Annotated in this window: 47 protein-coding genes and 1 pseudogene; 19 read left to right on the top strand and 29 right to left on the bottom strand. The window is 67.8% G+C overall.

Annotated features, from left to right (window positions below; genetic code table 11):
- Window positions 1–719 (top strand): type 1 glutamine amidotransferase domain-containing protein (locus tag QM638_RS02370; RefSeq protein ID WP_415140329.1); only part of this gene is annotated, 719 nt, incomplete at its 5' end.
- On the opposite strand, the gene QM638_RS02365 is transcribed toward QM638_RS02370, so the two are convergent.
- Genes QM638_RS02365 through QM638_RS02355 form a run of 3 tightly spaced genes read right to left on the bottom strand, consistent with a single transcriptional unit; the run spans window position 699 to window position 4,609 of the window.
- Complete coding sequence (locus tag QM638_RS02365) at window positions 699–2,387, bottom strand: PHA/PHB synthase family protein (RefSeq protein ID WP_415140328.1); 1,689 nt, start codon at window positions 2,385–2,387, stop codon at window positions 699–701. The genes QM638_RS02370 and QM638_RS02365 overlap by 21 nt on opposite strands.
- On the bottom strand, window positions 2,387–3,874 hold the full coding sequence (locus QM638_RS02360; protein WP_415140327.1) for a long-chain-fatty-acid--CoA ligase: 1,488 nt from the start codon (window positions 3,872–3,874) through the stop codon (window positions 2,387–2,389). Before QM638_RS02360 ends, QM638_RS02365 begins: the two co-directional genes overlap by 1 nt.
- Window positions 3,875–3,889: 15 nt before the next feature.
- Complete coding sequence (locus QM638_RS02355; protein ID WP_415140326.1) at window positions 3,890–4,609, bottom strand: hypothetical protein; 720 nt, start codon at window positions 4,607–4,609, stop codon at window positions 3,890–3,892.
- 199 nt (window positions 4,610–4,808) lie between these two features.
- Between QM638_RS02355 and QM638_RS02350 the strand changes: the two genes are divergently transcribed.
- Complete coding sequence (locus tag QM638_RS02350; protein ID WP_415140325.1) at window positions 4,809–6,041, top strand: PucR family transcriptional regulator; 1,233 nt, start codon at window positions 4,809–4,811, stop codon at window positions 6,039–6,041.
- Window positions 6,038–6,838, top strand: coding sequence for a poly(3-hydroxyalkanoate) depolymerase (gene phaZ, locus QM638_RS02345; RefSeq protein ID WP_415140324.1), 801 nt, complete (start codon window positions 6,038–6,040; stop codon window positions 6,836–6,838). Before QM638_RS02350 ends, phaZ begins: the two co-directional genes overlap by 4 nt.
- A gap of 338 nt (window positions 6,839–7,176) precedes the next feature.
- On the opposite strand, the pseudogene QM638_RS02340 reads toward phaZ, so the two are convergent.
- The 3 genes and pseudogenes from QM638_RS02340 to QM638_RS02330 all read right to left on the bottom strand — a co-directional run.
- Window positions 7,177–7,779: pseudogene (locus QM638_RS02340) on the bottom strand (amidohydrolase family protein); the annotation flags it as partial.
- A 29-nt stretch (window positions 7,780–7,808) separates the two neighbouring features.
- Window positions 7,809–8,546: an amidohydrolase family protein gene (locus tag QM638_RS02335; protein ID WP_415140323.1), complete on the bottom strand. Its 738-nt coding sequence runs from the start codon at window positions 8,544–8,546 to the stop codon at window positions 7,809–7,811.
- 387 nt (window positions 8,547–8,933) lie between these two features.
- Window positions 8,934–9,647: a helix-turn-helix transcriptional regulator gene (locus tag QM638_RS02330; protein ID WP_415140322.1), complete on the bottom strand. Its 714-nt coding sequence runs from the start codon at window positions 9,645–9,647 to the stop codon at window positions 8,934–8,936.
- 93 nt (window positions 9,648–9,740) lie between these two features.
- On the opposite strand from QM638_RS02330, the gene QM638_RS02325 reads away from it, so the two are divergent.
- The gene (locus QM638_RS02325; RefSeq protein WP_415140321.1) at window positions 9,741–10,700 is read left to right on the top strand and encodes a DMT family transporter; all 960 of its coding nucleotides are present in this window, start codon (window positions 9,741–9,743) and stop codon (window positions 10,698–10,700) included.
- 542 nt (window positions 10,701–11,242) lie between these two features.
- Here QM638_RS02325 and QM638_RS02320 read toward each other — a convergent pair.
- The 4 genes from QM638_RS02320 to QM638_RS02305 all read right to left on the bottom strand — a co-directional run bounded on the left by QM638_RS02320 (window position 11,243) and on the right by QM638_RS02305 (window position 15,894).
- Window positions 11,243–11,998, bottom strand: coding sequence for a TatD family hydrolase (locus tag QM638_RS02320; RefSeq protein WP_415140320.1), 756 nt, complete (start codon window positions 11,996–11,998; stop codon window positions 11,243–11,245).
- Window positions 11,995–13,275, bottom strand: coding sequence for a hypothetical protein (locus tag QM638_RS02315; RefSeq protein WP_415140319.1), 1,281 nt, complete (start codon window positions 13,273–13,275; stop codon window positions 11,995–11,997). The genes QM638_RS02320 and QM638_RS02315 overlap by 4 nt, the downstream gene beginning before the upstream one ends.
- A 5-nt stretch (window positions 13,276–13,280) precedes the next feature.
- The gene (locus QM638_RS02310; RefSeq protein ID WP_415140318.1) at window positions 13,281–13,787 is read right to left on the bottom strand and encodes a hypothetical protein; all 507 of its coding nucleotides are present in this window, start codon (window positions 13,785–13,787) and stop codon (window positions 13,281–13,283) included.
- A 349-nt stretch (window positions 13,788–14,136) separates the two neighbouring features.
- Window positions 14,137–15,894, bottom strand: coding sequence for a P-loop NTPase fold protein (locus tag QM638_RS02305; RefSeq protein WP_415140317.1), 1,758 nt, complete (start codon window positions 15,892–15,894; stop codon window positions 14,137–14,139).
- Between the two features lie 506 nt (window positions 15,895–16,400).
- On the opposite strand from QM638_RS02305, the gene QM638_RS02300 reads away from it, so the two are divergent.
- Window positions 16,401–16,772, top strand: a complete 372-nt coding sequence (locus QM638_RS02300) for a sulfate permease (RefSeq protein WP_415140316.1) — start codon at window positions 16,401–16,403, stop codon at window positions 16,770–16,772.
- Between the two features lie 64 nt (window positions 16,773–16,836).
- On the opposite strand, the gene QM638_RS02295 is transcribed toward QM638_RS02300, so the two are convergent.
- The 6 genes from QM638_RS02295 to QM638_RS02270 form a co-directional block, all read right to left on the bottom strand.
- Window positions 16,837–17,280: a hypothetical protein gene (locus tag QM638_RS02295; protein WP_415140315.1), complete on the bottom strand. Its 444-nt coding sequence runs from the start codon at window positions 17,278–17,280 to the stop codon at window positions 16,837–16,839.
- 70 nt (window positions 17,281–17,350) lie between these two features.
- Entirely contained in the window at window positions 17,351–17,848 is a 498-nt protein-coding gene (locus QM638_RS02290) for a hypothetical protein (protein WP_415140314.1), read from the bottom strand.
- A 74-nt stretch (window positions 17,849–17,922) separates the two neighbouring features.
- Entirely contained in the window at window positions 17,923–21,507 is a 3,585-nt protein-coding gene (gene mobF / locus QM638_RS02285; protein WP_415140330.1) for a MobF family relaxase, read from the bottom strand.
- Window positions 21,508–22,057: 550 nt separating this feature from the next.
- Window positions 22,058–22,408: a VOC family protein gene (locus QM638_RS02280; RefSeq protein ID WP_415140313.1), complete on the bottom strand. Its 351-nt coding sequence runs from the start codon at window positions 22,406–22,408 to the stop codon at window positions 22,058–22,060.
- 60 nt (window positions 22,409–22,468) lie between these two features.
- Window positions 22,469–22,876: a carboxymuconolactone decarboxylase family protein gene (locus QM638_RS02275; protein WP_415140312.1), complete on the bottom strand. Its 408-nt coding sequence runs from the start codon at window positions 22,874–22,876 to the stop codon at window positions 22,469–22,471.
- Window positions 22,873–23,280 (bottom strand): MerR family transcriptional regulator, encoded by a 408-nt coding sequence (locus QM638_RS02270; RefSeq protein ID WP_415140311.1) that lies wholly within the window; start codon window positions 23,278–23,280, stop codon window positions 22,873–22,875. Before QM638_RS02270 ends, QM638_RS02275 begins: the two co-directional genes overlap by 4 nt.
- Before the next feature lie 854 nt (window positions 23,281–24,134).
- On the opposite strand from QM638_RS02270, the gene QM638_RS02265 reads away from it, so the two are divergent.
- Entirely contained in the window at window positions 24,135–24,920 is a 786-nt protein-coding gene (locus QM638_RS02265) for an alpha/beta fold hydrolase (protein ID WP_415140310.1), read from the top strand.
- Window positions 24,921–25,329: 409 nt separating this feature from the next.
- Here QM638_RS02265 and QM638_RS02260 read toward each other — a convergent pair whose 3' ends face one another.
- Window positions 25,330–25,695 carry a MerR family transcriptional regulator gene (locus QM638_RS02260; protein WP_415140309.1) on the bottom strand — a complete coding sequence of 122 codons (366 nt, stop codon included), beginning with the start codon at window positions 25,693–25,695 and terminating at the stop codon, window positions 25,330–25,332.
- A 117-nt stretch (window positions 25,696–25,812) separates the two neighbouring features.
- Here QM638_RS02260 and QM638_RS02255 point away from each other — a divergent pair, with 117 nt between their 5' ends.
- Window positions 25,813–26,643 (top strand): aldo/keto reductase, encoded by an 831-nt coding sequence (locus QM638_RS02255; RefSeq protein ID WP_415140308.1) that lies wholly within the window; start codon window positions 25,813–25,815, stop codon window positions 26,641–26,643.
- 91 nt (window positions 26,644–26,734) lie between these two features.
- Here the strand turns inward: QM638_RS02255 and QM638_RS02250 are convergent, their stop codons facing one another.
- A complete protein-coding gene (locus tag QM638_RS02250) occupies window positions 26,735–27,205 on the bottom strand; it encodes a MerR family transcriptional regulator (RefSeq protein ID WP_415140307.1) in 471 nt (156 codons plus the stop codon).
- Window positions 27,206–27,274: 69 nt separating this feature from the next.
- Between QM638_RS02250 and QM638_RS02245 the strand changes: the two genes are divergently transcribed.
- From QM638_RS02245 to QM638_RS02225, 5 genes are all read left to right on the top strand, one after another.
- Window positions 27,275–28,243, top strand: a complete 969-nt coding sequence (locus tag QM638_RS02245; RefSeq protein WP_415140306.1) for an oxidoreductase — start codon at window positions 27,275–27,277, stop codon at window positions 28,241–28,243.
- A 175-nt stretch (window positions 28,244–28,418) separates the two neighbouring features.
- On the top strand, window positions 28,419–29,300 hold the full coding sequence (locus tag QM638_RS02240; protein WP_415140305.1) for an alpha/beta fold hydrolase: 882 nt from the start codon (window positions 28,419–28,421) through the stop codon (window positions 29,298–29,300).
- Between the two features lie 422 nt (window positions 29,301–29,722).
- Window positions 29,723–29,959 carry a hypothetical protein gene (locus tag QM638_RS02235; protein ID WP_415140304.1) on the top strand — a complete coding sequence of 79 codons (237 nt, stop codon included), beginning with the start codon at window positions 29,723–29,725 and terminating at the stop codon, window positions 29,957–29,959.
- On the top strand, window positions 29,952–30,419 hold the full coding sequence (locus QM638_RS02230) for a Clp protease N-terminal domain-containing protein (RefSeq protein ID WP_415140303.1): 468 nt from the start codon (window positions 29,952–29,954) through the stop codon (window positions 30,417–30,419). Before QM638_RS02235 ends, QM638_RS02230 begins: the two co-directional genes overlap by 8 nt.
- A complete protein-coding gene (locus tag QM638_RS02225) occupies window positions 30,419–31,897 on the top strand; it encodes an MDR family MFS transporter (protein WP_415140302.1) in 1,479 nt (492 codons plus the stop codon). The genes QM638_RS02230 and QM638_RS02225 overlap by 1 nt, the downstream gene beginning before the upstream one ends.
- Here QM638_RS02225 and QM638_RS02220 read toward each other — a convergent pair.
- Genes QM638_RS02220 through QM638_RS02205 form a run of 4 tightly spaced genes read right to left on the bottom strand, consistent with a single transcriptional unit; the run spans window position 31,869 to window position 36,533 of the window.
- Complete coding sequence (locus QM638_RS02220; RefSeq protein WP_415140301.1) at window positions 31,869–33,260, bottom strand: nucleotide disphospho-sugar-binding domain-containing protein; 1,392 nt, start codon at window positions 33,258–33,260, stop codon at window positions 31,869–31,871. The two genes, QM638_RS02225 and QM638_RS02220, sit on opposite strands and share 29 nt — an antisense overlap.
- Window positions 33,261–33,291: 31 nt before the next feature.
- Window positions 33,292–33,864: a PadR family transcriptional regulator gene (locus QM638_RS02215; RefSeq protein ID WP_415140300.1), complete on the bottom strand. Its 573-nt coding sequence runs from the start codon at window positions 33,862–33,864 to the stop codon at window positions 33,292–33,294.
- Window positions 33,865–33,918: 54 nt separating this feature from the next.
- On the bottom strand, window positions 33,919–34,965 hold the full coding sequence (locus QM638_RS02210) for a LacI family DNA-binding transcriptional regulator (RefSeq protein WP_415140299.1): 1,047 nt from the start codon (window positions 34,963–34,965) through the stop codon (window positions 33,919–33,921).
- A gap of 5 nt (window positions 34,966–34,970) precedes the next feature.
- Window positions 34,971–36,533, bottom strand: a complete 1,563-nt coding sequence (locus QM638_RS02205) for an alpha-amylase family glycosyl hydrolase (RefSeq protein ID WP_415140298.1) — start codon at window positions 36,531–36,533, stop codon at window positions 34,971–34,973.
- 30 nt (window positions 36,534–36,563) lie between these two features.
- Here QM638_RS02205 and QM638_RS02200 point away from each other — a divergent pair, with 30 nt between their 5' ends.
- Window positions 36,564–37,739, top strand: coding sequence for an MFS transporter (locus tag QM638_RS02200; protein WP_415140297.1), 1,176 nt, complete (start codon window positions 36,564–36,566; stop codon window positions 37,737–37,739).
- Window positions 37,740–38,060: 321 nt separating this feature from the next.
- Here the strand turns inward: QM638_RS02200 and QM638_RS02195 are convergent, their stop codons facing one another.
- Window positions 38,061–38,450, bottom strand: a complete 390-nt coding sequence (locus QM638_RS02195) for a hypothetical protein (protein WP_415140296.1) — start codon at window positions 38,448–38,450, stop codon at window positions 38,061–38,063.
- A gap of 233 nt (window positions 38,451–38,683) precedes the next feature.
- Complete coding sequence (locus tag QM638_RS02190; RefSeq protein WP_415140295.1) at window positions 38,684–39,118, bottom strand: MarR family winged helix-turn-helix transcriptional regulator; 435 nt, start codon at window positions 39,116–39,118, stop codon at window positions 38,684–38,686.
- A gap of 146 nt (window positions 39,119–39,264) precedes the next feature.
- Here QM638_RS02190 and QM638_RS02185 point away from each other — a divergent pair, with 146 nt between their 5' ends.
- The 3 genes from QM638_RS02185 (at window position 39,265) to QM638_RS02175 (ending at window position 42,997) form a co-directional block, all read left to right on the top strand.
- Complete coding sequence (locus QM638_RS02185; RefSeq protein WP_415140294.1) at window positions 39,265–41,355, top strand: MMPL family transporter; 2,091 nt, start codon at window positions 39,265–39,267, stop codon at window positions 41,353–41,355.
- Window positions 41,356–41,534: 179 nt separating this feature from the next.
- Window positions 41,535–42,218: a TetR/AcrR family transcriptional regulator gene (locus tag QM638_RS02180; protein ID WP_415140293.1), complete on the top strand. Its 684-nt coding sequence runs from the start codon at window positions 41,535–41,537 to the stop codon at window positions 42,216–42,218.
- Entirely contained in the window at window positions 42,218–42,997 is a 780-nt protein-coding gene (locus QM638_RS02175) for an alpha/beta hydrolase (RefSeq protein WP_415140292.1), read from the top strand. The genes QM638_RS02180 and QM638_RS02175 overlap by 1 nt, the downstream gene beginning before the upstream one ends.
- Before the next feature lie 79 nt (window positions 42,998–43,076).
- On the opposite strand, the gene QM638_RS02170 is transcribed toward QM638_RS02175, so the two are convergent.
- Window positions 43,077–43,526: a hypothetical protein gene (locus QM638_RS02170; protein ID WP_415140291.1), complete on the bottom strand. Its 450-nt coding sequence runs from the start codon at window positions 43,524–43,526 to the stop codon at window positions 43,077–43,079.
- Between the two features lie 41 nt (window positions 43,527–43,567).
- A complete protein-coding gene (locus QM638_RS02165) occupies window positions 43,568–43,978 on the bottom strand; it encodes a hypothetical protein (RefSeq protein ID WP_415140290.1) in 411 nt (136 codons plus the stop codon).
- 98 nt (window positions 43,979–44,076) lie between these two features.
- Between QM638_RS02165 and QM638_RS02160 the strand changes: the two genes are divergently transcribed.
- Window positions 44,077–44,691, top strand: coding sequence for a MerR family transcriptional regulator (locus QM638_RS02160; RefSeq protein ID WP_415140289.1), 615 nt, complete (start codon window positions 44,077–44,079; stop codon window positions 44,689–44,691).
- A gap of 186 nt (window positions 44,692–44,877) precedes the next feature.
- On the opposite strand, the gene QM638_RS02155 is transcribed toward QM638_RS02160, so the two are convergent.
- Genes QM638_RS02155 through QM638_RS02145 form a run of 3 tightly spaced genes read right to left on the bottom strand, consistent with a single transcriptional unit; the run spans window position 44,878 to window position 48,350 of the window.
- A complete protein-coding gene (locus QM638_RS02155; RefSeq protein WP_415140288.1) occupies window positions 44,878–45,798 on the bottom strand; it encodes an NAD-dependent epimerase/dehydratase family protein in 921 nt (306 codons plus the stop codon).
- Between the two features lie 34 nt (window positions 45,799–45,832).
- Window positions 45,833–47,416 (bottom strand): succinic semialdehyde dehydrogenase, encoded by a 1,584-nt coding sequence (locus QM638_RS02150; RefSeq protein ID WP_415140287.1) that lies wholly within the window; start codon window positions 47,414–47,416, stop codon window positions 45,833–45,835.
- Window positions 47,417–47,423: 7 nt separating this feature from the next.
- A complete protein-coding gene (locus QM638_RS02145; RefSeq protein ID WP_415140286.1) occupies window positions 47,424–48,350 on the bottom strand; it encodes an acetoacetate decarboxylase family protein in 927 nt (308 codons plus the stop codon).
- Between the two features lie 203 nt (window positions 48,351–48,553).
- Here QM638_RS02145 and QM638_RS02140 point away from each other — a divergent pair, with 203 nt between their 5' ends.
- The gene (locus QM638_RS02140) at window positions 48,554–49,135 is read left to right on the top strand and encodes a TetR/AcrR family transcriptional regulator (protein ID WP_415140285.1); all 582 of its coding nucleotides are present in this window, start codon (window positions 48,554–48,556) and stop codon (window positions 49,133–49,135) included.
- A 145-nt stretch (window positions 49,136–49,280) separates the two neighbouring features.
- Window positions 49,281–50,249, top strand: coding sequence for an alpha/beta hydrolase (locus QM638_RS02135; RefSeq protein WP_415140284.1), 969 nt, complete (start codon window positions 49,281–49,283; stop codon window positions 50,247–50,249).
- Window positions 50,250–50,444 lie beyond the last annotated feature (195 nt).

The raw sequence follows: 50,444 nt of genomic DNA, 5'->3' as shown, positions 1-50,444 counted from the left end.
CAGCCATGACGAAGCGCATCTTGAACGTCGTCACGAACGTCGGCCACTACGACGATCCCGATCATCGGACCGGTCTGTGGCTCTCCGAGCTCACCCACGCCTGGCACGTCTTCGAGGAGGCCGGCTTCGAACAGACCCTCATCAGCCCCGCCGGCGGCACCGTCCCACTCGAGCCCCGGGCGTTGAGATTCCCCAACGACGACAAGACCGCCCGGGCCTGGCGCGCCGACCCGGCCAAGATGGCCCTGCTGGACAACACGGCAAGCCCCGACCAGATCGACGCAGCCGACTACGACGCCATCTACTTCACCGGCGGCCACGCCGTCATGTACGACTTCCCCAACAGCGAAGGACTCCAACGCATCACCCGCGAGATCTACGAACGCGGCGCCATCGTCTCCTCGGTCTGCCACGGCTACTGCGGCCTGCTCAACACCACACTCTCCGACGGCACCTACCTCATCGCCGGCAAACAGATGACCGGCTTCGCCTGGACCGAAGAAGTCCTCGCCCGCGTCGACAAACTCGTCCCCTACAACGCCGAAGAAGAGGCCAAGAAACGCGGCGCCCGCTACGAGAAGGCCAAGCTCCCCTTCGTCTCCTACACCGTCACCGACGGCAACCTCGTCACCGGCCAAAACCCCCGATCTGCCAAAGAGACCGCCCAGAAGGTGGTCGCTCTGGCGAGCCGAATGTCGTCACCTGTCCAGGACGTATAGACCGGGTGCCCGATCCAGCGGACGGTGCAGCGCACTGCCCAGTTGCTCTGGGGCGGGCTTGGTCTCCCTCGAACGATCGGCGAGCCATCGGGCGTAGTCGGGCCACCATGAGCCCTGTTCCAGCTCGGCCGCGGACCGCCAGCCCTCGGGGTCGAGGGTGTTGTCGTCGCCGACCTGATAGCTGGACTTCGGGTTTCGGGGCGGATTGACCAACGCGGCGATGTGACCGTTGGTCGAGAGCACGAAGCGGACCTTGCCGCCAAGCAGCTGGCTGCTGCGATAGCAGTTCACCCAGGGACAGATGTGGTCCGCGGAGCCGGCGACGACGTAGGAGTCCACGGTGACGTTCTTGAGATCGATCTCGGTGCCGAGGACCGTCAGGGCGTTGGGTCTGGCGAGCTTGTTGTCGATCGCCACCTCGACGAAGTCACGATGGAGCCTGGCGGCCATTCGAGTGGTGTCGGCGTTCCAGTAGAGGATGTCGAACGGGGGCGGCTTGCGGCCCTGGAGGTAGTTGTTGACCCAGTAGTTCCAGATGAGATCGCCTGGCCGGAGCCAGGCGAACACCTCGGCGAGCTGTCTGCCGTCGAGGTATCCCTTGCGACGCGAGCGAGCGACCGCCAGACCGGCGGTGTCCCTGTCGATCATGGCTCCCGCCACACCGGCCTGGGCCTGGTCGATCATGGTGACGAGAAGACTGAGGCTGGCCAGCCTGTCGATGCCATGCACCGCGGCCCGGTGTGCGGCCGTGATGACGGCCAGCAACCCGCCGGAGCAGGCGGCCACGACATGAGCGGATCCGGCGCCGCTGATCTCGTCGACGGTGTCGAATGCCTGGTAGATGCCCTGGGCGTAGGCGTCGATGCCCCACTTGCTGTGGCGGGCGTCGGGGTTGCGCCAGGAGATGACGAACACCTGCTGGCCCTGTTGGACGAGATACTCGATGAGGCTTCGCCCGGGGGCGAGGTCGAGCACGTAGTACTTGTTGATCGTCGGTGGGATGATCAACAGCGGGACCTCGCGGACCGCCTCGGTCTGGGGCGTGAACTGGATCAGCTCGAACATCGCGGTTCTCAACACGACCGCACCGGGAGTCAGGGCGAGGTCTTCGCCGACCTGGTAGGCGGCTCGATCGACCATCGAGGGGATGCGTGGGGTGGATGCCATGTCGCCCAGAAGATGTCTCAGCCCCGAGATGACGCTGACGCCCCCGGTGTCGATGGCCGCTTTCCAGGCCACCGGACTGATCAGCGGGTTGTTGCTGGGCGAGAGCGCCTCGACGAGGTTGCCGGTCGCGAACTTGAGTCGTTCGGCGTGCTGCCAGGCGAGCGGAAGGTCCTGCACCAGACCCTCCGCGGCGGCACCCGACGCCAGGTAGGACTGGACGACCCGACGCAGCAGCGGGTTGCCCATCCAGGCCGTGTCGCCGAAGCGTCTGTCTCTCGTGGACGGCGCGATCTCCGAGGTGCCGACGAGGATCCTGCCCAGCTCTGCGGCGAGCGACTCCAGCCGCGACGCGACCCGTCCGGGTCGTTGGGCCAGGGCGGAGACGAGTGGGAGCGCGGAGCGCACCGGCAGCAGGCGTCGAACCGCCCCGAACGACGCCTGTGTGAGGAGGACGTCGAGGGGTGCGGATGCCTCGGTGACGTCGCGGTCGATGCCTGACATCAGGCCTGCTCCGGCGGCTCGATGTGGCGCTTGAGGATCTTTCCCGTCGGCCCCTTGGGCAGCGCGTCGACAAGCCACACCCGGCGCGGATACTTGTAGGCGGCGACCCGCTCCTTGACGTAGTCACGGATCTCCTCGGCCGACACGGCCTTTCCCGGCCTGAGAGCGACCGCCGCACCGATCTCCTCCCCATGGGTCGGGTGAGGCACTCCGATCACCGCTGCCTCGAGAACAGCGGGATGCTCGTAGAGGACCTCTTCGATCTCGCGCGGGTAGACGTTGTAGCCGCCGCGGATGATCAGCTCCTTCTTGCGATCGACGATGAAGAAATAGCCGTCCTCGTCCTCCCGTGCCATGTCGCCGGAGTGGAACCAACCCTCCTTGATGGCCTCTGCGGTCGCCTCCGGACGGTTCCAGTACCCGCGCATGACGTTGTGCCCCCGGATCACGATCTCGCCTACCTCGCCCGGTGCCACCTCCTCACCCTGCTCGTCGACGATCCGCATCTCGACACCATCGATCGGCACCCCGATCGAACCCGGCTTCGCGCGGTCGACCCGATTGAACGACGCCACCGGCGACGTCTCCGAGAGCCCGTATCCCTCGAGGATCTGCGCACCGAAGGTCTCCGCGAATCCGCGCAACACCTCGCCCGGCAGAGCCGCTCCCCCGGAGACGCACAGGCGCAGCGTCGAGGTGTCGGCGACCGACGCGCCGATCTGCACCATCGCGACGTACATCGTCGGCACGCCGAGGAAGACGGTCACCCGGTCCCGCTCGATCAGCCGCAGGGCGGTCGCCGGGTCGAAGCGGGCGATCAGCGTCATCGCGGCGCCGGCGACCACCGCGACGTTCATCGCGCAGGTCTGTCCGAAGGCGTGGAACAGGGGCAGACAGCCCATCAGGACGTCGTCGGTGGTGACCCCGAACAGCGACGACGCGGAGACGGCCGCGTTGGCGCGCATGTTCCCATGGGTCAGCTGCGCGCCCTTGGGGCTCCCGGTCGTCCCCGAGGTGTACAGGATCACCGCCGTGTCGTGGTCGTCGCGTGGCGCCACCGGTTCCATCGGGTCCCATCCGCTCGCCGTGTCCAGGAGCCCGTCGTCGATGGCGCAGCGCACGAGCCCCGCGGCCGCCGGCGCCGAGTCGACCTCGGCGGCGGTCTCGTGCCAGCAGAAGACGGCGCGGGCGCCGGAGTCACCCAGATAGTGCTCGATCTCGCGAGCCTTCAGCAGCGGGTTCATCGGTACGACGACCGCGCCCAGCCTCAGGATGCCGTAATAGACCACCGGGAACGCCAGGACGTTGGGTGCCATCAGGCCGACACGGTCGTCGGGTCCGATGTTGTGTGCCGAGAGCCACCCGGCGACACGTGCGCTGAGGTCGTCGAGCTGGCGATAGGTCAGCATCGCGTCCTCGAGCCGGAGGGCGACCCGATCGGCGTACTGTCCGACGGCGTCCTTGAGGTTCATGGCGAGGTTTGTCATGGCTGCTCCCGACCGTCATTCCGCGCGGGTCGCCTCTGCAGAGGTGACGGCCTTGCCGAGCAGGAACAACAGCCCCGCCCCCGCCACCAGGGCGCAGTACGCCGAGATCCTCAGCAGGTTCACCGCCGTACCCAGATCGGGCTCCTTCGCCTTCAGGCTGACGACGTCGGAGACCTGCTGGTAGACCTCGTGGAAGCCGAACCCGAACAGGAAGATCACCGCGATCACGCCCAGGAACACGATCGAGAGGACGATGTTCCTGTCCATGATCGGGCGGATCGCCAGGATGATCACGGGAATCGCCAGGCACAGCACGAACCAGGCGACCGACTCGGCGTGCCAGGCTGACTCGTTCGCGCTCTGGAGCGCTGTCACCGTCGACGAGGGCAGGGACTGCCCGCCGGCGGTGGTCGGCGCGGCCGCGGCGGCACCTTCGGGCGTGGTGTGGATGATCAGCAGGAAGAACCCGATCAGCCAGGTTCCGAAGAGCCCGTTGACCCACGCGGAATGTGGCGTGGCGCCGCGGGCGAGTGCCAGGACGCCGGCCAACAGCTCGGCGACACCGCCCACCAGGAGCGCATAGTCCAACGCATCGCTGGTCGGGCCGGTGATGGTGGAGGACGAGACGTCGATGAATCGGACGGCGTACACCAAGAACGCGAATCCGAAGAGCCCGAACGAGATGGGCAGGGGGTCGGTCATCTTCGGGGCGTTGATCCCGCCGAGCGCGCTCATCGCGCACCGCTCTCGACGAGGCATGGACACGGGTGGACCACCTGGCTGACCATGGGGCGCTCCTTAGGTTGCGGTCTCGTCTCCTCATCCTCGGAACCGGCCCCACTCCTCGCCAATGTCGCCCACGACAAACACGGAGCCCGCGATGTGTCGTACGCCACAACCGCCCGCCCGTGCTCGTCCGCCTAACATGACAGCGGTGCGACGCCGTGATCCGGACCCTCGTGTGGTCGAGTTGGCTACCGCCCTGCTCGGCGAGCTCGATGCGCTCACCGACGAGACGTGCGCGTTGATCCGAAACCAGATCGACGTCTACCGCAGCGGGTCGATCGTGTCCCAGGCGCAGCTCTCGACCGCGGTACGTCGCAACGTCCGCCGCGTGCTCGAAGACCTGCTCGGCCCCCATCCGACCGATCCGGCCGCCGCCGAGCAGACCGGTCGCGAGCGCGCCGCCCAGGGCGTTCCGCTTCCCGACGTGCTGCGGGCATACCGCCTCGGATTCGCACTCGTGTGGCAGCGGCTGCTCGCCGCCGCCAACGAGTCCGGGGCACGCACCACCGCGGCGCTTCTCGATGCCTCGGCGGAGATCTGGTCCATCAACGACGAGCACTCCACGGCACTCACCGAGGCCTATCGCAAGGAGATGACGGCGCGGATCGTCACCCAGGACAGGCGCCGGTCCGCGCTGGTGGCGGCGCTGCTGACCGGCCCCACCGAGGACAACCGCAGTGCCTGGGAGATCTCGAAGATGCTCGCCTTCCCGTTCGACGGTGCCTTCCTGGTGGTGGTCGCCGAGGCCCCGGCGATCGGCGACCGGGCCTTGCCCAGGCTGGAGGAACGGCTGGAGCAGACCGGCGTGGCATCCGCATGGCAATCCCAGCCGGATCGTGAGGTCGGCATCATCTCGCGTGGCCGTCGACGCACGGAAGCCGACATCCTTCGCCTCATCTCCAGCTCCGCGTCCACGCGGGTCGGGGTCAGCCCCGAGTTCTCCCGGCTCGACCGCGCACCGAGGGCGGCCCGCTTCGCCCGCATCGCCCTCGACACCCTGCCGCCCGGCCGGCCCGGCACCAAGCAGCTCGCCGACACACCACTCAGCGAGCTGATCATCACCAACCGGGACAACACGCGTCACTTCGTGCAACGGGCGCTTCGTGGCATCCTGTCGCTTCCCGAGGACGACCGCAGGCTGCAGCTGGCCACTGCTCGCGCGTGGCTCGACGCCCACGGCTCCGCCGTGGAGGCCGGCCGCGTGCTGTACTGCCATGAGAACACCGTCAGATATCGCATTCGTCGCCTCGAGGAGCGCCTCGGAGCGAGTCTCGATGACGCCAACAGGCTGGCCGAGCTCGCCGCCGCTCTCGAAGCTCTCGAGGCCTTCCCCGAGCTCGCCGAGGCCGCGCCCACCGACCCTGCCGACGAGGCGCCGTGACCGACGCCGTCCGGGACCTGGACGTCCGCGGCACACGGATGCGGGTCTCGGTCCGTCGTGGCACCGGTACGCCGCTCCTGCTGTGCAATGGCATCGGTGCGAGTCTGGACCTGCTGCAGCCCTTCGTCGATCGGCTCGACCCCGCCATACCGGTGGTGCGCTTCGACGTTCCCGGCGTCGGCGGATCGCCGTTGCCGAGGAGGCCGTACAGCTTCTTCTCGCTCGCCCGCCTCCTCGGCCGCCTTCTCGATGAGCTCGGCTACGACGAGTTCGACGTTCTCGGCATCTCATGGGGCGGCGGCCTTGCCCAACAGCTGGCCCTCCAGCATGCGCGCCGCTGCCGTCGCCTCGTGCTGGCCAGCACGGCGCCGGGTTGGATGATGGTGCCCGCCCAACCCGGCGTGCTGCGGCACCTGGTGACCGTCCGGCGCTACCGCGACATGAGCCATGCGGCCGCCATCGCACCGGACATCTACGGCGGAGCGCTGCGGGATGATCCCGACCGCGTCCGAGAGATCCTGGACGGTCACTCACCACTGACCTCGACGCGTGGCTATCTGCTGCAGCTCCTCGCGGCCGCGGGATGGACCAGTCTGCCGCTCCTGCCGTTGCTCCGTCAGCGGACGCTGATCCTCGCCGGTAGCGACGATCCGATCATCCCGCTGATCAATGCTCGGATCATGGCCGCGCTCATCCCGCACTCCGAGCTGGTGATCTACGACGACGGGCACCTCGGCCTGATCGTCGCTGCCGACAGGCTCGCCCCGGCCGTCACTGGGTTCCTCCGCGCATCCTGATCCCGGGCCTCGGCGCCCTCGGGCCCACCGAGGTGGGGCGGCGCAGGGTGACGGTGGCTCACGTCATCTCGTTCCGCGTCGCGCGGCGACGGACCTGCTCGACGACGGGACCGGGGCCCCGGGTGGGGCCATCGCCGACCGCCCGCAACTCCCGGCCCACTCATAGACGTCTTGGAAGAGCTGACGGTGCAGCGCCTTCAGATGAGCCAGGTCGTACGTCGGCGAGGGGTGACCTGGCGGTGCCGCAGCGGCTGATCGTCGATGAGATCGAAGGTGCTGGTACCCCACGTGGCGTATCCACGAGTGCCCGCCGCACGCGGTTCGTCGGGTGGGGTCGCTCAGCATGAGGAGAGGGCGAGACGGGCGGCCTGTCGAAGGGACCGCTCGTCGACGTCGATGATCTTGCCGGCGCGCACTCGGACGCGACCCTCGACGACGACGGCCCTGACGTCGTCCGGCCTCGCGTGCGTGGTGAGCGCCGACACCGGATGGGGCTGGTCGAGGTGGTGCAGGCCGGCGATGTCGGTGACGACCAGGTCGGCCGGGTACCCGACCTCGACCCGACCGGCGCCGACACCGTGCGGGACGAGGAACGGCGCAGCGGCGAAGCCGGCTGTGAGCGCCTCGTGCTCTGCGAGCGCGGTGTCGTCGGCTGCACCGTCACGTTGCAGCATCATCGCTGCGCGAATCAATTCGCCGGGCGGAGTGACGGCACGAGACCAGTCGCTGCCCAATGCCACCGAGACCCCGGCCCGCAGTGCCCGACGGACGGTGTCGCTGCCGGTGGACCCGAACCCGAACATGGCGTTGCCGACGGGGTTGTGATTCAGCGTCACACCACGCTGCGCCAACGCTCGTACATCCTCATCCGTCAATGCACCGGCGTGCATCACCATCAGCCGCTCATTGAGCAGACCGGCAGCGGCCAGTCTCTCCGTCTCGCTCCGCCCGAAGCACGCTGCGTGGTCTGCTACGGCCTGAGCGCGTACGTGACTGGAACATGCACTCCCAGCCCGCGGTCGGCCGCGAGTGCTGCCACGCCGCTCAGAAGCTCGTCGCTGCTGGTTTGCGTACCGGCTGCCGAGATGATCGGCTGCAGCGTCGAGACGTCATGCTCAGCGAGCCAATCCAACTCGACCGCGGCTCGGGTGAGAATCGATTCGATGTCCATGCGCCGGCCGAACCTTCCGGTCTCGTCGTGCCACACGTCTGCCAAGCTCGGCCCTACGGCTGCCCGGATCCCGATCCACTCGGCGGCCTCGGCCACCGCCTGTGCGCCCGGACCGCCTGCATCGACGACACCGGTGTAGCCACACCGCAGCATCGCCGCCAGCCGCACCGCGGCCACCGCGCGAACCGCATCGTGATGCGCCGGGCGGTTGACCATGCCGCCGACCAACGGCGTCATGCCTTCGCCCTTGCCGCCACCCGCGAACGGCCCCGCCGTGACCCCGCGGGTGTAGCCGCGCTGTCCGTAACCACCCGGCGCCGCCAGGTGGACGTGGGCATCGACGAACCCGGGCGATATCACGGCCTCGGTCGCGTCGATCACCGAGCGCGTCGTCCACCGGCTGGCCACCTCGGGCTCCGGACCAACATCGGCGACAGCCGCACCGACGACCGCCACGGCGGCATGTTCGAGCACCACGGGCGGGGACGCGGAGACCAACACGGTGCCACCAGCGATCATCAGGTCGCACGAAGCCATGGCCCCAGTGTTGCGTTCCCAGCTCTCGATGCAAGATCGACCGCTGGAGGGCGGACCGGCCGAAGACCGAGGCAGCTGTCTCGGCCACCGGTACCGCAGACGCAGGAGCGGGCCCGATGGGTCCTCCTTCCCTACTGCCTGGTCGTTTCATGCCCAGGTTCCAGTGAGGCACCGGACTCAGCGACATGTCCGCCCGTCGGACACTCAGCGAGCTGAGCTGGTCCCAAGGCATCTCAACGGGGCGTTCAATAGGGAGCTCGCCGGGGCGTACGGCATCCATGTCGAGACGGTGCGGGCGATCATCCGCCGGTACGCCGGAACTCTCACGTAGTCGGTCCTCGGTGGTCTCACGAGGGTCGCCGACAGAGTCGCTCGCGCTCTCATGCGTCACCCTGCAGAGTCACGCGATCGAGCCAGGTAGTCCCGCACGGTCCGTCCGGGTTCGTCGGTGAACGACGGTCCGACGGCAACGGTGCGGATGCGGTCAGCACGTAGGTCGCGGAAGTCTGAGCGGAGCTCGCACCAGACCGTGAGGATCCAGATCGGGGCGAAGAACGCGATCGAGAGAGGTCGTACTCGTCGCTGAGTGTCATTCCCCGTCCCGTCGGTGTAGTCGATGTCCAAGCACAGTCGCTGCCGGGCCGCTCGGCGCAGCGCAGGCAGACACTGCGGGGCGTCGACGTGGTAGCTGCTGAACGGTGCGACGACCACCGAGCGTTGCAGACGTCGCTGTCCGTCGGGCCGTAGGGCATCGGGAAGCCTGGCGTGCAGGTCGGCGGCTGCCTTGGACAGCTGCGGGTCGCCCCAGGTGTGAGCCATGCGCAGGCCGAGCGCCAGAGCATCCGCCTCATCCGCAGTCAGGCTCATCGCGGGAACCACTCGCTTGCCACCCAGGGCGTATCCGACTCCCGGATCGCCGGCGATGGCGATCCCCTGGGCTCGAAGAAGCGCGATGTCGCGGTAGACAGTGCGAACGGATGTCTTCAACGTCGCCGCGAGATCCGCACCGCGGACGGTCTCCTCGTCGGAAAGCACCCGAAGCAAGGCCAGCACCCGCGCCGCGCGGCCCTCCGCAACTGTCTCTTGGCCTGTTCCGGTCACGGCCCAAGTCTGACGCACATTACTGACAGTCATTGACAGCAGCTGATCTCGCGCGTGATGACGCCGGCGATCCGAATGCCCAGACTTGCTCGCGTGCCTGCCGCTGACTCCTCGCCGCGACCCGACGTGCATCGCACCGCGGGCCACGGGGTCGTGCTCGTGCTCCTGGCCGCGACGGGCTGGAGCCTGGCCGGGCTCTTCACCCGCGCTATCGACGCGTCCTCGTGGGCCATCATCGGCTGGCGAGGCGTAGCTAGCACCCTGGCCATCGCCTGCTGGCTCACCGCGACCCGGACACCGCGGACACCGGCAACGAGGTTGAGTCCCCCAGCGAAAGGCGGTCTCAAGTCCGCGGTCAGCGCGGGTGGCCTGTCGCTGGCCACGCTCTCGACGATTGCCACGGCCCTCTACATCCCGGCCCTGCAGCTGACGTCGGTCACGAACGTCGTGGTCGTCTTCGCCACCTGCCCCTTCGTCACAGCCGGCCTCGCGTGGTTCCTCCTGCGGGAGGCACCGACCCGCAACACACTGATCGCGGCTGCCGGCGCCGCGATCGGCGTGACCATCACCGCCGGCGGTGGCTTCTCCAGCGACTCCAGACGCGACCTCATCGGACTGCTGCTCGCATTCGGGATGACCCTCAGCCTTGCCGGAGTCGCGGTCTGCGGACGCAAGTTCCGCGACGTCTCCCAGGTCCCCGCCACCGGAGTCTCAGCTCTCCAACTCGCGGTGCTGGGTCTGCTCTTGGCCCAAGATCGGTGGCTCCCCGCACACGACCTCGCCGTCCTGGCCGTCTTCGGCCTCGTCCAAGCCGCGTCACTCGCCTGCTACATCGAAGGGGCCAGACTCCTCCCCGCCTCCAGAACAGCGGTCCTCAGCACCGCCGACGTACCACTCGCACCCCTCTGGGTCTGGCTCGCCTTCGGCGAGGTCCCCGCTTGGCTGTCCGTGCTCGGTGGAACCGTCGTACTGACATCCGTCATCTGGGACACGGCCAGTGGCAATCGACGATCGCGAGAAACCGTCGACGCCGACGAGACGGCGAGCCCCTGACGCGGCCATGGCGTCCCGGCGCGAACACCGGACCGAATAGCGGCGCGAACACCTGGTGGACCTAGCGGGAGCATTATCGAGACTTGCCCCGCCCCTGGCGCGGCTGGCTGCCACGCACCGCGCGATCAGGCAACGCACTCGGTCTGGTGCGCGGACCGGCTTCAGAGCACGGTCATGCACGCGTGTCCCGGAAGAGGCGTTGGCGACCGCCGAGGATCGGTACGCGGCGGGCGCGACGTTACGCGAAGTAGCCGCCGACCTGGGCGTGAGTCGCCCACGACTGGCATCGCTGCTGCGCAGCCGAGGCGTGAGGCTGCGCCGGCAGTCACCCTCCGCAGGAGACGTAGCCGAGATGAAGCGCCGATACGTCGCAGGCGACTCGTTGGAGCGGGTCGGCACGCAGCTCGGATTCTCGGCCGGCACCATTCGGAACCATCTGCTCGCTGCGGGAGTGGTCCTCCGCGATTCTCACGGCCGGGAACGATAGCTCCCAGCTCGTCGCATGCGGTCCTCATCGCCGCCAGACTGACTGCTGCTGTCCGTCACAGGTAAAGAAGGGTGTCGGCGACAGGTTCAGGCAGACGTTCCATGGCTCCGGAGCGTTCGCTGAGCGTACGAAGGTTCCACCATGTGGTGGCGCGTACTTCCTCGGGCGTCTTGTTCCAGACCTGGCTCAGCAGCTGTTCGATGCGCTGCATGTCCGCGGGCTTGCGGGCACGTGTCTTGCGGGCAGGGAAATCCGTCTCGCACAGGACCCTCTCCTGGGGCAGTAGCCGAATCTGGTCTTCGGACATGGCCGCGTTGACCGAGAAGTAGGCGTCGGTTTCGATGGCCCGCGTGATGTCGGAGGCGTCACCGTTGAACCAATGCAGGATCGCGCCGCGCGGGTTCGCGTCGTGGAGATGTTCGACGACCTCGGTTGCAGCGCCGCTGCTGTGGATGGAAACGAGCACCGGCTCGTTGCGGACGATGCTCAGCACCTCCTTGAATATTGAGCGCTGTCGCGCCAAGTCGCCTCCTCGGCGATCTAGGCCGATCTCGCCTACCAAGGCGAAGGAGCCAAGGAGCTCGGTGAACTGCTTGGAGTCCCATGCGGTGCGTGCTGCCGCAACGCCAGGATGGAGACCGATTCCCCAGATGAGCGATTGATCCCGGCGGTTCCTGACTTGACGGGCCTCGTGCACGCTTCGAGTCATCGCGAACACCACGGACTGTCCGAGGGCCGCGATCTGTGCCGGCGTGACGTCGGGCGCGATGTGGGCGTGAGCGTCCAGTGCGGGGAGGCGGGAGCCGGTCATGCCAGGTCCACTTTCCCGAGTTCGGCGAGCCCACGACGGGCGAGGTCGCTGATCGCGTCGAGGTCAGCGTCCGGGGGCCAGGTCCCTGCGTCGATCGCGTCGTCGTCGATACCGCGGGTTGTTGCGTAGGAGATTGCGGCTCGGTCGCTGTAGCGGCGTTCGAGGAGTTCGAGGCGCGCGTCTCCGGTGAGTTCGTCGGACAGATAGATGGTCGGGTCGTCGACGCCGGCGGCGATGAAGGCGCCCCGACGGGTGACACACGCGTAGCAGAGGCCGCAGTTGAGGGTGGAGTTGCCGCCCTTGATCCGAGCGCCGTCGAGTTTGCTGCACGAGACCGTGAGCCCGGCGACGCGATCCCAGCCGCCCGGCGGGTGGCGGTCAGCGACCAGGCGCATTTCTTCACCCTTGGTGTGCTCGGCAAAGGGGTTGGCCACCGCTACCGCAAGGTTGAGCGTTTGGAGGAGCGTGTTGATTCGGTAGAAGGTCTCGGGGTGAGTGGAGCGGGTGGAGAGCGCGCCGGCCCGGTTAGGGTGCAGTGGCAGGTTCAGGCTGGTGAATCCGTTCTCTGGCACAAAGAGCCTTGATGCGTGACGGCTGGCGGCGACGGCAACCCCAAGCGCGACGAAGAGCAAGGAGCGGCTCCGGCTGGAGCTCTCCTTCTTGTCTGCGACTTGCGTGAACTCGATCTGGGTGTAAGAGGGCGGCGGCGTGTAGGCCTCCTGCAGCCAGCCGTGAACGGTGTTCTGGGCTCGTCGGACGGCGGTGGCGGTGTCGTAGTGACCGACGAACAACGGTGGCCCACTTAGCGTGGAGAGCAGATGCAACGCGCCAAGGTAGGAGTCGAGTCCTCCGCTGAGCAGTGCGACGGCGTCCACGCCATCAGAGGCCATGGGGGCCGAGGTCTCAGGGATGGTGGGATCCTGGATCAGCTGGAGATCCCAGGTGTCACCTGTCAGCCAGAACAGCAGTTGAGCAAGTTGGTTGATTGCCTCGCCTTCCCATGGCGTGGGATCGGCGACCTCGACAGTGAGGTGGAGCCGCCGGGTGAAGGCGCTGGGTCTGCCGGAGAGCCGGTCGACGAGGTATGCACTACCGGCGATGCGGACCAGATCGATCGTCTGCGTCGGGACCTGGCCCAGTGTGGGCAGCCACCAGCCGATGGCGCTCTTGACGGTGTCCGTCTCGCCGGCCGTGGTGGGCCACCGCAGCCGGTGGTGATCCGCCAGGCTCTGGTTGGTGGAGTCCTCGCCGGAGACGTAGAAGCGCGTTAGCGGCATGTCGTCTACCTCGCCCTCAGGACACGAATGGCTCGTTGGGCAAGATCAGCAGCGGCTTGGTGAAGGGCGTTCGATGAGAGTGCGGGGCTGGCGTCAATGTCGAGTCCGCGAACCTTCGCGTCGATCCAGCCGCGCAGCATGCGTTCGCGCACCAGCGCCTCGTTGCCGTCGAGCGTTCCGTTGGTGATTTGGTCTTGGAGTTCGACGAGTCCGAGCTGGAAGATGTAGGCGCTGACGAAGCCCTTGATCGCTTCGGTTGCGGTCGGAGGTTCGCCGTCGGTGGCGACGATCTTCTTGACCTGTTCTGTTGCTGCTTGGCGGATCGCTCGGTCGTCGGGGTGCCCGTCGTCCCCGATCATGAGGGTGACGAGCCTGCTGATTCGAGCGCGCGGGCTGAATGAGTCGAACTCGGCGAGCGAGAGGCCGTAGTCGGCCAGCCTCTGGGCGTCGCGGTCCCTCAGCGCGTACGCCGCTCCGATAGTCGCGCCACCGCGCGAGGCTCCTCCGATCACCTGCCGAGTGGACCGGCTTCCGGAGCGGCCGGCACCCGCAGAGCCTCCCGCGGCTCCCGCTCCACCCGCACCTCCTGCACCTGCACCGCGGCGGCCGGGGACACGGGGGCGAGGAATGGTCGGGACGACATTTCCTCTGGTGGCCGGGTCGTCGCGCCAGAGGGCATCGATGAGTGCTTGCCCGACGCGGTCGAGGTCGGACGCCGGTTGCGCCGGCTCAAAGAGCTGGTCGGACGGTTGGGTAGGGTCCGAATCGCCAGTACTGGCTCCGGTGTCCCCTGAGCCGAGGTCTGACCATGCGTCTCGGAAGTCGTTCCATTCGGCGGAGTTGCTGCCGCCGTACGCGCCGCTAGTTCCCATCGAGTTGGTCAATCTCGTCACGCGCCGCAGTCTGAGTCGAAGGGTGCAGCGTGGTGTCCTGAGCCGCGCGTCGCACCAGCTCAACGAGCGCGGATCGCCCGCTCGTCCCGAGTTCGACGACGGCACCTGGGGTCAGACGTGCTCCCCAACAGTGGGCCTCGACTCCGGCTGCCGCTGCCTGCTCCAGCGCGGGCGTCTTCCCCACCCAGAGAACGGCGCCCCGGATCACCGCTTCGGCGTCCTCCATGCGTTTGGTCGTCGCGAACAGAACATCCAGGGCTGCCAGCTGTTCGTCCTCGCCGCGCTCGCTCAGTGAATTGGCGGCCACATTCCGTGCAGCTTCGCTCTCACCCAGTAAGTCATTGATGAGCGCGAGCACCTCGTCGGAGACCTGGGCGCCCATGCTGACGTTGATCAGGCTCGCCGCGAGGGTGAGATATTGGTCAAGTTGGTTCTCGCTGCGGAGAGACGGGGGCGCGGCGGCCCACTCCTTCGTCGCCTGGTCGATGCCCTCTGGGAGAGTCGCGTCCTCACCCTCCTCACCGGAGGGGTTCGCCCAGGCCTCCCACCGGGCGACAAAGGTCTTGCGCTCTTGGACCGGCGCCGCCGCCAAGGTGTTGAAGGAGGTGCGGTGGAGTTCTTCGAGCAGCAACATTTTGATCATCACGGCCGGCGGGATTGTGACGCCGCGAGCGCGGGCGATGGATTCCCGGACACCGAACGCGTTGAGGAAGCGCTTGATCTGGCGCGGATTCGAGCGACGATCGGCACTCAGGCCTTCGGCAAGCTGGGCCGCCAGCGCGAGATCGTCCTCGGCTGGTTTGACGGCCAGTCCTTCGAAGTCGTGCAGCAGCGGGGTCTGATGGGCGTTCCGTCGCGCGCGGACGTGCGCCGCGAGGGCTTTCAGGTCCGTCTCCTTCATCGAGCGGCCGGCGATCAGGAGGCCGATGTAGGCCTCAGCGTCGGTGGCGGACAGCCGCGGTAGTGCGATCGGGAGCTGAACGATCTTCTCCAAGTAGCGCCTGGCAAAGATGTCGCCGCGGCGAGCACCATCCAGGCTGACCGAGATGGCATCCCGAACCATGTCCTGATCGGCTGCCAGGACGAACACCATCTTCTCGGTGGAGAGAAAGAGCTTGATCGCCTCAAGAGTCGCCGTCACTGCATCCGGCAGGCAGCGATCGAGGTCATCGACAAGGACGACTACGCGCTCGACGTTCGGTATCAGTGCGAGCAACTCCTTGTAGGCATCGTTGAAGCCCGCCATCGAGTCCGGCCCGCCCGGGTCCTTGGGCTGGAAGATGTCAGCTACCTGCTGCGGGTCGACCTGAAAGGTCAGCGCTCCCTTGGCGATGGCAACCGCTGCACGGCTCCAGCTGATGCGTCCCAGCAACTCCTTCGCCTTCGCTGCGACCTTGGCCCTGATCCCCGGATCGGGGATCTGAATCTCGATGCCGTGCAAAATCTCAGAGATCAGCGTGCCCTTGACGTCCACCTGATCGTCGTAGGCCCACGGGTTGGTTGAGACGACGAAGCAGGTGTCGTCGTCCTTGAACTCAGCCTCGATCAGCTTCAGGATCGTGGACTTCCCGCCACCCCAAGGGCTCTGCACTGACAGCGTCAGCGGATGGATGTTGCGTTCGCGGACCGCAGCGGCAATCGGCTCAACCACAGCGTCGAACCCGAGGAGATCCAACGTGCTCGGGTTGTCGTCCCAGAGCCGGATCTGCGGAGGTGCCTCCGCCATTGCCTGCCTCGCTCTCTGGCGATGGCTCGGCTGCGCGAACTCGCCCGATGGTCAGAGATCCATGTCGTGGACCATTATCTCGAACCACATCCCGCAGGCATGGGACGACACGACCACGCGCGAAGGGCGCTCGCAGGTCAGGGGCCAGGCAAGATCTCGAACGACCCAGACTCGTCCGATCACCACGCGATCTCGTGGGCGTGCTGGGTCCAGACCCGGGATGCGATCGAGGCTCCGAGACCATCGAGGCTGGAGCGGATGGCCGACCGGTCGTGTATGTGAGACCGCGTGGCGATGCGCGACGTCCACGGGCGCGAACGCTAGCCACCGACCCTCCGGCGCGCTCGGTCGGACGCTTCCCCACTGTCGGAGGACGGGGTTAACATGAGGGTGTAGGCGGCTTCTACCTACTAGGCCATCGCCAGATGCGAGGGCATGACTGAACAGCATCGCTGGACAGTCCTTCGAGATTCCTTGTCGCCGGACTCTTGGAGAGGACTGTCGACATGTTCCGGTTGATCTGGATCGCCAGCGTGTACACCCGCTACTTCCTGCGGCGCTACATGCCCACCAACATCGCGCTCGATGCGATCCGCACCCGTCGCGGCCTCAAGTGGGGCATCCCCGCCATGCTCCTGGGGGTGCCGTACCTCTACGCGGCGAGCATTGTCCGTGTGCTCCTCGACAACGGCGCCCCGGGCTGGCTCAACCTCCTGGTACTGCTGTTCATCTGGAACGCGATGAAGTTCGCCATCATGGGGCCGATCAGCCTGGTCCTCCTGCTCCGCGTCCGCATCTATGAGGCAGCCGACCGCCGCCGTATGCGGAAGCAGCAGACCGACTCGGTGGTGTACGCGCGGGCCGAGTCAGTGGGCTGAGCGCCACGACCTACACGGCGTTGGTCGTCCAGCGCGGAGCCACTCCCGTAGATCCGGCGACGAATCAGAACAGCGTAGGAGCGTCGTCCCGGGCCGCGGCGGGTCGTGTCCCGAACGCGGTGACGGGTGGCAAGCGGCGGGAGCTTGGCTGCTCCCGATCGCTCGGGAGATGGTGCACGAGGACGGCTTTCACGTCGCTCCACAGGTCGGGCCGGTCGAGGTGGGCGTCCTTCTCGCAGTCCAACGCGAGGTCGTGCAGGAACTGTGCGCGACGGGCGGGGGTCGACATCTGCTCCTCGTAGAATCCGTGGATGTTGTAGTGCGCGATGAAGCCGAAGTAGCCGTGAGTCGACAGGCCGAGATACAGCGCGCGGGTGAATCGCTCGCGGGGGAAGTCGTCGGCGATGAGCCGCAGCAATGAGTTCACGAACCTCGCCTTGCGCTCGGGCGTGCCGCTGTCCCAGCCGGATGTCTGGAACTGCTCGGCGCGATACCGCGGTAGGGCCATCGCGCCACCTCCGTCCGCACAGGGATGGGAGTCCCTTGCAGACAGGTGCGCACATCGCCCCGGATCGCCGTCAGGCCCCGGTGATCGGTGGTAACGGGGCTGGGTTGAGGGGGCCTTCGAGGGTCGGTGTCGGTCCGCTACGGACGATGCGGAACTGCGGCGTGCTCTCGTTGATACGGGCCGATGTGGCGGGGTCGAACGGCGCGAGCGTTCCGTCTTCGGCGACGGCGCGCTCGCCGTAGCGGGCACCGACGGCGACGAGAATGGTGCCGGCAATGTCGGCCTCCGGCCAGCGCACAGGACCGAGGTGACCGGTGACCTCCAGGAGACCACCGGCGGCGACCTTGGGCACGGCGCGAATGTAGCCGGAGGCGTAGCAGGCTCCGCCGGACTCGACGACGAGCCGCTGGCGGATGATCCCGGCCGTGACCAGCGTCCCACCGGGCAGGACATGGACGCCTCCGTAGGCGGCGCCGAGCAGCCGGGTCGGTCGGGTAACGCGGAGCAGCGCATGTTGATCGTCGTAGAGGATCAGTTCGTCGCCGGTGTCGCGGGTGCGCTCCGTCATGCTTCTCCACGGTAGCCGGACTGCCCGCTCACCCGGCCGCACCGTACCTGCGTACATACGGAGCCGAGGGCCGTTCAGAGCCGGTGACCTTGGTCAGGCCGCGGGACATTCCGTCTCGTTCCGGCGTCGTGGGCCGCTTCGCCGACTGCCCGAGCTCGGCGGAGTGCCGCGCGGGCTGCGCGGTACTCGGCGGCTTGCTGCGCCTTGGTGATGTCTTTCGGGTTGCCCAGCGGCGCAGGGCCGGCGATGTCGTACCGGTGTCGGTAGAGCGCGACCGTGGTGGCATGACCGAGCCATGCTCCGCGGGTGTTAGGGCTGGTGCTCGGACGACCGATGCGGGCCGTCCAGGCTTCGCCAGTGTTGAGCGCATCGTGAAGGGCTCGACGTGCAGCCGCCTCGATAAGAGCCTCGCGTTCCGCCAGCGCCTTCTGCACGTCGTCGGAGACTGGCTCGGCGGGTCGTGGGATGAGCCCGGCGACTCGGCGCGGCGCGGTGCGGCCTGGTGGGAGTTTCTCGGTGGCTTGGTCGATGCGCGTGGCGAGTTGGGCGGCGGGGTCGTCCTGGCCCTCCCCTGGTGTGACGCTGGCTGCGAGGGCGGTGAGAATCGCGGCGACGCTGTGGCCGGCGGCTTCGTGTCGGCCGAGGGCGCCTTCGAGGTGTTCGTAGTAGGGGCTGGTGAACACGTCGTCGGCGACGTTCTCCGCGAACGGCGCGACATCGAGTAGCACCGCCCACCGGTCGTGCTGCGCCTCCGCGGCGAGCAGGTCGTACTCATCCAGCAGCGTGGACAGGGAGGCGTGCCGGTCGACCTCGAGTTGCCGGGTCTCGGTGGCGGACAGGTCGGCGTCGCTGCGGGCGAGCACCCGCGCCAACTGCTCGACCCTGGTCAACGGCTCGGGCTGGTCGAGGTGGGGTTCGACCTCGTGCGGGTCGGGCTGGATGACGTAGGCGTGGTTGGCCTGGCGGCCGCGGGTGAGGGCAACGTAGAGCAGTTCCCGGGATTCCCATTCGGGGTCGATGAGCGCGTGCGCGGTGTCCACGGTCGCGCCCTGAGCCTGGTGAGTCGTGGAGGCGTAGCCGAGTTCCAGGTCGTCGCTGACGTACTCGGCGGGCAGCCGCAGCGCCCGGCCGTGTGGGATGTCGCGCTTGCCGAGCCGGCGCACGGCGAGGGAGTCGTCCGAGTAGCGCTGGGTGATCTGCCAGCGGTCGCCGTTCTTCACCCATCCGCGCCCACTGGTGGTCAGGCGGCGCTCGTTGCGGCGGGTGACGACCAGATCACCGACCCCGGCGGCCGTGCCGTCGTGCAACGCCACGCTCTCCGGCCGTACCTGGCCGGCGGCGATGAGGTCGGCGCGGGCGCGCTGGTTCAACTCCGCGACCGCCTCACCGTTCCCGGCGATCATCAACGTGGACAGGCCCGCGTCCCGATCATGCTGCCATGCCTGGTAGACGGCATCGAGCATCGCCTCGGCTCCGCCGTCGTGCAGCCGTCCATGCTCGTCGTAGGTGTCGAGGATGTCGGGGTTGCCGTGGCGCAGGGCGAGGCTGGCGGTCTTCTCCCACGTCGCGGTGAACCGGCGCACGTTGGTCAACTCCGGCACCGTGCCGTGGTGCTGGCGTCGATGGCGGACGAGCATCCCGAACGCGCCACCCGTTTCCACCGCGGACAGTTGTGCCCAGTCTCCGACGAGCACGACCTTCGCCCCGACCTGGGCGGCGTGGGTGGTGATCTTGTCCAGGGCGAGTGTTCCGGCCAGCGAGGCTTCGTCGATGAATACGAGCTGGCCCGCGTGGAGGTTCCAGCGACCCTTGCGGTGTTCGTAGAGGAACTTGGCGGTGTTTTCCGCCCGAACATCGAGGCTGTCGCCGAGGACTTCGGCGGCGGCGGCGGACGGCGCGAGTCCGATCACCGAGTCTTTGCCGTGCGCGGCGGTCCAGGCCCGGTGTAGGGCGCGCAGCGCCGTGGTCTTCCCGGTCCCGGCCGGCCCGACGAGCAGGTCGAGGGTGAGCGCGGATCGAGCGATCGAAGTGATCGCCGCTGCCTGGTCCGCAGCGAGCCGGACCCCGTTGATCTTGCGGGATGTGTGCCGGGCGACCAGCCGCGCCGACAGGACAGGCGAGGTCTGCTTCTCCGAGTAGCGCAAGAGGCGGGTCTCGGCGTCCAGGATGGCTTGACTCGAATACGTCACCTGGTCGGCGGTCTGGAATCGGTTCGACCCGTCCGGCAAGACGTAACTGTCGGGGACGGACCGGTCGTATTCGGGGGTGAGTCGGAGGGACGCTTCTTCGGCACGGGCGACGATCTGGTCGAGCACGGCGGTCCGGTCGCCAGAGCTGGCGAACCGAACCCCCATGAGCTGTCTCATGGCCTCGGCGTGCAGGTTCCAACGGGTCCAGGTCGCGCGCCGGTCGCTGACCTCCATCAACACGACCGCGGCGAGGTCGGCGACCTGCTCTGCGTCGAGGTCGGCGGCGCGCAACCGGGTCTCACTGGCCCCGTGCGCGAGAAGGTGTTGCGCCCAGGTGGTCGAGTCCTCACCGAGCACCGCAGTCGCGCGGTCTCGCCACTGCGCGGTCAGTTCGGCCAGCGAATGCAACTGCTTCTCCGGCCGTGTCTGCAAGGTGGCCTGCTGGCGCAGCTTGGCGACCGTGCGCGCTGAGGGCGCGTGACCGTGCTCGGCGACGTACTCGGCGATGAGCCGGTCCTTGACCTGCTCGATCCCCTCCGCCCCGTCGTCGCTGCTGCCGGTGGTGCGGCGGGAGAACTCCGCCAACAGCGCGGAGGGCACGCCGTCGATCTCCCAGCCCGTGTTGCGGTCCTTGCCCCGGTCCACCGGCCCCCAGGAGACACCGAGCAGCCGGGCGGTGTGGTCGGTCAGGAACGCGTTGTAGGACGCCGACAACGCGACGGTGGCGCGGTGCAAGGTGCGGGAGTCCAGCGTCCGCCACCGCCCGTCGACGCCCTGGACCTTGTTCGAGACCACGAGATGGGTGTGCAGCTGCGGATCGGCCGCGCGGGAGTCGTAGTGATCGAACGCCGCGGCGATCACCCCGACGATCGGCATCCGGGCGATTCCTCCATGCCCGACCCGCGTCGCCGCGACCCGTTCCTCCAACAGCGCGAGGGTGTCGCGCATCGCTGCGTGATGGGCCTGCGCGATCAACGCTTGCGTTCCCGCGTCCGCAACACCCCACACCGCTGAGACAGACTTCGGCGGCGAGAACGTCAGGTCGAACCCGGCAACCGCGGTCTGCGGCTTCTTCGCAACCTCTTCCTCGCGGATATGGTCGATGGCTTGCGTCCGTTGCGCACCAGTCAGTTCCGGGTCCAGGCGTGCAACCCTGGCCGCAATCCGCTCCTGTGGGGATTGCAACCGCGGGTACGGCGACCCGAGCTTGTCGCCGGTCACCGGATGGACGCCCTCGCCGAGTAGCCGGGCCAGGTGTTCCTCGGTCACCGTGTCGCCGGCCGCGAGGGTCAAACCCTGCCCGGTGCCCAGGCTCGGCAGACCCGTGCCCAGCCACGTTCCTGGAGGACAGCCGGACTCGGTGTAGTAGCGGGTCAGCGGGGTGCCCCTGTCGCGGTCGCCGTCGCCGGCAGCGACCGACTTCAACAGGTATTCGTAGCCGCGGCCCGACGACATCACCCGGATCGTCATTACCACGGCAGGCCCTCCCCGAGACGGGCTCGGGAAGGGCCGCCTCAGCGGCCAGGTGCGCCCCGGCGCACCGATAGCACCCTTGGTGCCAACCGTGTGGGTGACTCCGACGGGCCCGGCGAAAGGGCATCGCCGGGCATCGACCATGCGACGGCTACAGCCAGCAGAACGGTGTCGATCTGGAAGAGGCGTGGCAGAGTAGCAGAGGGCGAAGAAACGACGGCGCCGGAAGCAGCTGGCGCAGCACCGCTGCCGGACTGACACGGTCGAGGTTCGCGAGCCAAGATCCCTGGATTGCCCGGACTTCGCCCAGGAGCTGCACCGCTGACCCTGGCCCGCGGGTCTCTCTACGTCTGGATGGGCACGAGGACCCGTGCCGGCCGGTTGTCTCGTCGGCCTCGTCGACCATGAGGACCGCGACCGTCGCGCGGGAGGCGTGTGGGGGCCAGAACGGCATCGGGCACTCCGCCAGCGGAGCGTTGGCGCTCTGCGTACTGACGTCTCCCACCCGCAGGTCGGGCGCGTGGAACACCGTCGCGCCGCCCCCGGCTCAGGTGCGCTGGATGTATTCGAGCACGTTGCCGTCGGAGTGCTGGGCGATCAGCCGCGGCCCGTTCGGACCGGCGGCCGGACCTTCGAGGAGTTTTCCGCCTGCGCTTTCGATGGTCCGGGCTACCTGGTCGATGTCGCGGACGGCGATCGTGGCGGCGTGGGAGCGCACGTGTTCGTCCGCCCCTTCGATGAGGAGGAACAGGCCGACCTTCGCCAGGCGGAGACTACGGAAGGCGAAGGCGTGCGGTTCCTCGCCCGTGAGCGTGCGGTAGAGCGGGAGCGCGGAGTCGATGTCATCGACGTAGACGCGAGCGAGCGCGTCGAGGGGATTGGGTTGATCGGTGGTCACGCTTCACGGCAACGTCGCCCGTCGACCCGGTTGTTCCGAGCGGGTGCGTTCGGCGGGGTGTCAAGCGATCGGCAGGAGGCCACGCGCGGTGAAGACCTTGCGGGCGATGGCGACGGCGTTGAGTGCCCGGGGGAAGCCGCAGTAGACGGAGGCATGCAGGAACGCCTCGATGATCTGTTCAGGTTGCAGGCCGACGTTAAGGGCTGCGCCGACGTGCACTTCCAGTTGCGGTTCGCAACCCCCGAGCGCGGTGAGCATGCCGAGGGTGACGAGTTGGCGGTCACGGGGTTCCAGGTCGGGCCGGGCGTAGATGTCACCGAAGCCCCAGGCGACGATCTGGTGGCCGAGCTCGGGCGCGATGTCGGCCAGGGCGTCGATCACCTTCACCCCGGCCTCACCGTCGATGGCGTCCAGGACGCGCTTGCCCGCCTCGAATCGTTCCGCTCGCGCGGTGTTGGTGTCAGTCATCGATGTTCTCCGTTCAGTTCGGCGTCGGTGAGCATCTGCGCATAGGTGTCGACTTTGGCGCGCAGCGCCCGCTCGTGTCCGCGCAGCGCGGCGATCTGCTCGCGCAGGCGGTCGTGATGCTCGGCCAGCAGTTCCATGCGGGCGCGTAGCGAGGCGTCGCCCTCGGCGCGCAGGACGGCGTACTCGCGCATCCGGGCGATCGGCATCCCGGTCTCGCGCAGGCGCAGCAGGAACCGCACCCACTCCACATCGCCAGGCTGATACCGACGCTGGTTCCCGCCGTTGCGGGTCACAGCCTGAATCAACCCGGCCCGCTCGTAGTACCGCAGCGTGTGCCCGGAGACGCCGGTCACCGCAGCCATATCGGCCACGGTCAGCCCGTCCGGGTGCTTCTCCTCTGTCACGCCACCCACCGTAGAACTTAGAGCGCGCTCTAAGTCCAGTCCTCGACCTGCAAGAGACGTGGTGGCTCTGAGGGAGGGCGAGACGAAGGCTACGGCGGAGGTCGGGCGCGGCGCAGTCAGCGGGTGCAGGAGGCGCAGCGAGCACCTAGCAGGCGACCAGCCCGGCATCGAGTACTCGGCACGGGGCGGCGAGACGCTGGATCAGGTCAAGGCGCGACGCGGGACGATCGCGCTGAGCCATCAGGCGATCGACCTCGTGACCAGGCACGGCAGGCAACCCTCGCCCGGAGTGACATTCGCCGTGATCGAGGAGTTCTTCGACGCTGGGGACGCTATGCCCCCGCCATCGCCCGATGGGAGCGCATCACCGGACGACCAGCCTCGGCTGCCGCGATCCTGAACGAGCACGCCGGGCCCGGCCAGCACTGGCCTTCGTGGAATGGCTCCTGGGTCTTCCCGCTGTATGGGTCACCGACCCGAGCCTCAGGCTGACGCGCGCACAGCAACTCACCGCACTCGGCAACGGAGTGGTTCCGAGACGAGCGTCCCAGGCACTGGTCGCCCTTCGCGACGGGGAGCGCCGAGACCGCTAACCGGCGGTGTGACCTGATGAACCTTCATGCCGCGGTGGGAGTGGTCGCGAATAACAACGCTTCGTCAGGCAAGGACGCGTTCCTGGAGTCTTGTGAGAGCTTCGCGGTCGTGGTCCAAGGTGTCCATGCGGTCGTCGGCGGACGCGAGATGTCGGCGCGGGTCCCGCGACGTGCAGACCGAGGCGCGCGCCCGGCGGTTCCGCCTGTCTCGACGTCACGTGCTCGCTGCTGGATGTCGGTGGTCGGTGTGACGATGGGCGCGTGGCATACGCGATGGCAGGCGATGGAGCGAGGTTGTGGTTCTCGGCCAGGCCGGGCTCTGAGGACGCGGGACTGCCGGTGGTCTTGGTCGCGGGGCTGGCGCTGGATCACCACGGGTGGGACTCCGCCGTGGCCGACTTCGGGGAGCGCACGGTGATCGTGTTCGATCATCGCGGCACGGGCGAAAGCGACGACCTGTTCCCGGAGGCGTGGTCGACGCGAGACTTCGCCCGCGACGTCCTCGCAGTCCTGGATGCCGCCGGCGTCACACGCGCCCATGTGTACGGTCATTCGATGGGCGGGCGGATCGCGCAATGGCTCGGCGCCGAGCATGCGGACCGCGTGGCCTCGCTGACGCTGGGAGCGACAACGGTGGGTGGCCCGGGAAGCATCCCTCGCCCAACCCACGCGTCAGAGGCGTTGACGACGGGCGGTGCCGCTCTGACGGCGCTGTTCTATCCCGACGCGTGGATCGCCGAGCACGCGACCGAAGCGGGCAGCGTGATGCCCGCCCCGACCTCACCAGAGGCGATGAGACATCATCTCGCCGCGGTCGCACTGCACGACGGCCCTGCCCTTTCCGCCATCACCGTGCCAACCCTGGTCATCCACGGCGACGAAGACCAGCTCGCGGTCCCAGAGAACGCCGAGCTCCTCGCCCAGAGCATCCCGGACGCACGGCTCGTCCTACTGTCCGGCGCACGCCACGCCTACTGGGCCGGAAACCCCGACGCCCACCAGCAGGTCCGCGCGTTCCTCGCCGAACACGACCCCACCGCGACCTGACGAGCCTCTCGACGCGGTCGCCGACCTCCAGAGCCGCGGCCCATCACGCGGCGACCTGCCCACTCGTCGTGCGATGACTTCGTCGCCCGACCTGCATCAGCAGGCGAAGACCGCCGCGCGAGGCGTCGCGCCGGTGCGCGGATGGCCTCGATGTTCGAGTTCCCCGGACCCATCTGGAGGCAGATGGCCCTTGGCGAAGCGGGCGGACGCATGCGCTTGTCGGATAGACACGGCTCGGTGGATCGCGACGTTGATCCGCGGGTTCCCATGTCGGTTCGACCTCACCCCCTCGCTGTTGCCGAGGGACGCGAACATCGGCCCACATCTGGGCTGCTCCGATAGTTGCGGCGCCTCGGCCTTGACGCGCTCCTCTTACTCGCGTTGAAAGAGCAGGAATGCTCGCGCTGCGTCAGGCAAGGACGAGGTCTTGGAGCTGCGCGAGGGCTTCACGTTGCTGGTCCAAGCTCTCGATGCGGTCCTCGACAGTCGCGAGATGCTGACGCAGGTATCTGGTGACGCAGGGCTCAAGGCTGGCGCCTTGATCGGTGAAGCAGGGCATGAGCTTCGCGATCACCGACAGTGGCAGGCCCGCCTCCAAGAACATGCGGATGCGTCGAACGGTGGATTCCGCCTCCTCAGAGAAGCGGCGGTGGCCGGCGCTCGTACGCAGCGCGGGGAGGAGACCGGACTGCTCGTAATGGCGCAGCGACCGCACGCTCGCGCCGGTGCGTCGGGCGAGTTCCCCGATGCTGAGCGAGTCATTCGACAGGCTCATCCGTTCCTCCTCTTGCACCTGACACTGGTGGCAGTTCCTAGCGTCTGAATCATGACGACATCGACCAACCCAACACCCACCGCTGCCGAGACGTTCCTGATCGGCGGCGACCTGCCCGTGCGCCGCATCGGCCTGGGCACCATGCGTCTCACCGATGGCACCGACGACGGCACCCAGGAAGGCGCCCGCATCTGGCGCGCCCCGGCCGACCCCACCGATGCGATCGCGCTGCTACGGCGCGCTGTGGAACTCGGCGTGCAACTCATCGACACCGCCGACTCCTACGCGCTGGGCGAGAACGAGGCGCTGATCGCTCAGGCGCTGCACCCCTACCCGGGCGACCTCGTGATCGCGACCAAGATCGGGAATCTGCGGCCGTCTCCTGAGGAGTGGGTGCCGCTCGGCCACCCCGGCTACCTTCGCCAGCAGGTCGAGTTGAGCCTGCGCCGCCTCCGCGTGGACACCATCGACCTGCTCCAGCTCCATCGTCTCGACCCGGCATACCCGATCGCGGAGCAGGTCGGCGCGCTGGCCGAGCTGCGCAAGCAGGGCAAGATCCGGCACCTCGGGCTGTCCGAGGTGACCGTGGATCAGGTAGAGGAAGCTCGCCGCACCGCACCGATCGCGGCGGTGCAGAACATCTACAACCTCTCCACCAGAGACCACGATCCCGTCATCGACCACACCGCTGCGGAAGGGATCGCGTTCCTGCCCTACTTCCCGCTCGCCACCGGCGAACATGCCCGCCCGGGCGGAGCGCTCGACGTTATCGCCGCCCAGCTCGGTGCGGAGCCGTCCCAAGTCGCCCTGGCATGGCTGCTCCACCGCGCTCCGAACGTGCTGCCCATCCCCGGCACGACCTCGATCGCGCACCTCGAACAGAACCTCGCCGCCGCGAGGTTGCAACTGACTACGGAGCAGTATCCCGACATCGAGGGAGCCGCGTAGCCAGATGCCGAGCGAACCAGGTAACCGACGCCGGCGGCCAGCCGGATCAGGACCCGGGCCCAGCTCTGCGCCCAGTGCACTCCGCCTGAGGTCAGGCAGGAGAGAGCCGGCTCGGATTCCTCATGGTGCTGGGGGTTGCTGTGCCGGCGATGGTCGGGTCCCAGAGCCCGATGGCCTCGCCATTGCGGAGGTGCTGTTCGTAGACGTCGGTTTTCCAGGCGATGACCTCCCGCGCCTGCTCCAGGGCGTTGATCTGCTGGTCGACCCGCTCGCGCTGTGCGTCGAGCAGGGCCAGACGCTCGGCCTCGTTGCCCGGGCCTTCACGCACCAGCGCCGCGAACCGCTTGAGCTCGGCCAGTGGCATCCCGGACTCGCGAAGCCGGGTGCAGATACGCAGCCAGTCCACGTCGATCGCGCTGTAACGTCGCCGCCCGCCCGAGGTGCGCCCGATGGGCCCGACGAGGAGCTGCTCGCGTTCGTAGAAGCGCAGCGCGTGCACGCTCATCCCGACCGCCTCGGCAACCTCCCCGATCGTGAAAGTCCGCTCGCCGCCCGCGCTCACTCGTGCTCCGTCCACACGCCGTCCAATGAACTTGACCTTGAGGGAACTCTAGCTTCTAGCGTCGGACTCGTGGGCGTGAACGAACAGCATCCTGTGGGCTCCGGCTTCACCGCGGCCAGCACCGCGACCGAGGTCATGGCGGGCATCGACCTGACCGGCCGGACGGTGCTGGTCACCGGCGGCTACTCCGGTCTCGGACGGGAGACGACCATCGCGCTCGCAACCGCAGGCGCCCGGGTCCTCGTGCCCGCACGACGGGCAGATGCCGCGCGGGCGGCTCTTGCCGGCATCGCCGGGGTCACGGTGCTCGATGACGTCGACCTCGCCGACCTGGCAAGTGTCGCCCGGGTCTCCGATCACCTGATCGATACCGTCGACGGGATCGACCTGGTGATCGCGGCAGCCGGGGTCATGGCGACCCCGCGACGGCCGGTCGGCCCCGGCTGGGACTACCAGCTCGCCGTCAACCACTTCGGCCACTTCGCGCTCATCGCCCGACTCTTCCCGCTGCTGGCTGCCCGGGGCGCCCGTGTCGTGGTCTACTCCTCCGCCGGCCACCACGCCTCGGACATCCGCTGGGACGACCTGCACCTCCTCGCCGGCTATGACAAGTGGGCCGCCTACGGGCAGTCCAAGACGGCGAACGTGCTCTTCGCCGTACATCTGGATCAACTCGGGCGAGGTGAGGGTGTGCGGGCGTTCGCGCTGCACCCGGGAAAGATCATGACCGGCCTGCAACGCGAGCTGCCCGTCTCCGAGCAGGTCGCGCTCGGCTGGATCGACCAGACCGGGACGGTCGTCGGCGAGGACTTCAAGACCCCGAGCCAAGGAGCGTCCACGGGCCTGTGGGCCGCAACCTCGCCCCTGCTCGACGGCGCGGGCGGCCTCTACCTCGAAGACTGCGACATCGCCCGCCTCGCAACGCCGACCGGCACGATGGACGACGGCGGAGTTCAGCCATACGCCCTGGACGACGAGGCCGCCACGCAGCTCTGGCGGATCACCGCCGCGGCCACCGCCACAGGAGTCGTTCGGTGATCCGACATTCCTGCCAACGCGGGACAGACCCTGTACCTCCGACATTGGCGCCGCGCACACGGGTTCCTCGACCGCCTCCCGGCAGACTGAGCACCATGAGCGAGCGTCAGCGAGCGATCGTCGGACTCAGGCCGTCGCGTCCGTACCCTTGCCCTTCCTCGACCGAGGCGGCGCGATGAGCGACTCTGACTCTGCCCCGTCGGCGTCCGCAGACACCACACCGCGCCGCCACCTCGTCGCACGCGAGGACGGCACCCGCTTCGCGGTCACGGTGCATCCGGCCGCCGGCGGGCCGAGCACCGGCGGGTCGGTCGTGCTCGTCGTACCGGCGATGGGCATGCCGGCCGGCTACTACAGGAGGCTCGCCACCGCACTCGCCGGGACCGGTTGGTCGACGGCGGTGATGGAGCAGCGCGGACACGAGGAGTCCGGCGGCAGGTCGCCCGGCTGGCGCTACGACTTCGGCTACGCCGACCTCGTCGACGACGTCGACGCCGCCGTCGATCTGCTGACCAGGGACGGCGCCGAGGTCTACCTCCTCGGCCACAGCCTCGGCGGCCAGGTCGCCAGCGCCTTCGCCGCGAGCCACCCCGATCGGCTGGCCGGCCTGATCCTGGTCGCTGCCCCGTTGCCGTACTGGCGCGACTACCACCCCGCCTTCCTCCCGGTCAGCCAGCTCATGGGTCTGGTCCCACGCGTGGTCGGCCACTTCCCCGGCCGACAGCTGCGCTTCGCCGGGCGAGAGGCGCGCGGGGTGATGGCCGACTGGGCGCGGCTGGCCAGGACCGGCAGGCTGGCATTCGGACGTCCGCGGGTCGACCACGGACCGGCACTCGCCCGCCTCGAGCTCCCCGCGCTCGTCGTCTCAGTCAGCGGCGACACCCTCGCACCACCCACCGCGGTCGACCGGCTCGCCGCGATGATGCCCGCGCTTGACATGCAGCGCCGCCACGTCGAAGCCGACGGGATCGACCACTTCCGCTGGGCCCGGCAGCCGGAGTCGGTGGTGCCTTCGATCGTCGGCTGGCTCGAACAGCGGTCACTTCGACAGGCATAAGTCTCAGCGGCGCCCCGCGGGGTGTCCGGCGTGTCGCGCGATGCTCGCGGCTGAGAGATCCGCAGATAGGCAATCGCCTGCTACGCGTCCCCTACCTGCGGAACTTCTGAGTCACCTATTGGGGCCGCTGTGACGCAAGTGTGGTGGTGATGATCTCGGCGGCCGTAGTCGGTCCGTCGTATCGTTCGATCACGCGTTGGAGGTCGTGGGCGCGGCTGGTGTATCGGGGACTGTCGAGCACGGCGTGGGCGAGCCGCGGCTCTGCGCGCGCTTCGCAGTAGATGAGCGGGCCGCGGTTTCGTGGTGAGCGACAGAACCCTGAATGGACACGGGGCGCCCCGTTGGCGCCTTCGTACCCCGGCCGCGTTCGCTATAAGCAAGACAGATTGACAAGGTCGTCCTTGTCAAGTTCACTTGCTTATGTGAGCGACAAGAGACCACCTCAACTGAGCGAGATCGCCGATGGACTCGCGTCTGTCGTGGCGCTGCGTCAGCGTGCGGATCAACTGGAGGCCGTCGAAGTCGAGCGGGCGATGCGCGCCGGCTGGACCTGGTCACAGGTCGCCGAAGCACTCGGGGTGACACGGCAGGCCGTTCACCAGAAGCACGCCAAGCGCCTGATCGAAGCAGGCGTCGACCTTAGGAGGCGCCATGTTTGACCGACTGACCGACGAGGCCCGGTGGGTTGTCCGTCGCGGGCAGGACCATGCTCGCGCGACCAGCGCCACAACGATTGAATCCGAGCATCTGCTCGTTGCGCTCAGTGAGCGGGAGGGCACCCGAGCACAGCGCGTGCTTGTCGATGCGGGCCTGACCGCAGAGCGCCTACGGGGACTCATCGACCAGGAGCGCGACCGTAGCCTCCGTTCCGCCGGTATCGAGCCGAGCCCGATCCCGGTTTCCCCCTCGGCGTCCTCGCTGGCACTTGCGACCTCAGCGAAGAACGTGCTGCGTCGCGCGGTCGTCCGCTCGACACGGGGAAAGACGAAAGGAATCGACGCTACGAGGCTGTTGCGTGCCGTGCTTGACCAGGAGGCAGGCACGGTCCCGCGGCTGCTCGCGCTGGCTGAGGTGGATCAGTCCGCACTGCTCGCCGCTCTTGGAGAAGAGGATGCCTGATGGCGCGCAGGAAGGCGCTGGCTGTCGAGCCACTGCCGCGGAGTCTCATCCGGGTAATCGTGGTCGTGATCCTTGGCACGTTCATGATCCAGATGGACGGGACGATGGTCGGTGTCGCGCTGAACACCCTGCGCGACGAGTTCGCCGTGGACGTTCCGACGGTGCAGTGGGTGACTACTGGCTATCTGCTGTCGATGACGATGGTGATCCCCGTCACCGGCTGGACGGTCGATCGGTTCGGCGCTCGCCGCATGTGGATGTTCGCCCTCGCGATATTCGGGTTGGCCTCTCTGGCCTGCGCCCTGTCATGGTCGGCGCCGGTGCTCATCGTCGCTCGGATCATCCAAGGGCTAGGCGGTGGGATGTTGCTGCCGCTCGGACAAGCTCTCCTCGCACAGGCTGCCGGTCCCGACAAGCTCGGACGCGTCATGGGTGCTATTGGATTGCCTGCGATGCTCGGTGTCGTCCTCGGCCCTGTCGCCGGTGGCGCGATTGTCACGGGTCTGGGCTGGCGGTGGATGTTCATCATCAACCTCCCGATCTGCGCCGCCGCGCTGATCGCCTCCGCGAGGTACATGTCACGCCAGCAGAGCGCAGAACTCCGCGTCGGCCGAGCAGGCCTCGATGTGCTGGGGTTGTGCCTGCTCTCGCCCGCGCTCGCTGGCATCGTCTACAGCCTGTCCCGGGCCGGTTCCCTCGGCAGGTTCGATCAGGCCGAAGTCGTGATTCCGCTGCTCGCTGGGGGGATCCTGCTCGCCGGCTTCGTCATCCACGCGACCACGACCCGCGTCGAACCGTTGATCGACCTCCGGCTGCTCAGAGCACGCAGCTTCAGCTCCGCATCCGGCGTGATGTTCCTCTTCGGTCTCGCCATGTTCGGTATCGCGCTCATCGTGCCGCTCTACTTCCAGGCCGCCAGAGGGTGGTCAGCACTACACGCCGGACTGCTGGCCCTTCCGCAAGGCATCGGCATGGCCATCGCCTTGATGATCGGCGGACGCCTCACGGACCGCACCGGTCCTCGGTGGATCGTTCTGGTCGGTGTGGCGCTCACGCTGCTCGGCCTTGGAATGCTCACCCAGGTGGGCGAACAGACCTCGCAGCCGTTCCTGGCCCTCGCAGGCTTCATCGCCGGCATCGGTCTCGGAGCCACTACCGTCCCCGCCCAGACCGCCTCCTACCGCGACGTGGACCGAGCTGCAATCCCACGAGCAACGAGCGCCGTGCGCATCTTCCAGCAACTCGGCGGCTCCCTCGGCGCCGCGATCCTTGCCGTGGTGTTGCAGACCCAGATCGCCGCCGTCGCCTCCGACGGAGGAGCGCCGGCCGCGATAGCCGCAGCTTTCGGACAGACGTTCGTGTGGGCCCTCGCACTCGTGGCCGTCGCATTCATACCCGCGTTGTTCCTGCCCGCGACCCCGGCAACGCGACCGGACAACCGAGATGCGACTACGGAAAGGAGCGAAGCGGATGCCTAGCTACCGAGTCCTGATTACGGCGGAAGAGGCCGACGGACAATCCCGGACCTTTAAGAAGAACGTGCGCGCATACCGAGCAGAGGATGCGGTTGACATCGCCTGTGCTGGGCTTGCAGTCCACCGAGACATCGACCGTTCCGAAGGACCCGCGGGAACCTGGCAGTCCCAAGCACGCGGTATCCGGTCCGTCGTATCGTTCGATCACGCGTTGGAGGTCGTGGGCGCGCCTGGTGTATCGAGGATTGTCGAGCACCTCGTGGATGGCCGCCTTGATCTCGGCGGCGGACAGTCCCCGTCCGGGCAGACGCCGGGCGCACCCCCATCGTTGGAACAGGTCGATGTTCCATTGCTGCTCGAAGTGGCCGGGAATGCCGATGATCGGGGTCCCGACCGCCGCGGCCTGATACAGCGAGCCGATTCCCCCGTGGCAGATGACCAGATCGGCGAGTTTGGCCATCTCGCTGCCCGGTGCGACGGCTGCGATGTGCACGTTGGACGCGGATGGCAGCGACGCGATGTCGATGTGCGGGCCAACGGTGAACACTGCGGTCACCGGCATCGCTGCCAGTGCCTCGACCAATGTCGATGCGACCCAGTCTGGGCCGGTGCTACCGAACGTCGCGTACACCAGCGGCACGTCTCGCGGTCGGGTCGCGATCTCGGGAAGGTCGCCTTCGCCGGGCCAGACGAGTGGGCCGATGAACGGCAGGTCGGCAGGGAACCGGGTGGCGTCGAGGAGTTCCTTGACGTCGGTGACCAGTCCGATCTGGCCCCGAAAGAGGTCGGCAGCGTGTGCGACCGGTGGCGTACCGAAGCGGGCGGCAAGACGGTTCCACTGTTCGCGGAACGGGTCGCCGACGCCGCGGCGATGACGCCGCGCGACCTCCCGCTCCAGCAGTGGCGCGGGCAACCTGCGGGCCCACCGAGGCACCAAGCCCTCGGGAGCGCTGAGCCGACTACCGTAGAAATAGGTCGTCCACGTCGCGCCCACGATCCCGACATACGGCAGGTTCGCCACGTGTGTCGAGATGCGCAGCGTGGGTCGACAGTCACCGATCACCACCGCCGGGCTGAGGTCTGCGAACAGGCGCACCTCCGCCTTGACGTGCTCCGCGGCCTGCTCGACCGCGTCCTGCGCGGGAGTCTCGCCCTGGAACACCCGAAGACTCGCGATGTCGGTCGATGGCAGGTCGATCACCTCGAACCCGGCGCCGCTCGCAAGGTGCGTCAACACTCCGCCACGGCCTGCGAACGCGACCTGAGTCCCACGGTCCCGGACCGCCTCGGCGATCGCGACGGAGCGGGACACGTCTGCATAGCCGTCGCTGAACGGCGCGAACAGCGCCAGGTCGCCTGACTGCATGCCAATGACCATAACACCTAAAGTTTAGGTATCAGTGATTAGCCGCGGGCAGCAGCCGTTCGGCCACGGTGTCCCACCAGCGCAGTTCGGCGGCGGTGATCTCGACCCCTCCGTCGATGATGAGGGCACCGAATGCCGCCTTGCGCGCCACGTCTGAGCCCTCCGGCAGAGCCGCGAGCATTCCGTTCGCGTCCGCCCGCTGCCGTTCGATGCCGCTCAGCTGTTCACGCAACTGGTCCCTACGGCGGTCGATGAGCAACCGAAGGTCGGCGGCGGGCAGTCGCCAGCCGAAGAACAGCCGGATCATCGCCGGGTGCCGGAACGCCGGTGCCCGGGCTGGTTGCCGAAGCCAGTCGTCCAGTGCGCGCTCGCCTTCCGGCGTGATTCGGTATACCTGCCGTCCCCGTGAGCCTGGCTGGTCCGTCGAGGTCACCAAGCCGGCGGCCTCCAACTGTGTCAGCGCCGGGTAGATCTGACTGTCCGCGGCGGCCCAGAAGTTGGCGACCGTGTCGGCCGCCACGCGTCGCAGGTCGTAGCCGGACGCCTCGCCGAACGCGAGGAATCCGAGCATGGCGTACGCAGAGGGACTCAACCGGGGTTCCACGGACGAAGGTTACTCATCACCGGGCGCAGCCACCCGGGGAAGTCTGGCTTGTCGTCAGAGTCTGCGTTGCCGGGTGGTTCCGGAGATGTGGAGCTCCCACGTAAGGCTGGCGTTCCCGGGTGTGTCGCCGAGAGCGATGCCCGCGGCCAGGCGTCCTTGTTCGTGGAGGTCTTGCTTGATCGTGGTGATGCCTCGATCGAGGGCTTCGGGGATGGCGTCGAACCCGGTGAGGCTGACTTTCTCCGGGATGTCGAAGGCCTGCTGGTTCAGGTAGGTCAGGGCGCCGAGCGCGATCTCGTCGGACATGCAGATGATGGCGTCGGTGGCGGGGTGCTGCTCCATCAGCTCCTTGGCTGCGCCCTGGGCCCGGGTGCGGTTGTTCTCGCTCAAGATCAGGCACGGGGTTTGGGCGGGGTCGAGGTGGGCGTCTTTCAGGCTTGCTCGTATTCCGTCGAGGCGGGCTTGGGTGACCGGTAGGACGGCGGTGATGGCGGTCAGGCTCGCGGTGGCCGGCTGGCGAGCGGGATCGGTGGGAAACGCTATGACGGCGGGGCGTTCGGCTCCGTGCAGAGCCTCGGCCGAGACGGCTCGTGCGGCCGCCCGGTCGTCGATGCTGATGCAGGTCGTCCCCTCGATCGCGGGTCCGCCCTGGATCGCGATGGGCAGGCCGGTTGTGACTGCTTCGGCGAGGGTGGGGTCGTCCGGGGCGGTTGTCCAGAAGACGTAGCCGTCGATGTCTGCCGCGGTAATCGTTGCGGCGGGGTCCAGGTGCGCACTCGTCGGTAGCAGGACCATGCCTTTGCCTGCGGCGGCGCACACCTCGGCGACGCCGGCGAGGAACTGGGTCGCGCCTGGGTCGCGGAAGGCGTAGCTGAGGTGCTCGCTGACGACGACACCGATCAGACCGCTGTTGCCGGTTCGCAGCGTTCGGGCCGCGCGATGGGGGCGGTAGCCGAGTTCGGCCGCCGCGGCCTGGATCCTCGCCCGGCTGGCCGCGGAGACGCGGTCGGGGCTGGAGAAGGTGTAGGAGGCGACCATGACGGACAGTCCGGCCTTGGCGGCGACGTCCTTTAAGGTGGGGCGTCTGGCGGGTTGTGACACGTTCATCAGGCTAGTTCGATGCGGCGCACGGTGAGTCCTTCCAGCGGCGCGAGCCTGATGTCGCCGTCGGGCGGCAGCCGACGCCGCGCCCGGTCGGTGCTCAGCAGCAGTTGGGCGGCTGCTCCGGCCCGATATCTGGCCGGTTGTGTCGCGAAGTTGAGCACGGTGTCATAGCTGCCGGTGGTGGTGCGGTTGCGCACTCGCAGCAGACGGGGCGCCGGCCGGTCGACGCGGTGAGGCGCCACAGGTCGAGCCAGGTGGTCGTGCCGAAGCTCGATCAGGCGTCGGTAGTAGTGCAGCGTGGAGTCCGGGTTGCGCAGCTGTGCGTCGACGTTGAGCCGTGACGCGGCGCGGGTGATCGGGAGCCACGGGTCCCCGGTGGTGAAGCCGGCACCGGGTCCGGTCGATGCTGGGTCGTTCCACGGGATGGGGGCACGTTGGGGATCGCGGCCATTGCGGTCCACGACGCGGTCGGCTGGGATGTCGGCGTCGGGTAGTCCGAGTTCTTCGCCCTGGTAGAGGAATGTGGTGCCTCGAAGTGTCATCAGGAGCATGGCCAGCAGTTCGGCGCGGGCCAGGCCGTGGCCGTCGCCGTCCAGTCGGCTGGCCAGGCGTGGCTCGTCGTGGTTGGAGAAGAACCAGGCCGCTCGATCCGGGTCGGGAACCAGCGCGGCGTACTCGGTGAGGATGCCGTGCAACGCCTGTGATTCGGCCGCGGCCCTGGCGAACACGAAGTTGTGGGCCAGGTGCAGTTCGTCGTCGGCGAGGTAGGGCACGAGTTGGGCCTGATCGAACAGCCAGGTCTCGCCCACGGCGACCGTGTCGGGGTAGTCGTTGAGCACCCGGCGCACCTGGGCCAGCCGCGGATGGATGGTGGGCCAGTCCTGCTGACGCACCGGATGCCCGTCGATGTTGTTGCGCAGCAACGGGTCTTTGCCCAGTCGATTGATCGAATCGAGGCGCACCCCGTCGATCCCGCGGTCGAGCCAGTACCGCAGCACCTGTTCTTGGGCCTGGACGACGGCAGGGTTGTCCCAGTTCAGGTCGGGCTGCTGCGGCAGGTGCGAGTGCAGGTACCACTGGCCACTGCCGTCATCGAAGGTCCATGCGCGGGCTCCCGGCGGGAACCCCGCCGTCCAGTTGTTCGGGGGCCCGCCCTCGGGCGAACCCGGAGTCGGGCCGTCGCGCCAGACGTAGAAGTCCCGCATCGGACTCTCCCGCCCCGCCCGCGACTGCTGGAACCACGGGTGCCGGTCGCTGGTATGGCCAAGAACGATGTCGAACAGCACCTTGATCCCGCGGGCGTGGGCGGCCTCGATGAGGTGCTGGGCGTCGTCGTCGCTGCCGAACAGGGGGTCGACGCCACAGTGATCGCTGATGTCGTAGCCGAAGTCGACCATCGGCGAGGTAAAGATCGGCGAGAGCCACAGCGCGTCCACCCCCAGCCAGGCCAGATAGTCCAGCCGGTCGACCAGCCCGGGCAGGTCCCCGACACCGTCACCGTCGCTATCGGCGAAGCTGCGCGGGTAGACCTGGTAGACGACCGCTTGATGCCACCACGAGCTCATCTGTGTAACGATACATGTATCGTTACACAGATGCGTCGTTCGCCGCTCCGGCTTCCGGTTCTTGCCGTGTGTGCCTTCGTCTTCGTCAGCAGCGAACTGTTTCCGCTCAGCGCACTCCAGGCGATCTCATCCGACCTGAACGTCAGTGAAGCCGTCGCCGGCCTGCTGCTCAGCGGGTACGCCGCCGTCGTGGCGATCACCGTCGCGCCAACCATCCGCTGGACCCGCGGCTGGGATCGGCGCACCGTCCTGGTGTCGACGATGCTGCTCCTGGCCGGCAGCAGCCTGGTGAGCGCGGCGGCACAGTCCTACGGACAGTTGATGGCCTGCCGCCTGATCATGGCGCTCGGGCACGGATTGTTCTGGGCGAGCATCGGGTCGACCGCGGCACGCCTGGCCCCCGACGGCGCCACAGGACGCGCGACGGGCACGGTGTTCAGCGGGAACGCCCTCGCACTCATCGCCGGAGTTCCCGCCTTGAACGCCGTGGCGGCCGCGGACAGCTGGCGGCTCGCGAGCGCCACCGCGGGTATCGCCGCAGCACTTGCAGCCTGGCTGGTGCTGATCGTGCTGCCCCCGTTGCCCGCCCCCCAGAGTGTCGAGGCCCAGGGATCGTCCCTTGTCCGAACCCGCCCGACCCCAGGCCGTCGCGACGTGGTCGTGCTCAGCGCCTCCACCTTCGCATTGGTGACGGCCTACTTCGCCAGCTATACCTTCGTGACGCCGATTCTCACCGCCACCAACCTGAACGGAGCCGCACAGTCCATCACCTTGCTGGCTCTCGGCGTGCTCGGTCTGACCGGCATAGCAGCCACCGCCCGAACCGCCGACGCCCTACCGCTTCGCACTCTGGCCGCCCAGGTGACCGGAACAGGTCTGGCATTCGTGATCGCCACCCTCACCAGCGGCCGGCCATGGACTCTCAGCTGGCTGTGTCTGCTCGCCGCCGCGTACTCCGGACTCGCCGTCAGCTGGCAGAGCCTCGTGCTGAAGATCGCACGGCCCTGGGCAGACGCAGCATCCGCCGTCTACGTCATCGCCTTCCAAATCGGCATCGCGGCCGGACCTCTGATCGGAGGCGCAGCTCGCGCCCACGATGCCCGAAACACCTACCTCGTCTCCCTCGCCTTCGCCCTGCTCGGCTCCGCCGCCACCGCGACGCTGGCCCGATCATTGTCACGACCGGCAGCCGCCGAAGTCGGATAGGGAAAGCGTCCTCGCATCAGCTCATGCCGCGGCCATTCCAACTCACCGCCTAGCCCCTCGTGCTGCCAAATTGGTCGACTCACCTCGTTCGACTCACTCGCACGACGCCTGCCTAGCGATCCGCGCAGCCTGAGCGAGGCTGGCGACAACGCCCACTCTCACCGATAGCCCCATCACACCCGACTGCGGCAACCGGCGTCGCGAGCTCAATCCCGCGATCCGTAGCACACCTCGTGGATCTGCGATCCATCTGTCGATATCGCGGATTCCGTTTCAGATGGGCAGTCTGGCGGACAGCAGTCCACGAACCACGAATAGAGTTCAGCGGTGGGCTGGGAGCGCGCGCAGCGCGACTGCCTGGCTGGTGGCGAACAACGCGATGTCGATGGCCACAGCAAGAACCGCTAGCACGATGAGCAGAGTTGTCGCAGAGGCTGAGACAGACAGCACGGCGATGGCAGCGAACACGTTGACGATCATGACCAGACGAAGTGCCATGCGGAGGGAAAGACTGGAGAGCATCCAGCTAACGCCGGCCGCCCAGACGACCACCACGATCCCGGCCAGGGCAATCAGGAACGGGGACAAAGCGACACCGCGGGCGATCCGACCGGCGCCCAGCGCGACGGCAGTTCCCAGCACTGCGCAATACACCGCGTCCAGCCGCAGACTCCACCGTCCGAGCTTGTCACCGTCGATCCGTCGCGTCATCGACATCCTCCCCGATCAGTGGACCTCATGCGCTGGAGCTGTTGTGCCGGTGGGTGGGCGGCGCTGGTACCGATCGTTTCGGTCCCCGCGTGCTGGCAGCACCGAACGTTGACGACGCGTTGCCCTAAGGCGACTTTATCTTGCTCCGCCTTGACAGTGTCAATGTAGGGCTTGGATGCTGGGGTCACGTCGTCGACTCTGGATCGCGCCGGAGAATCATCCGGAGTGAGCGGCTACGTGGCGGTTTCGGTGTTGATGAAGCGGTGCAAGAGCTCAAGAAGACGGTGCTGGTCGTCCTGATCGAAATCCGCGAGTAGGTCTGCAGTCACCTTGGTCGCGATCTGCTCGGCCTTGGCGAACAGTCGCATGCCTTTGGCGGTAAGGGATACCGCGTGGGCGCGGCGGTCGGTCGGGTCGGGGTTGCGGCGACAGATTCCACGCTGTTCCAGCTCGTCCAGGGTGCGGCCGGTCGCGGATTTGTCGGCACCGAGGCGCTCGGTGAGGATGCGCTGGTTCACCGAGCCGTCCTGACTGAGCACGATGAGCACGCCGAAGTGCTTGCCCTGGATACCGAGCGGCTCTAGTGCGGTGTTGAAGGCGCGCGCTGCTTTGCTGTGAGCGTGCCGCAGCAGCGGGCCGACAGCGTATCCGGTGTTTCGTTCGGTCATCTGACGCGATCTTTCGTCAAGCAGGAGTCAACTGCGATTGATTCGATCGAGACTAGTTGACGGAGCTCCCATCTGGAATCTACTCTCGAATGAGAATAGATCGAATGAGATCAATTTGGTGATCGGAGCGTGCGAGGATGCGGCGGTTGGCGCGGCTCGTGGTGGCACGGCCTTGGTGGGTGATCGCCATCTGGCTGCTGCTCGCAGTGGCTGGAGCGCTGGGCGCCTCACGGGTAACCAGCAAGCTGACCCACGACTTCGGTCTCCCGGGCCAGGCCGGGTACGAGGCGAACCAGGCGATCGTCAGCCAGTTCGACAGCGGCGGGAACAACGCCCCCGTCCTCGTCATGGTGCATGGCACCACTGTCTCCGCTCCGATGGCCGAGGCGGTCACGGCAGTGGTCCGTCAGGCCACGCCGGGCGCGCGGATCGCGGCGTATCCCGATCAGCCGCAACTGCGTTCACGCGACGGCCGCACGGCGGTCATCCTTGTGTACCCACAACCGGGACCGCCCGCCGACCCCTATGCACACGCGCTCTCCGCGTTGCACGCGGCGGTACGGACGCTGCACCCGAACGGCGCGACGGTCACCGTCACCGGAGTGGACGCGGCGGCGGGTGGCGGCAATAAGGGAGTCGGCGTACTGGTCGAGGTCCTCTTCGGCGCGGCCGGAGCATTGGTAGTGCTGGTCTTGGTGTTCGGTTCCCTCCTCGCGTTGACACCGTTGATGATCGCCGCGGCATCGATCCTGACCAGCTTCCTCGCGCTGTGGGGGCTGACCGAGGTCATCAACGTGTCGTTCATCGTCCAGTACCTGCTGGCGTTGATCGGACTCGGCGTCGCGATCGACTACTCGCTGCTGATCGTCACCCGCTGGCGGGAGGAACGCGGCCGCGGGGCGAACAGAGCCGCGGCGGTCGAGACGGCGCTGGCCACGGCAGGGCGGTCGGTGCTGTTCTCGGGCGTCACCGTGGCTGTCAGCCTGGCCGCGCTCATCGCGCTGCCGGTGCCGTACCTGCGCAGCGTGGGGCTGACCGGGCTGCTGATCCCACTCGTCAGCGTGGCCGCGGCGCTCACCCTCCTCCCCGCGATCCTGAGCGTGGCCGGGTCCGCGTTGGAGTGGCCGGGGCGGCGCAGCAGCGATCCGGTCAGCCCGCTCTGGCAGGGCATCGCGCGGCTGGTCGTCCGGCGTCGCTGGTGGGCTGCAGCGGCATCGCTGGCGGCGCTGCTGGCGCTGGCCTGGCCGGTGCTCGGGCTCAACCTCGGTACCCCCAGCAACGCCTCACTCGCCTCCACGGGTGGCCCGGCCGCGACAGCGTTGAGCAGCCTCGATCGATCGGGTATCGGCGCGGGCCTCACCCGACCGATCGAGATCCTGACCTCCGACCCTGCCCGCGTGACCGTCGCCGTCCAACACATTCCAGGCGTCTGCGGAGTGATCGCACCTGCCAGCTGGGCACACGGTGCTGTGCGGGTCGTCGACGTGTGGACGAACGACGACACATCGAGTACGAGCGGCCAACACACGGCCGCCGCCGTCCGGGCTGCCGCCGAGCGCGCGGGTGCACGGGTGGGCGGTGGACCCGTGCAGACCAGTGACTTCATCCATGCCGTCTACGGCCATGGGTGGTGGATCCTCGGCCTGATCGTCGTCGTGACGTTCGCGCTGCTGGCGCGGGCACTGCACTCGATCGTGCTGCCGGTCAAGGCACTGCTGCTCAACACCGTCTCCGTCGCAGCCGCGTACGGCATCAGCGTCCTCATCTGGCAACACGGAGACGGCCTTCACCTGCTCTTCGACCAGCGGGCCAGCGACGCCATCACCGTGTGGGTGCCGGTCGCCGCCTTCGCGTTCCTGTTCGGGCTGTCCATGGACTACGAGGTCTTCCTACTCTCCCGCATCCGCGAGGAGCACGACGCCGGCCACGACACCGCGGCTGCCACCGTGCGCGGCGTGGCACGTACCGGACGGCTCGTCTCTTCCGCCGCCCTGATCCTGTTCCTCGCCTTTGTCGCGCTGTCCCGGGTTCCGGACACCGACGTCAAGATCCTCGCCACCACCCTGGCGCTCGGCATCGCGCTCGACGCAACCCTCGTCCGAGGCATACTCGCACCCGCGCTCGTCGCCGCACTCGGACCCGCCAACTGGTGGCCAACTCGACATACCCCCCAAGGAACGCCGCAGGCTGGCCACGACGTTGGGGCCGTGCCCACGAAAGCACCCGGGAACAGGTGAACACCAAACACGATCCGCGTCGGGCGGATGGCGCTGGTGTCGCGGCTGGAATCCAGTGGCCGGTCATGATGCCGCGTCGTCGCGATCGATCTCAGCAGGATTGGGCGACGTCGCCGTCGTGCGCTGCCACGTCGCAGCTCCCCTTGACAGTGTCAAGGCGGGGCTTGGATGCTGGGGGCATGTCGTCAACTCTGGATCACGCCGGAGAATCATCTCTGGCGCTCCGCGATGTCGACGCCGCCGGCGCGGGAGGTCGGGAGCGCCTCTTGCTGGCGGCGCGGTACGAACTCGCGGAGGTCGGAGTTGGCGCGGTCAGTCTGCGGTCGATCGCGCGTCGGGCTGGTGTCTCGCATGCTGCGCCCAAGCATCACTTCGGCGATCGTGCCGGACTGTTCACTGCATTGGCGACGGAGGGGTTCGGGCACCTGGCGACAAGCCTGCGGCAGGCGGCCTCGCAGGGACTACGCGGCCAGGATCTGTTGTCGGCACTCGGGCGGACGTACTTGGGGTGCGCGTTGGAGCAGCCGGCGTTGTTCGACCTGATGATCCGCCCCGAGCTGGTCCGTGATGACGACGCCCAGTTGCAGGCGGCGCAGCGGGACGCCTACGCCGTTTTGGGTGAGGCGGTCGGCGGCGGGCCAGTCAGATCGGCGGGTAACGCCGACCGGACGAACATCGCCTGGGCGTTCATCCACGGCCTGGCTGTCTTGGTGCGCACCGGAGCATTGGCCAGGGCCACCCGTGACGATCCACGAGTCCTGGATGAGATTGCCGACGACCTCATCCGGCACTTCTCGGCGGACCTGCTGAGGCGACCAAAAAGGCGTGGGCCGGGAATGACCAGCGAGAAGGGACCACGCTGATGGTGGCGACGATCGAACGGGGAACCGAGTCCGCGCAGCGGCCGTCGTTGCTGTTCGTGCATGGGGCCATGCATGGCGCCTGGTCGTGGGAGGAGCATTTCCTGCCTTACTTCGCCGAGCACGGCTGGCACGCCGTCGCCCTCGACCTGCGCGGGCACGGCGACACCCCCTCTGATCGGTCGGTGACGTGGGTGCGGATGACCGACTACGTCGCGGACCTCGCCTCGGTGGCGCAGGGTTTCTCACGGCCCCCGGTGATCATCGCGCACTCCCTGGGAGGTTTCGTGACCCAGCGCTACATGGAGGACCACCGAGCAGCCGCCGCGGTGCTCATCGGTTCGTTGCGCCCGTCAGGTTCCCTAAATCTGACCCTGCGTGCCGCACGTCACAGCCCGCTGAAGACCGCCCGGGTGTTCGTCACCTTCAAGCTCTTGACGCTGTTCGGCAGCCCGACGTCGGCCCGCTACTGGTTCCGTTCGGACGAGACCTCCGAAGAGGAGATGGCGACCTATGTCGACAAGCTGTGCGAGGAGAGCTTCCGGGCGGTCCTCGACACGATGGTGCGACCGGTCCGCACCCGCCGTGTCATCGGTACACCGATACTCGTCGTCGGCGGCGACCAGGATCGATCCTCGAGGCCCGCGGACCAACGAGTCACCAGCCGCAAGTACGGCGTCGAACCGGTAATCCTGCCTGGGCTGACCCACGACCTGATGATCGAGCCGGGCTGGGAGCACGCCGCGGACGTCATCATCGAATGGCTCGACACGCTCGCCTGAGCACTCGCCTGCGAACCAGCGGCGCCTGTGTGGCAGTGCGCGACAAGGGGTAACCGGGCGCACCGGTGAACCCGGAATGTCAGGCGACCGCCGCGATGAGAATCCACAGGCACAGCGCGACGAACGCGACCTGCTCACCACCACGGACCAGAACCCGCCGCAGATAGGTGCCGTCCTGATCGCCACGCTGATGGGCTTGATGGACATTGGCGGGAAACACCGCCAGCAGGAACAGCACCAGACACGCCGCCGCCCACGGCCGCAGCGGCGGGATCAGCACACCGATCCCGCCGGCCAGCTCGCACACCCCGCTGATCAAGACGACCATTTCGCGGGCCGGGATCGCGGGCGGCACCATCGCGACCAGGCCGCGGCGCCGCGCCGGAATGAACCGGGCCATCACCCCCATCGCGCACATCGCCACTGCCCCACTCACGGGGATCGTCACCGGGTCGCCGAACGGCGCCCACCCGGCGGCATGAAGGACGAGCGCGATCGCGGCGGCAGCAATGGTGACAACAAAGATCATGAGTTCCTCTGCTTCCTTGCCCGGTGATGACGCTCGGGCATCTACAACCGATCCACGCCGGCCAGCAGGATGGTCAGCCCGACCACGACAAGCGATACGACCAACACGCCGCCGCCGATGCGCACCGACCAGATCCACCGATTCGGCTCGGTCAAGCCCGGCTTCCACACCGAGCAGAAGAACCCCAGCGGCATGAGGATCGCGGCGGCCAGAACGCCGAACGGAGCCGCCTGCCAGCCAGGGTCGACCCCGGAGGTCCGCTGCAGCACGATGCACAGCAGCCCCAGCATCACCAAGACGCCTGCATGAGCATGCCCGGCACGGAAGAAGCTCCGCTGGAGCGGAGTCAGCGTCCGGTCGGTCGCCCTGCTCAGCAAGAACGCGCCACCGGCGGCGATCGTGACAACGGTCAGCACCGTCACGCCGGCGACGATCGACACGAGTGCGTCCACGAGATGCCTCCAACGATCGGATACCTCCACTATCTAGTATGGACACTACTACTATCCAGTACAAGGGCTTAGCCCGAGCGCGCAAGGAGTGGGATGAATTGCGGATTTCCGAACTGGCGGCGGCGACCGGCACTCCGGTCGCGACGTTGAAGTTCTACCTCCGCGAGGGGCTGCTGCCGAAAGGCGAGGCGACCGCGGCAACGCAGGCGACCTACGGGCAGGCCCATGTCGACCGGGTGCGGCTGATCGCCGCGCTGAGCAGCGTGCGCGAACTGCCCTTGGCCAAGGTGCGCGAGATCCTCGCCGTCGTCGACCAGCCGCCCAGCGACGTGGTGCACGCGACCGGGCAGGCCGTCGCCTCCCTCCCGCCCTACCCCGAACCGCAGGACCCAACGCTGGCCCGCGCCCGGAACGTCATCGAGGAGCTCGGGCTAGGGTTCGAACCCGACTACCCGGCGACCGCACAGTTGCAGGCAGCCCTCGATGCCCTCGACTCCGCGGGCCTGCCCTGGACACCCGAGATCGCGCGCAGGTATCTCGACCCGCTGATCGAGATCGGCCGCGACGAACTGGCACCCATGCAGCAGATGGGAGCCACCAGCGAGGCGGTCACCTACGCGGTACTCGGCACCGCCCTCTATGAACCACTCATCCTCGCCCTACGTCGGCTGGTCCACCACCACCTGCTGACCCAGCGCCGACAACCCCGGTGAAGGCGACTATTCATTTCAAGCTCCGGAAGCGCCTGACCTGTGGGGTCCTTGGCTCAGATTCGCCGGTCCGGCGGGGGCGGCACCGTAAGGCCAATGAGGTTTCGTCGTCGGGGCAGATGCAGGCGGCATCAGGACGTCAGAGCGCTGACCCTGGTATGTCCGTTCCTCGCTTCCCGGTGCGTGCTGCTATGCCTTGAGGATCTCGGTGATCCCTTTGCGGTAGGTCGTGACGGTGAAGTCGGGGAATCGAGTAGCGAACTTGGTGGAGTCGAAGATGTTGTCTTGGCGGTAGCGCGGCATGAGTTCGTTGGCTTCCTTGACCGAGGCGTTGACGAGGGCGCCGAGCTTGAAGACGGTCTCCGGGACCGTCGTGTACGGGATCTTCCTGCCGGTGACCTCTGAGGCGATGGCGATCATGTTGGCGTAGGTCTGACGGTCAGGGTCGATGGGCAGGTGCCAGGTCTGGCCGTAGGCGTCGGGGGTGTTGCCGATGAGTCCCATGGCGCGGCTGGCGTCGGGGGTCCAGATGATGCTGCGGCGGGTGTGGGCGCTGATCGGGACCATAGGGCGCTTGCCTTGGTTGATCCGGTCGAAGACGGCCGAGTTGGTCAGGCTCTTGGTCTTGCCGGGCCCGTAGAACTCCGGAGCGCGGCAGATCACCGCCTCGATGGTCCCCGCACGCATCTGGTCGAGGAGCATGGTCGCGATCTGCGCGCGAACGGTTGCTTTGCGTCCGATCGGCTCGAAGGCGGTGTCTTCGGTCTGGGGCGTCGAGGTGCGCGGGTACATGTAGGTGTTGTCGAAGAAGACGAGCTTGGTGCCGTGCTTCTGGCAGGCGGCGATGGTGTTGGTCATCATCACCGGGAACTGCTGCTCCCATAGGGCGGAGTCGATCGGCAAGCCGACTGTCAGGTAGGCGATGTCGCTGTCTTCGACGGCGGCCGCGGTGGCGTCGGCGTCCATCAGGTTGGCCTGGAAGAGTTGGTCGGTCTCGTGGACTTTGGTGGGGTGGCGGCTGACCAGGCGGAGGTCGTGGGTGATGTTGTCGTGGAGGTAGCGGGTGAGCTCTTCGGCGATCTGGCCGTTGGCTCCCAGGATGGTTTGCACGGGTGTTCCTTCAGGATCTGAGGCAGGATCTGGGCTACTTGACGCCGGGTAGGTGCTTGGCCAGGCGCAGTGCGCGGGTGGCGATGCGGGCGTAGGTCTTGGGGTTCAGGCCGTCGGGTGCGCCGACCGGGATCACTCGCTCGATCGCGATGGTCTGGGACTCGGTGTATTTGAGGATGCCGTGCTCGCCGTGGCGTCGTCCGAGGCCGCTGGCCTTCATGCCACCCATGGGGGCGTCCATGGAGCCCCAGGCGGCCGCGTAGGCGTCGTTGACGTTGACGGTGCCGGCCTCCAGCCGGGCGGCGACGCGGTAGCCGCGCTGCTCGTCGGAGGTCCAGACGCTGAAGTTGAGGCCGTACTCGCTGTCGTTGGCCTTCGCGATGGCCTCGTCCTCGTCCTCGACGCGGTAGAGCGAGACCAGCGGGCCGAAGGTCTCGTGGGCGTAGACCTCCATCTCCTCGATGACGCCGGCGAGGATGGTGGGCTCGTAGAAGTACGGGCCGAGGTCCGGCCGCACCTTGCCGCCCGCGAGCACGGTTGCGCCCTTGGCGACGGCGTCGTCGACGTGGCGGATGACGGTGTCGAGCTGCTTCTGCGAGACCAGGGAGCCCATGTCGGCGAAGTAGTCGATGGCCGAGGAGAGCTTCATCGCCTGGGTGGCTGCGGCGAACTTCGTGATGAACTCCTCCCAGATCACACCGGGTACGTAGATGCGCTCCATCGAGATGCACAGTTGCCCGGTGTTGGAGAAGCAGGCCCGCACCGAACCGGCGACGGCCTTGTCGACCTCGGCGTCGTCGAGGACGAGCAGCGCGTTCTTGCCGCCGAGTTCCATGGAGCAGTCGATGAGGTGCTCGCCGGCCTGGGCGGCGACCGTGCGGCCGACCGCGGTGGAGCCGGTGAACATGAGGAAGTCGGTGTTCTCGATGATGGGGGTGCCCAGCTCGGTGCCGGAGCCGGTGACGACCTGCACCAGGCCAGGCTGCATCCCGGCCTCTTCGAGCAGCTCAACGGCCCACAGCGCGGCATAGGGAGTCTGTGCGTCGGGCTTGGTGAGCACGGCGTTGCCGGCCACGATCGCGGGCAGCGCGTCGCTGATGCCCAGGGTGAGCGGATAGTTCCACGGCGAGATGACACCGACCAGGCCCTTGGGATGGTGCAACTCCCACACCTTGGTCAACGCTAGCTGCGCGCCCTGGCGACGCTGGGGCTTGAGATAGTCGGCGGCGGTGTGGGCGTAGTAGCGGGCGTTCATCGTGACGTCGAGGATCTCCTCGAACGCGTGACGGCGTGCCTTGCCGTTCTCGAGCTGGATCAGATCGAGGACCTCGTCCTGCCGCCTCAGCACCAGGTCATGAAAGCGCAACAGCACCGCGGTCCGCTCCTCGACCGGACGCTGCGCCCATGCCTTCTGAACGGCGCGGGCACGCTGCGCGGCCGCCGCGACGTCCTCGGGCGAGCAGTGCGGCACCTGGCCCAGCACTCCCCCGGTCATGGCGTTGGTGACGTCCTGGAACGCGTCCGGGTCGGCGGCGTGCACCCGGGCCGCCAGAGACGCCAGGCGTGCGGCGTCGATGTTGGGCGTGACGCCACTGGTGGTGGGCGATGTCGTTGTCATGGCTGAGTCACCTCGCCGGGATCGAGACCGGCACGGGGATGTGCAGGGCGTTCTGGCACTCGGTGAACACGTCGAAGCGGAGGACCTTGATCGGCTTGAGTGAGCGGATGTCGTCGCTGAGCCGGCCGGCGCCGAGCTCGAGGGCGACGTCGCGCGGGAGCAGGCGGCTGCCGGCGGCCAGGTTGTCGGTCTGGCTCAGCGTGGCGTTCCAGCCTCCGCCCAGCTGGGTGTAGGAGGTCAGGGTGGAGACGCTGGTGCCGGTGGGGATCTGCGTCTGCTTCGGGGTTGCCACGTCGAGGGCGATGTCGGTGCCGCCGTCGTCGTTCGCGACGCGTGCCGTGGTGCGGCGGGTGTCGATGTCGACGTCGATGTCGGTGACCCACTTGGGGAAGCCGTAGGCGTCGTGACCGCGGACCTGAGCGATCTCGGTGTTCACCGGGAGCGAGAGGACGTAGGCGTGCGTGGCGTCGTTCGCGAGCGAGGAGAGGACGTCCGCCGCGCCGAGCTTGCCGTGGCGTGCCGGGCGGACCGCGATGCCGACGGTCGCCTCGGTGTAGAAGTCGATGTCGCACACGTCGTAGCGGAAGAACACCACCGAGAACAGCCCGATACCGGGAGCGATCTGCAGCGGGTCGAGCTCGCCCGGCAGCCGCGAACGCAGCGCGCCCGTCGGGGCCAGATAGGTCAGCTGCGCCTTCGACATCGCGTAGTAGAAGTTCGGCGTCCGGGTCGGGCCGATCGTCGACTGCACCTCGGTCTTGGACAGGGTCCGGAAGAACTCGACACTGCGCACTCGTGGGTCCTTGGCGACCTCGTCCAGGTCGGTGTCCATCCGGTACCGATCGAACAGGCCGCCCTTCGGCACGGTCACCGTGCGGCCGCCGAGATCGACCTCGACGACGTCCTTGTTCGGGGCGGCTTTCGACGCTGTCATGGCAACTCCTCGCTTCGATGTATGCATTGCTTACATGCCACCGTAGGCTGCCATGTAATCAGAGTCAACATTGGCCCGGGGTGGACGCCGGAGACGGTGCGAGAAGATCTGGCGCACGATCGGCGTTTCCCCGCCGCGAGGGAGCGTCGCCCGGCAATGCTTGAACCTGGGCAACCGACAACGAGGCGACAAGGAGGGCCGCGATGTCAGCGAGCACGAAGAGCAGCTATCACCACGGCGACCTCCGGGCCGCGCTCATCACGACCGCCATGGGCATGCTCGAACGCGGCGAGTCCTTCTCGATCCGCGCCGTGGCCCGCGAGGCCGGCGTCTCGCCCACGGCCCCCTATCGCCACTTCCGCGAGCGCGACGCATTGGAGTCGGCCCTTGCCGCCCAAGGTCTTCGAGACCTCAAGGACGACCTGACCCGCGACCGCGAACTGCCTACCACCGTGGAGGAACTCGCAGACCTCGGTGTCGCCTATGTGGACTTCGCGCTGCGCCGGCCCGCGCTGTTCCGACTGATGTTCGGCAACGAGTGCGACCACGAGAGCGAAGAGCGGGTGCAAGCCGCCGCCGCGGTGCACGAGCTGCTCGCCAACGCCATCACCGGCGTGTTCCCCGACTCCGACCCGATCGACCTCGCACTCGGGGGCTGGGGGCTGGTGCACGGTCTGGCCTGCCTCTACCTGGACCGCAAGCTCACCGCGCCCTCGATCGACGACATCGCCGCGCAGGTGCGCTCGTCATTCATCTCCCTGCTCAACGCCCAATCGCAGCACTGAGGAGCACCGGGACAGCACGGAGAGCAGGGCGACCCTATCGCTGTCATTGACTTCCACCGAGTGGTCGCGTTACGGTCGATGTAAGCGATGCACACATTCGGTGTGCTGCCCTCTCGGAGCATCTAGCGCAGAGATGGAGACCATCATGACTGACCTGCCAGCACCCATCACCCCTTACCTCGAGCCTGCCGCGAAGGAACTGGCCGACGCGACCGATCCGCACCCGCGCATCTACGAGGTCCCACCCGAGGAAGGCCGCAAGATCCTCTCCGACCTGCAAAGCGGCGAGGGCGTCGACCGGCCGCAGGTCGACGAGGAATGGGTCGACGTCGACGCCGGCCAGTGGGGAACGGTCCGCACCCGCCTCATCAAGCCGAAGGGCGCCACCGGCCCGCTGCCCGTCGTCTTCTACATCCACGGCGCCGGATGGGTGTTCGGCGACGACAAGACCCACGACCGGCTCTTCCGGGAGCTGACCGTCGGCGCCGGCGCGGCCGGCGTCTTCCCGGTCTACGACCGGGCCCCGGAGAAGGGCTACCCTACCCAGGTCGAACAGAACTACGCCGTCGGCCAGTGGGTCCTCGCCCACGGCGCCGAACACGGCCTGGACACTACGCGCATCGCCGTCACCGGCGAATCGGTCGGCGGCTGCATGGCCACCGTCTTCGCACTGATGAACAAGGACCGCGGGGGCATCGACCTCAAGGCCCAGGTGCTCCTCTACCCCGTCACCAATGCCGACTTCGACACTCCCTCCTACCTGCAGTTCGCCGAGGGCTACTACCTCACCCGCGACGGGATGAAGTGGTTCTGGGACGCCTACACCACCGACCCCGCTCAGCGCGCCGAGAAGTACGCCTCCCCGCTGCAGGCCTCGCTCGACGACCTCAAGGGACTACCGACCACGCTCGTCATCACCGACGAGGCTGACGTGCTCCGCGACGAGGGCGAGAAGTACGCCAACAAGCTCCGCGAGGCCGGCGTCGACGTCACCTCGGTCCGGGTCGCCGGCATGGTCCACGACTTCCTGCTCCTGGACAGCCTGCGCGACACCAAGGCCGCCAACGTCGCCCGCCACCTCGCCGTCGACGCCCTCAAGACCGCCCTTCAGTAACGCTCGCACCGAACATGCCCTCTGGCTCTGGGGATCCCCAGAGCCAGAGGGCATCTCTCCCGAAGGAACAGCCATGACGAAGCGCATCTTGAACGTCGTCACGAACGTCGGCCACTACGACGATCCCGATCATCGGACCGGTCTGTGGCTCTCCGAGCTCACCCACGCCTGGCACGTCTTCGAGGAGGCCGGCTT

This window comes from Nocardioides sp. (genome assembly GCF_047606145.1).
In the GTDB taxonomy this organism is placed as follows: Bacteria; Actinomycetota; Actinomycetes; order Propionibacteriales; family Nocardioidaceae; genus Nocardioides.
This window is presented reverse-complemented; position numbering and strand designations above follow the sequence as displayed.

Coding starts and splice junctions, on each gene's coding strand:
- QM638_RS02365 (WP_415140328.1), bottom strand. CDS start 2,387: ATGTCAGGCATCGACCGCGACGTCACCGAGGCATCCGCACCCCTCGAC.
- QM638_RS02360 (WP_415140327.1), bottom strand. CDS start 3,874: ATGACAAACCTCGCCATGAACCTCAAGGACGCCGTCGGACAGTACGCC.
- QM638_RS02355 (WP_415140326.1), bottom strand. CDS start 4,609: ATGAGCGCGCTCGGCGGGATCAACGCCCCGAAGATGACCGACCCCCTG.
- QM638_RS02335 (WP_415140323.1), bottom strand. CDS start 8,546: ATGGCTTCGTGCGACCTGATGATCGCTGGTGGCACCGTGTTGGTCTCC.
- QM638_RS02320 (WP_415140320.1), bottom strand. CDS start 11,998: ATGACCGGCTCCCGCCTCCCCGCACTGGACGCTCACGCCCACATCGCG.
- QM638_RS02315 (WP_415140319.1), bottom strand. CDS start 13,275: ATGCCGCTAACGCGCTTCTACGTCTCCGGCGAGGACTCCACCAACCAG.
- QM638_RS02305 (WP_415140317.1), bottom strand. CDS start 15,894: ATGGCGGAGGCACCTCCGCAGATCCGGCTCTGGGACGACAACCCGAGC.
- QM638_RS02300 (WP_415140316.1), top strand. CDS start 16,401: ATGTTCCGGTTGATCTGGATCGCCAGCGTGTACACCCGCTACTTCCTG.
- QM638_RS02295 (WP_415140315.1), bottom strand. CDS start 17,280: ATGGCCCTACCGCGGTATCGCGCCGAGCAGTTCCAGACATCCGGCTGG.
- QM638_RS02290 (WP_415140314.1), bottom strand. CDS start 17,848: ATGACGGAGCGCACCCGCGACACCGGCGACGAACTGATCCTCTACGAC.
- mobF (WP_415140330.1), bottom strand. CDS start 21,507: ATGACGATCCGGGTGATGTCGTCGGGCCGCGGCTACGAATACCTGTTG.
- QM638_RS02275 (WP_415140312.1), bottom strand. CDS start 22,876: ATGACTGACACCAACACCGCGCGAGCGGAACGATTCGAGGCGGGCAAG.
- QM638_RS02260 (WP_415140309.1), bottom strand. CDS start 25,695: ATGAGCCTGTCGAATGACTCGCTCAGCATCGGGGAACTCGCCCGACGC.
- QM638_RS02240 (WP_415140305.1), top strand. CDS start 28,419: ATGAGCGACTCTGACTCTGCCCCGTCGGCGTCCGCAGACACCACACCG.
- QM638_RS02230 (WP_415140303.1), top strand. CDS start 29,952: ATGTTTGACCGACTGACCGACGAGGCCCGGTGGGTTGTCCGTCGCGGG.
- QM638_RS02225 (WP_415140302.1), top strand. CDS start 30,419: ATGGCGCGCAGGAAGGCGCTGGCTGTCGAGCCACTGCCGCGGAGTCTC.
- QM638_RS02220 (WP_415140301.1), bottom strand. CDS start 33,260: ATGCAGTCAGGCGACCTGGCGCTGTTCGCGCCGTTCAGCGACGGCTAT.
- QM638_RS02205 (WP_415140298.1), bottom strand. CDS start 36,533: ATGAGCTCGTGGTGGCATCAAGCGGTCGTCTACCAGGTCTACCCGCGC.
- QM638_RS02200 (WP_415140297.1), top strand. CDS start 36,564: ATGCGTCGTTCGCCGCTCCGGCTTCCGGTTCTTGCCGTGTGTGCCTTC.
- QM638_RS02195 (WP_415140296.1), bottom strand. CDS start 38,450: ATGACGCGACGGATCGACGGTGACAAGCTCGGACGGTGGAGTCTGCGG.
- QM638_RS02190 (WP_415140295.1), bottom strand. CDS start 39,118: ATGACCGAACGAAACACCGGATACGCTGTCGGCCCGCTGCTGCGGCAC.
- QM638_RS02180 (WP_415140293.1), top strand. CDS start 41,535: ATGTCGTCAACTCTGGATCACGCCGGAGAATCATCTCTGGCGCTCCGC.
- QM638_RS02175 (WP_415140292.1), top strand. CDS start 42,218: ATGGTGGCGACGATCGAACGGGGAACCGAGTCCGCGCAGCGGCCGTCG.
- QM638_RS02170 (WP_415140291.1), bottom strand. CDS start 43,526: ATGATCTTTGTTGTCACCATTGCTGCCGCCGCGATCGCGCTCGTCCTT.
- QM638_RS02150 (WP_415140287.1), bottom strand. CDS start 47,416: ATGACAACGACATCGCCCACCACCAGTGGCGTCACGCCCAACATCGAC.
- QM638_RS02145 (WP_415140286.1), bottom strand. CDS start 48,350: ATGACAGCGTCGAAAGCCGCCCCGAACAAGGACGTCGTCGAGGTCGAT.
- QM638_RS02140 (WP_415140285.1), top strand. CDS start 48,554: ATGTCAGCGAGCACGAAGAGCAGCTATCACCACGGCGACCTCCGGGCC.
- QM638_RS02135 (WP_415140284.1), top strand. CDS start 49,281: ATGACTGACCTGCCAGCACCCATCACCCCTTACCTCGAGCCTGCCGCG.